At 66.8% G+C, this 43,427-nt stretch carries 37 protein-coding genes and 2 tRNA genes; 26 read left to right on the top strand and 13 right to left on the bottom strand.

Going from position 1 to position 43,427, the window contains the following annotated elements; genetic code table 11:
• Positions 1 to 51 precede the first annotated feature (51 nt).
• The 4 genes from JS533_RS02085 to JS533_RS02070 all read left to right on the top strand — a co-directional run bounded on the left by JS533_RS02085 (position 52) and on the right by JS533_RS02070 (position 2,481).
• Positions 52 to 125 (top strand) — tRNA-Arg (locus tag JS533_RS02085).
• Between the two features lie 34 nt (positions 126 to 159).
• Positions 160 to 233 (top strand) — tRNA-Arg (locus JS533_RS02080).
• Between the two features lie 168 nt (positions 234 to 401).
• On the top strand, positions 402 to 1,667 hold the full coding sequence (locus JS533_RS02075; RefSeq protein ID WP_241512899.1) for a Na+/H+ antiporter NhaA: 1,266 nt from the start codon (positions 402 to 404) through the stop codon (positions 1,665 to 1,667).
• A 127-nt stretch (positions 1,668 to 1,794) separates the two neighbouring features.
• Positions 1,795 to 2,481 (top strand): LOG family protein, encoded by a 687-nt coding sequence (locus JS533_RS02070; protein WP_241512904.1) that lies wholly within the window; start codon positions 1,795 to 1,797, stop codon positions 2,479 to 2,481.
• Positions 2,482 to 2,494: 13 nt separating this feature from the next.
• On the opposite strand, the gene JS533_RS02065 is transcribed toward JS533_RS02070, so the two are convergent.
• From JS533_RS02065 to JS533_RS02055, 3 genes are all read right to left on the bottom strand, one after another.
• Complete coding sequence (locus JS533_RS02065; RefSeq protein ID WP_241512898.1) at positions 2,495 to 3,166, bottom strand: O-methyltransferase; 672 nt, start codon at positions 3,164 to 3,166, stop codon at positions 2,495 to 2,497.
• Positions 3,167 to 3,210: 44 nt separating this feature from the next.
• A complete protein-coding gene (locus JS533_RS02060; RefSeq protein ID WP_420838608.1) occupies positions 3,211 to 4,152 on the bottom strand; it encodes a succinate dehydrogenase/fumarate reductase iron-sulfur subunit in 942 nt (313 codons plus the stop codon).
• A gap of 96 nt (positions 4,153 to 4,248) precedes the next feature.
• Positions 4,249 to 6,177 (bottom strand): FAD-binding protein, encoded by a 1,929-nt coding sequence (locus JS533_RS02055; protein WP_241512897.1) that lies wholly within the window; start codon positions 6,175 to 6,177, stop codon positions 4,249 to 4,251.
• An 85-nt stretch (positions 6,178 to 6,262) separates the two neighbouring features.
• On the opposite strand from JS533_RS02055, the gene JS533_RS02050 reads away from it, so the two are divergent.
• Complete coding sequence (locus JS533_RS02050) at positions 6,263 to 6,607, top strand: MGMT family protein (protein WP_241512896.1); 345 nt, start codon at positions 6,263 to 6,265, stop codon at positions 6,605 to 6,607.
• A gap of 91 nt (positions 6,608 to 6,698) precedes the next feature.
• On the opposite strand, the gene JS533_RS02045 is transcribed toward JS533_RS02050, so the two are convergent.
• The 5 genes from JS533_RS02045 to JS533_RS02025 form a co-directional block, all read right to left on the bottom strand.
• A complete protein-coding gene (locus JS533_RS02045; RefSeq protein ID WP_241512895.1) occupies positions 6,699 to 8,093 on the bottom strand; it encodes a DNA-processing protein DprA in 1,395 nt (464 codons plus the stop codon).
• A gap of 26 nt (positions 8,094 to 8,119) precedes the next feature.
• Entirely contained in the window at positions 8,120 to 9,652 is a 1,533-nt protein-coding gene (locus JS533_RS02040; protein WP_241512894.1) for a YifB family Mg chelatase-like AAA ATPase, read from the bottom strand.
• Positions 9,652 to 10,104, bottom strand: a complete 453-nt coding sequence (locus tag JS533_RS02035; RefSeq protein WP_274619133.1) for a YraN family protein — start codon at positions 10,102 to 10,104, stop codon at positions 9,652 to 9,654. The genes JS533_RS02040 and JS533_RS02035 overlap by 1 nt, the downstream gene beginning before the upstream one ends.
• Before the next feature lie 208 nt (positions 10,105 to 10,312).
• Complete coding sequence (locus JS533_RS02030; protein ID WP_241512893.1) at positions 10,313 to 11,866, bottom strand: type 1 periplasmic-binding domain-containing protein; 1,554 nt, start codon at positions 11,864 to 11,866, stop codon at positions 10,313 to 10,315.
• Positions 11,867 to 12,037: 171 nt separating this feature from the next.
• Positions 12,038 to 13,258 carry an NADP-dependent isocitrate dehydrogenase gene (locus JS533_RS02025; protein ID WP_241512892.1) on the bottom strand — a complete coding sequence of 407 codons (1,221 nt, stop codon included), beginning with the start codon at positions 13,256 to 13,258 and terminating at the stop codon, positions 12,038 to 12,040.
• A 114-nt stretch (positions 13,259 to 13,372) separates the two neighbouring features.
• On the opposite strand from JS533_RS02025, the gene JS533_RS02020 reads away from it, so the two are divergent.
• The 13 genes from JS533_RS02020 to JS533_RS01960 all read left to right on the top strand — a co-directional run bounded on the left by JS533_RS02020 (position 13,373) and on the right by JS533_RS01960 (position 27,099).
• A complete protein-coding gene (locus tag JS533_RS02020; protein ID WP_241512891.1) occupies positions 13,373 to 14,494 on the top strand; it encodes a GuaB3 family IMP dehydrogenase-related protein in 1,122 nt (373 codons plus the stop codon).
• Positions 14,495 to 14,667: 173 nt separating this feature from the next.
• Positions 14,668 to 15,153, top strand: coding sequence for a hypothetical protein (locus JS533_RS02015; protein WP_241512890.1), 486 nt, complete (start codon positions 14,668 to 14,670; stop codon positions 15,151 to 15,153).
• Positions 15,154 to 15,208: 55 nt separating this feature from the next.
• Positions 15,209 to 17,296, top strand: a complete 2,088-nt coding sequence (locus tag JS533_RS02010; RefSeq protein WP_241512889.1) for an AMP-dependent synthetase/ligase — start codon at positions 15,209 to 15,211, stop codon at positions 17,294 to 17,296.
• Between the two features lie 2 nt (positions 17,297 to 17,298).
• Positions 17,299 to 17,787: a peptide deformylase gene (gene def / locus JS533_RS02005; RefSeq protein ID WP_241512888.1), complete on the top strand. Its 489-nt coding sequence runs from the start codon at positions 17,299 to 17,301 to the stop codon at positions 17,785 to 17,787.
• A 288-nt stretch (positions 17,788 to 18,075) separates the two neighbouring features.
• Complete coding sequence (gene rpsB / locus JS533_RS02000) at positions 18,076 to 18,915, top strand: 30S ribosomal protein S2 (protein WP_241512887.1); 840 nt, start codon at positions 18,076 to 18,078, stop codon at positions 18,913 to 18,915.
• Between the two features lie 74 nt (positions 18,916 to 18,989).
• Complete coding sequence (tsf, locus tag JS533_RS01995; protein ID WP_241512886.1) at positions 18,990 to 19,847, top strand: translation elongation factor Ts; 858 nt, start codon at positions 18,990 to 18,992, stop codon at positions 19,845 to 19,847.
• Positions 19,848 to 20,124: 277 nt separating this feature from the next.
• Positions 20,125 to 20,826 carry an alpha/beta fold hydrolase gene (locus tag JS533_RS01990; protein ID WP_420838607.1) on the top strand — a complete coding sequence of 234 codons (702 nt, stop codon included), beginning with the start codon at positions 20,125 to 20,127 and terminating at the stop codon, positions 20,824 to 20,826.
• Between the two features lie 158 nt (positions 20,827 to 20,984).
• On the top strand, positions 20,985 to 21,725 hold the full coding sequence (gene pyrH / locus JS533_RS01985; protein ID WP_241512885.1) for a UMP kinase: 741 nt from the start codon (positions 20,985 to 20,987) through the stop codon (positions 21,723 to 21,725).
• A 93-nt stretch (positions 21,726 to 21,818) separates the two neighbouring features.
• Positions 21,819 to 22,373: a ribosome recycling factor gene (gene frr, locus JS533_RS01980; protein WP_241512884.1), complete on the top strand. Its 555-nt coding sequence runs from the start codon at positions 21,819 to 21,821 to the stop codon at positions 22,371 to 22,373.
• A 137-nt stretch (positions 22,374 to 22,510) separates the two neighbouring features.
• Positions 22,511 to 23,497, top strand: coding sequence for a phosphatidate cytidylyltransferase (locus JS533_RS01975; protein ID WP_241512883.1), 987 nt, complete (start codon positions 22,511 to 22,513; stop codon positions 23,495 to 23,497).
• A gap of 54 nt (positions 23,498 to 23,551) precedes the next feature.
• Positions 23,552 to 24,757 carry a dual-specificity RNA methyltransferase RlmN gene (gene rlmN, locus JS533_RS01970; RefSeq protein WP_241512882.1) on the top strand — a complete coding sequence of 402 codons (1,206 nt, stop codon included), beginning with the start codon at positions 23,552 to 23,554 and terminating at the stop codon, positions 24,755 to 24,757.
• Between the two features lie 110 nt (positions 24,758 to 24,867).
• Positions 24,868 to 25,626 (top strand): hypothetical protein, encoded by a 759-nt coding sequence (locus JS533_RS01965; RefSeq protein ID WP_241512881.1) that lies wholly within the window; start codon positions 24,868 to 24,870, stop codon positions 25,624 to 25,626.
• A gap of 108 nt (positions 25,627 to 25,734) precedes the next feature.
• Positions 25,735 to 27,099, top strand: coding sequence for an MATE family efflux transporter (locus tag JS533_RS01960; RefSeq protein ID WP_241512880.1), 1,365 nt, complete (start codon positions 25,735 to 25,737; stop codon positions 27,097 to 27,099).
• A gap of 10 nt (positions 27,100 to 27,109) precedes the next feature.
• Here the strand turns inward: JS533_RS01960 and brnQ are convergent, their stop codons facing one another.
• From brnQ to tkt, 3 genes are all read right to left on the bottom strand, one after another.
• A complete protein-coding gene (brnQ, locus tag JS533_RS01955; RefSeq protein WP_241512879.1) occupies positions 27,110 to 28,498 on the bottom strand; it encodes a branched-chain amino acid transport system II carrier protein in 1,389 nt (462 codons plus the stop codon).
• 203 nt (positions 28,499 to 28,701) lie between these two features.
• On the bottom strand, positions 28,702 to 29,805 hold the full coding sequence (tal, locus tag JS533_RS01950; RefSeq protein WP_241512878.1) for a transaldolase: 1,104 nt from the start codon (positions 29,803 to 29,805) through the stop codon (positions 28,702 to 28,704).
• Positions 29,806 to 29,904: 99 nt separating this feature from the next.
• Positions 29,905 to 32,007, bottom strand: a complete 2,103-nt coding sequence (gene tkt / locus JS533_RS01945) for a transketolase (protein WP_241512877.1) — start codon at positions 32,005 to 32,007, stop codon at positions 29,905 to 29,907.
• Positions 32,008 to 32,372: 365 nt separating this feature from the next.
• Here tkt and hrcA point away from each other — a divergent pair, with 365 nt between their 5' ends.
• Together hrcA and dnaJ are read left to right on the top strand one after the other, a co-directional pair.
• Positions 32,373 to 33,545, top strand: a complete 1,173-nt coding sequence (hrcA, locus tag JS533_RS01940) for a heat-inducible transcriptional repressor HrcA (protein WP_241512876.1) — start codon at positions 32,373 to 32,375, stop codon at positions 33,543 to 33,545.
• Between the two features lie 51 nt (positions 33,546 to 33,596).
• The gene (gene dnaJ / locus JS533_RS01935; RefSeq protein WP_241512875.1) at positions 33,597 to 34,751 is read left to right on the top strand and encodes a molecular chaperone DnaJ; all 1,155 of its coding nucleotides are present in this window, start codon (positions 33,597 to 33,599) and stop codon (positions 34,749 to 34,751) included.
• A 145-nt stretch (positions 34,752 to 34,896) separates the two neighbouring features.
• On the opposite strand, the gene JS533_RS01930 is transcribed toward dnaJ, so the two are convergent.
• Positions 34,897 to 35,820 (bottom strand): LysR family transcriptional regulator, encoded by a 924-nt coding sequence (locus tag JS533_RS01930; protein ID WP_241512874.1) that lies wholly within the window; start codon positions 35,818 to 35,820, stop codon positions 34,897 to 34,899.
• Between the two features lie 156 nt (positions 35,821 to 35,976).
• Between JS533_RS01930 and JS533_RS01925 the strand changes: the two genes are divergently transcribed.
• From JS533_RS01925 to JS533_RS01905, 5 genes are all read left to right on the top strand, one after another.
• Positions 35,977 to 37,221, top strand: coding sequence for an aspartate aminotransferase family protein (locus JS533_RS01925; protein ID WP_241512873.1), 1,245 nt, complete (start codon positions 35,977 to 35,979; stop codon positions 37,219 to 37,221).
• A gap of 236 nt (positions 37,222 to 37,457) precedes the next feature.
• Complete coding sequence (locus JS533_RS01920; RefSeq protein ID WP_241512872.1) at positions 37,458 to 38,948, top strand: amino acid permease; 1,491 nt, start codon at positions 37,458 to 37,460, stop codon at positions 38,946 to 38,948.
• 100 nt (positions 38,949 to 39,048) lie between these two features.
• Positions 39,049 to 39,687 carry a serine O-acetyltransferase EpsC gene (gene epsC, locus JS533_RS01915; protein ID WP_241512871.1) on the top strand — a complete coding sequence of 213 codons (639 nt, stop codon included), beginning with the start codon at positions 39,049 to 39,051 and terminating at the stop codon, positions 39,685 to 39,687.
• A gap of 247 nt (positions 39,688 to 39,934) precedes the next feature.
• On the top strand, positions 39,935 to 40,663 hold the full coding sequence (locus tag JS533_RS01910; RefSeq protein ID WP_241512870.1) for a hypothetical protein: 729 nt from the start codon (positions 39,935 to 39,937) through the stop codon (positions 40,661 to 40,663).
• Positions 40,664 to 40,807: 144 nt separating this feature from the next.
• Entirely contained in the window at positions 40,808 to 41,449 is a 642-nt protein-coding gene (locus tag JS533_RS01905; protein WP_241512869.1) for a moaA protein, read from the top strand.
• Between the two features lie 45 nt (positions 41,450 to 41,494).
• Here the strand turns inward: JS533_RS01905 and JS533_RS01900 are convergent, their stop codons facing one another.
• Complete coding sequence (locus tag JS533_RS01900) at positions 41,495 to 42,283, bottom strand: fructosamine kinase family protein (RefSeq protein WP_241512868.1); 789 nt, start codon at positions 42,281 to 42,283, stop codon at positions 41,495 to 41,497.
• A 153-nt stretch (positions 42,284 to 42,436) separates the two neighbouring features.
• Here JS533_RS01900 and uppP point away from each other — a divergent pair, with 153 nt between their 5' ends.
• On the top strand, positions 42,437 to 43,342 hold the full coding sequence (gene uppP, locus JS533_RS01895) for an undecaprenyl-diphosphatase UppP (RefSeq protein WP_241512867.1): 906 nt from the start codon (positions 42,437 to 42,439) through the stop codon (positions 43,340 to 43,342).
• Positions 43,343 to 43,427 lie beyond the last annotated feature (85 nt).

Below are 43,427 nucleotides of genomic sequence, written 5' to 3'. Positions count from 1 at the left end.
GAATCCTGTCTGGCGCACACCTCTTGCCACAAGAGGTAAAAGAGTGGCGTTGCGCCAGTAGCCCAGCGGATTAGAGCAGCTGACTACGGATCAGCAGGTCGCAGGTTCGAATCCTGTCTGGCGCACACCTCTTGCCACAAGAGGTAAAAGAGTGGCGTTGCGCCAGTAGCCCAGCGGATTAGAGCAGCTGACTACGGATCAGCAGGTCGCAGGTTCGAATCCTGTCTGGCGCACATGAGCCCTTGCGAGCGAATGCTCCCAAGGGCTTTTCCAATATCCGGGCACGTTGACGAGATGTTTGAGCCGTTGGCTGAACATGCGAACATATGTTCGGTAAGATGGGGCGAGATACATCACATACCGCGCGCCGTTGGCTCGACGGTACGGACAACGGAGGCAGTATGGCCAGCAGACACGGGGTATGGGCGACGATGCGCCGCATAGCCGCTTCGGATCGCATCTCCGGGCTCATCATGCTCGGATTCGCCCTGTTGGGACTGGTGCTCGCCAATCTGCCCGCCACCGCCCACCTGTTCGAAGCGGTGGCGGAAACGCATATCGCGGTGCCGCACACCAACATCGATCTGGCTCTCGGCCATTGGGCCCAGGACGGTTTGCTCACCGTCTTCTTCCTGACCGTCGGACTCGACCTCAAACAGGAACTCACCACGGGCTCGCTGGCCAACCCCAAGGCGGCGGCCGTGCCCATGCTGTGCGCGGTCGGCGGCATGCTCGCCCCGCCGGTGCTGTTCCTCGCCGTGATCTCGCTGTTCTCGTGGCTCGGTCCCGGGGAGGCAGGCAGCCTGATCCTCACCACCACCGGCAGTTCGATCCCGTTCGGCGAGATGGCGCATGGATGGGCCGTGCCCACCGCCACGGACATCGCGTTCTCGCTCGCCGTACTGGCCCTGTTCGCCAAAGGGCTTCCCGGCTCGATCCGCGCGTTTCTGATGACGCTCGCCACCGTCGACGACCTGCTGGCCATCATCCTCATCGCCGTGTTCTTCTCCTCGCTCAACGCGTGGTACTGGTTCATCGGCATCGCCGCCTGCTCAGCCGTGTGGTATGTGCTCGTGCGCATGCGGCGCGTGCCGTGGATCGTCGTCGGCGTCATCGGACTGCTCGCATGGGTGATGATGTTCGAGGCCGGCGTGCATCCCACGCTCGCCGGCGTGCTCGTCGGCCTGCTCACCCCCTCCCGTGAGATGTTCGGCGAGGAGACCCCTCGTGCCGAACGCTACGCCGGCAAGCTCCAGCCGTTCTCCGCGCTGCTGGCCCTGCCCGTCTTCGCGCTGTTCGCCACGGGAGTCCATTTCGAGTCGCTCAGCCCCATGCTGCTGCTCTCGCCGCTGGTGATCGCGCTCATGGTCGCGCTCGTCGTCGGCAAGCCGCTCGGCATCCTCGCCACGGCGTGGATCTCGACGCATCTGGCGGGATTGAAGATGGCGAAGGGGCTGCGCGTGCGCGACATGATCCCCGCCGCCTGCGCGTGCGGCATCGGCTTCACCGTCTCGTTCCTGATCGCCTCCCTTGCCTACGCCAATCCGGAGCTTTCCGCGGAGGCCCGATTCGGCGTGCTCGTCGGCTCGCTCATCGCCGCGGGCGTGTCGGGAATCCTGCTCAGCCATCAGTCGAAGCATTGGAAGGAAAGCCATGGCATCCACTGACCATATCCACGAGTCCGACGGCGTCATCGACCATTCCGATGACGCCCGCCACGCAGACGCCCTGCATTGTTTAGGATCCGCCGGAACGTCGCCCCTCGGCGCCACCTATCAGAGCGGCCCGGCCATCATGCGCGGCAATATGATCCCTTCCGACAGCAGCGCCGCGCGACTGCTCAGCGACGACCACGGTCGCGACTGGCTCGACATGGACCCGTGGCGCGTGCTGCGCATCCAATCGGAGTTCGTCGAAGGATTCGACACGCTCGCCGACCTCGGCCCTGCGGTAGGCGTCTTCGGTTCGGCACGCACCAAGCCGGACGATCCGGCATATCAGGCGGCCCGGCGCATGGGCAGGCTCATCGCCGAGCAGGGCATGGCCGTCATCACCGGCGGCGGGCCGGGCATCATGGAGGCCGCCAACAGGGGAGCGGCCGAAGCCGGCGGCAAATCGGTCGGACTCGGCATCGAACTGCCCCGGGAACAGGGACTGAACGGGTACGTCAACCTCGGTCTGAGCTTCCGCTACTTCTTCGTGCGCAAGACCATGTTCGTCAAGTACTCGTCCGGCGTGATTGTCTGCCCGGGCGGCTTCGGCACATTCGACGAGATGTTCGAACTGCTCACCCTGGTGCAGACCCACAAGGCCACGACGATGCCGGTGGTGCTGTACGACTCCGCATACTGGCAGGGCCTGCTCGACTGGCTTAACGGGCCGGTGATGGACCGCGGCATGATCTCCCCGTTGGATCCCAAACTGGTCCGCATCACCGATGATGCGGACGAAGCCGCAAGCATCGCGACCGGCCGCATCTGACCGGCCGGGCCGCTCAGCGTTTGACCGCGACGAGCAGACCCGTGCCGGTCGGTGTGAGCGCCGAATCGAACTGTTCGTCCGATTCGACCAACGACACGAACTCGCGCATGGCGACGGCCTTCTCGCCGCGATCCGCCGGGTTGAGCACGCCGCCGTTCGCCTCCGGCGTCTCCAATGCGAACACGTCGGTGAACGCGATCACGCCATGCCCGCGCAGCAGACGCGGGGCCTGCGCGAACGTGTCCGCGTAGTTCGCGGCATCTCCCGCAACGACGATCAGATCATAGTCGGCACCGTTCAGACGGGGCAGGAACACGCCGGCAGGGGCGTTCACCGCACGCAGACGCGTCGCCGTCCCATCCGACAGTCTGCCGAACAGCGAACGCAGCAACGTGATGCCCTGCGCGGACGAATCGACGGCGGTCAGCTGGCCCGCATTGCCCAGGCCATTGATCAGCTGCAGCGTCTCCACCACGGATCCGGTACCCACCGAAATCACCGAAGTCGCGCCGGTGATCCGAACCAGCGTCGCCAGCCATGCCGCCTGCGCCGCCGAACCCTGCGGAAAACCGGCCTCTTCGGCCTGCACGCGCGCCTGCGCCAACGCCTGCGGCTGCAGGGTGAACGCATGATCCTCCGCGAACTCCCATGCCTTGGCGAGATTCGTATACGATGTCCTGTCCATAACCACCTACTGTAACGAGAAACGGATCACGGCGAACGGTCGCGTCAGCGTTCCTTCACCCGGGCGACGATCTGCCACATCTCCTCGCCGACGTCGATGCCGCGCGGGCACTGCCTCGAACAGGCGCGCACCGACTGGCATGCGGCCACGCCGTCCGCCGTGTCGATAGCGTTCAGGCGCGCCATGGTCGCCGTGTCGCGAGAATCGTTGACGAACCGGGAGGCCGCGATCAGGGCCGCGGGGCCGATGAACGCATCGCCGCCGGCGAACACCGGGCAGCTGCCCTCGCACACGCCGCATGCGATGCAGTTCGTGAGCGTCTCGTATTTGGCGAGCTGCTGCGGGTTCTGCAGGTATTCGAACACGTCCACCTTGCCTTCTCTGGTGGTGGCGAGCACGCCGTCGGCCTGCAGATACGGCTTGAGCTTGCGGATCTGGTCGAGCATCGGGTCGATGTCGGCGATCAGATCACGCTGCACGGGGAACCCGGGCAGGGGAGCGAGCTCGATCACGCCAAGGCCGTCCTCCGCATTGGAGACGTCCGTATCGTCGGCGATGCCGTCTTCCGCGGAACCGGTGTGGCGGAACCCCTCCTCATCGGCCTGCGCGAGCGGGTTCGGATGCTCCGCCCAATCCGCGACGGTGGCCGTGCACAGCAGCGTCGGCGTGCCGTTGATCGCCACCGCGTCCGAACCGCACATGCCATGGCCGCACGAATAACGGAAGGCGAGCGTCGGATCCACGGTGCGCTTGATGGTCAGCAGACAGTCGAGCACCGTGTCCTCGGGACGGACCTGCAGCGTGTACTCCTGCACCCACTGCTTGCCGCGGGGGCGGCGGTTGCGCGACGCACCGCCTCCGAACGGGGAGCCGCCCTTCTTGGCGAACGGGGAGCCGCCGCGCGCGCCGCGGTCTCGCTCCGGGCGCGGCGTGAACCTGTTCACCTTCAGCGTCACCGTGGTCAGCGCATCGTCCATGCCGCTCATACTGCCTCCCTCAACACAAGAATCGACATCATATTGTGCCATAAGCCGTGGCCGGCGCGTTGCCGTCGGTTGCCGCGGCCCCGATCGGATGCGATGTCAGTACGCGCGTGCCTGCGGGGGATAGTCGGCGATATGCACCGGCTGCCACAGCACGCCCCGCTCGCCCTGTTCTTCCGTGTCGGCGGGAGCGTCCGCGGTGCCGCCGGCCAGCGACCGGATCATCGAATGGGCGAGGAAGCGTTCGTCGTCGCGTTCGGGGAAGTCGAGCCGCTTGAGCGAGCCTCGGGATTCGTGCCGTGCGTCGGACGCCCGCAGCACCGCGTCGGCCAGTGCGACAAGATGCCGGGCCTCCCAGATCGCGGTGATCTCCTGATTGAACGCCGCCGTGTCGCTGTGCGCGTGCAGCGACACGGCACGCGGCATGAGCTCGCCGCGCAGCGATCCGAGCGCCTCGCTGATCGTCGTCGCACTGCAGCGGACCGCCACGGCCCGTTCCATGACGCGGCCGAGATCGGCGAGCAGACGATACGGGTTGTCGTTGCCGTCGGAGTCGTCGGGGGAGAGCAGCGAGGCGAGTTCGTCGCCGCGCGACCGGGCGGCGACGTCGACCGCGGCCATGGCCTCCTCGTCCGTCGTGTCCGTGCCGTCGTCCATCGGATCATCCACGGGATGCTCCGCGACGCGCGCGGCCATCGTCTGTCCGGCCCTGGTGCCGAACAGGCATGCGTCGAGCAGCGAGTTGCCGCCGAGACGGTTCGCGCCATGCACGGACACGCACGAGCATTCGCCCGCGGCGAACAGGCCGTCGACGATCGTGCGGCGTCCGCCGGATGCGCCGGCGTCGTCGGAGACGGTCCAGCGGTAGACCTCGCCGTCCGTGGTGATCGGAATGCCGCCCATCGTGTAGTGGGCGGTCGGCTTGACCGGCACCCAATCGTGCGCCGGGTCGATGTTCGCGTACTTGCGCACCGTTTCGACGACCTGCGGCAGGACGGCCTCCATATGGTCGTGGTCGATGCCGGTCATGTCCAGCCACACGCAGTCCCTCGGACCGTCCGGATCCTTCGGATCGGCCACGCCTCGCCCCGCGTCGATCTCGGCCATGATCGAACGGCTCACCACGTCGCGCGCCGCCAGATCGCGGTGCTCCGGCGCATAGTCCTCCATGAACGCCCGGCCGTCCGCATTGCGCAGCACGCCGCCCTCGGCGCGTGCCGCCTCCGACAGGAGGATGCCGGTGTGCGCCAGTCCGGTCGGATGGAACTGCACGAACTCGACGTCCTCCAGCTGCAGACCGGCCGCCAGCGCGAGCGCCATGCCGTCGCCGGTCAGATCCCACGAGTTCGACGTCGTATGGAACAGGCGGCCCGCACCGCCCGTGGCGAGCAGCACGTTGCGCGCGTGAATCGCATGGATCCTGCCCTCATGCGTGTCGTAGGCGACGACGCCGGCGACACGCTCCCCGGTCCCATCCAGCACCAGATCGGTCACATACCATTCTTCGGCGAACTCGACGCCGGCCCCCACGCACTCCTGCCACAATGTGTGCAGGATCTGATGGCCCACTCGGTCGGCCGCATAGGCGGCGCGGCGCACCGGTTCGCCGCCGAAGTCCCGCGTATGCCCGCCGAAGCGGCGCTGCGCGATATGCCCGTCGTCGGTGCGTGAGAACGCGACGCCGCCGCGCTCCAGGTTGATCACCGTCTGGGGCGCGTATTCGGCCAGCAGCTTCGCCGCGTCCTGGTCGACCAGCCAGTCGCCGCCCTTGACGGTGTCGTAGTAGTGCCAACGCCAGTCGTCGGCCTCCGCGTTGCCCAGGCTCGCGGCGATGCCGCCCTCGGCCGAACCGGTGTGCGAGCGCAACGGCTGCAGCTTCGAGATCACCAGGATCTTCGGCTCGACGCCCGCCTCGCGCAGGCCCTGCGCCGCTTCGGACCGCAGCGCCCCCAGCGCGGCGGACAGGCCGGCCGCTCCCGCGCCGACGATCACCGCATCGTACATGTCTTCGATATGCTTCGGACTCATACCCCTGATTGTCGGGACACGTCGGGACGAACACGGGACGGACGCCGGGGCGCCGGAACGTGCGGGTCCGACGATAATGGAACGCATGACCGGAACATTCAACGAACGCGTGTACGACGTGGTGCGGCGGATCCCGCGCGGCATGGTGGCGACCTATGGGCAGGTCGCCGCCTTGGCCGGGCGTCCGCGGTCCGCGCGGTTCGTCGGTTTCGCGTTGCATGCCAATCCCGAGCCGGGCGTGATCCCATGTCATCGCGTCGTGTTCCGCGACGGTTCGCTCGCACCCGGCTTCGCGTTCGGCGGCCCGGACGAACAGCGACGGCTGCTCGAGGGGGAGGACGTCGCATTCGTGCCGCCACGCGACGGTTCGGACAATGCCGGTGCCGAGGGATGGCTGGTCGATCTGGATCGTTGCCAGTGGCGTGCGTAGCGACGCCGTCCGCCGGCATATGCGTCCGCCGGACGGGTGCGGGGGACGGGACGTATGCGTATGCGGCGTCTGACGAGGGGCCGACCGCGGTTCACCGTGCCGTGACGGACACGATGCCGCCCTGCACGCTGACCGTTCCGTCGAGCTCCAGTTCGCCGAGCAGCGCGATCACGTCGGACAGTCCCGGACTGCCGTCCATATGCGCGGCGACCGCCTCGACGCTCGGCACGCCCCGCGACCTGCGGCAACGGCGCACGGCCTGCCGCACGGCGTCGAGACCGGACTTCTCCGGTCCTGTCGTGCCGGCGTGATCCTCGTCCGCACCGCATACGCCGGACGCAGCCGATGCGTCCGCGGTCTCCTGTCGGCGCGGCGGGGACGGCATGTGAGGCGGATGACAGTATTCGTCGATGCCGCGCGCGGACATGAGCAGGATCGCCTGATTGTCGTGGATGAGCCGATTGCAGCCGGCGTTGTGCGGCGCGTCGATGCCACCGGGCGCCGCATACACGTCACGGCCGAGCTCCGTGGCCCAGTTCGCCGTGTTGAGCGCGCCCGAACGCAGACGCGCCTGCACGACGACCACCGTGGACGCCATCGCGGCGATGATCCGGTTGCGCAGCAGGAACCGGCGGGCTTCGGGAATCGTATCCGGGCTCATCTCGCTGATCAGCGCGCCACCGCACGCCGTGATCCGCTCAAACAACGGCAGGTTGCAATGCGGTCCCACATGGTTCAGCCCGCCGGCGAACACGGCCACGGTCCGACCCGTCGCATCCGGCCCATAGCCCTCGTCCAACGGGGCGAGCGCGCCCCAGTGCGCTGCGGCGTCCGCCCCCATCGCGCCGCCCGAAACCACCAGATGGCCGTCTGCGGCGGCCCTGCGCCCGACCTCGCGCGCGATGGCGCGGCCGTACTCGTTCGCGCCTCGCGAGCCCACCACGCCGACCGGTTTCGCACAGCTGACCAGCGCGCCCGGATCCCCCAGGCCCCACAGGCACAGAGGTGCGGCCCAATCCTTGCGGATCGACAGATCGGCAAGCTGCTCCGGCCAGCAGGGGTGGCCCGGAGCGATGATCCACTGCCGGCCGTCTTCGGTGAGCAATCCGGCCAGATATGAGTCGTCCAGCGTATCAAGCCTCGACAGGCGGCGGCGCCACCCGTCCAGGGAGCCGCGGAACGCGGACAGCGTGGACGGCGTCGGCTTGCGTCCCCAACGTACCAGGCCGCGCACGAACCGCTCCTCCAGGGCCGTCCGAGCCGACTCGGAGGAGACGGACGACCCCCGCGCGCCGCCGTCCGCGGGGCCGGCGCCCGTCTCGGCCAACAGCGACAGCACTTCGCGTGCGCCGTCCGAAGCCCCCTTGATCGTCGCGTACATGATCGCATCCGCGCCGTCCAGACAACAGGTGAGCACGGCCCGAGCCAGCGCGTCATCATCGGGCGCGCCGCCCGCCGCCGGCAACGCCGCAGTCGTCCCGTCCATGGCATCCCTCCCGTCCATGGCACCGCTCACGTCACCCTCGTACGCAGCATGATGCCCTGATTCATCTCCTCGCACCCCGGAGACGTGCGCCCCGACAGATCGGCCAACGTCCATGCCAGCCGCATCGCACGATCCGCGCCGCGCAGACTCAACCGCCTCGATTCGAGCGCACGGTTCACCAGTTCCAGCGCCTTCGTCGACGTATGCGCGTGCAGCCACTCGCCCGACGCCTGCGCGTTGCACGACCAGCCCTCGCGGGCGAAGCGCTCCCGCGCCGTCATCCGCGCGACCACCACCGACCGGCGCATGTCGCGGCTGGTCTCCACGGCCTCGCCGTCGCCGCTGCCGCCGATACGCTCCACCGGAGGCACCTCCACCTGAATGTCGATACGGTCGAGAATCGGCCCCGACAGCCGGGAAAAATACCGGACGCGGTCCTTCTGCCTGCACGTGCAGCGTTCACCGGTGCCGTACGAGAACCCGCACGGGCACGGATTCGCCGCCATGACCAATTGGAAGCGAGCCGGATAGTAGGTCGAGCCCTTCGAACGGGACAAGGCGACATACCCGGACTCCAGCGGTTCGCGCAACGTCTGCAACGTGCGCGAAGAGAACTCCGGCGCCTCGTCCATGAACAGCACGCCGCGATGCGCCCGCGTGATGGCGCCCGGCGTGGCGAGCCCGCTGCCGCCGCCCACCAGCGCGGCGGTCGACGACGTGTGATGCGGCGCCTCGAACGGCGGCACATCGGAGATGCCATAGCCGGGCAGCACCCCGCACAGCGAACGGATGGACGCCACCTCCAGCTGCTCGGCGGAATTGAGCGGGCACATGATGCCCGGCATACGCGAGGCAAGCATCGTCTTGCCCGAACCCGGCGGTCCGGTCATCAGCAGATGATGTCCGCCCGCGGCCGCGACCTTTAACGCCCACTTCGTCATACGCTGGCCCACCACCTCGCTCATGTCGCCCATCGCGGGAGGCGTGAACGGTGCGGCATGCGCCGATTCGGAGGCCACGGTCCCGTCCGGCGGCGCATACCGGGCCCGGCCGCCCATCAGTTCGATCAGCTCGCCGACATGCCTCACGCAGATCACCTCCGGTCCATCGACCAGCGCCGCCTCGCCTTCGTTGGCCTGCGGCACGATCAGACACCTCACGCCGCGCTCGCGGGCGTGCAGCAGGATCGGCAGCAGTCCGTGGATCGGCAGCACCGTGCCGTCGAGGTTCACCTCGCCGAGCACGATCGTCTCCGCCAGACAGTCGTGCGGTATCGCGCCGGACGCGCTGAGCACGCTCGCCGCAATGGCCAGGTCATGCGAGGAGCCGCGTTTGGGCATGGATGCGGGGGACAGGTTCACGGTGACGCGCGTCTCGGGCCAGCGGAACCCGCTCGCCTGGCATGCGGATTTCACGCGTTCTCGCGATTCGCTCAACGAGGTGTCCGGCAGCCCGATCACGCTGAAGTACGGCAGTCCGGGAGAGATGAACGCCTGGATCTGGATGATGAAGGCCTTGAGCCCGAGCAGGCCGACCGATAATGCGCTGCCGATGGCCATCAGAACGCCTCCCGGATGTGGTTGACCGAGACGGTGCCGTTCAACGGGGCGGTGATCGCGATCACGTCGAAACGGATGCCGCGGTGCGGGATGCGCCGTTCCATCAGCCATTGCACGCCGGCGCGGCGCAGGGCGAGCCGCTTGCGCGCCGTCACGGCCTCCTGCGGCGGTCCGTAGCGTGCGTTGCGCCGCGTCTTGACCTCGACGAACACGATGACGCTGTCCGGCGTCATCGCGATCACGTCGAGCTCCCCATAGCGTGAATGCCAGTTGCGGTCGAGGATCGTGTAGCCGGCTCGTTCCAGCCGGTCCGCGGCGTATCGTTCGCCCATGGCGCCGAGCTGCCTGGGCGACAGGTCCGGGCGGCCGAGCCGGGAGGCAAGGTCGCCGGCTCCGGCGGGATGGTCGATGGCCGGAGGACAGGGGGTTGCGGTGTATGTGGCGGTGTTCATGGGATCCAAGTGCATCAGAGGCGCGATCCGTCCGCAAGCCGGACCGGGGTCTGTGGACGCAGGCTCGACCCATCGGCGTGTTGTGGATAACTCCATGTGGACAATTCCGGCGTGTCGTCCACAATCGACGGGTCGACGGCATGCGAGAGCCCTGCAACGGGCGTCGCGGAACGGTCGTTGCAGGGCTCGCGGGAAGCGGGAGCGGGCCTTACAGCCCGGCGTCGGCCGGTGTGATGTATCCGGGGTCGATGAGCGCGGTCTTGAGATTGGAGGCGCTCACCGCGACCAGATCCTCGCTGACGGTGGGCACGTTGACGCCGTCGACCTTGCCGGGGGAGACGAACGAGAGCGTGTTCCTGCTGACCGTCTCGCCGGCGTTGAGCTTCACGCACACCGTGGCCGTGTCCTGCGCGAGCGCCGCACGGTCCTCGAGCGCGGTCATCCACTGCTGTCCGGAGACGATCAGCGGCATGGAGTCCACGTAGGCGCCGTATCCGGTGATGATCGGCCACCGCGAATTGGCCTCGTCGGCGGCCTTCTGCCCGTCGGCGTCCGTTGTGCCGGCCTGCTCCTCCGGGGCCTTGATCGGATCGGGGACCTTGTCCCGCTGCAGGTCCTTTTTGCCGGTGATGTTCTCCACGATGCCGGAGATGGTGATCGACGGGTTGATGTCGGCGGCGGACCCCGTGTAGCCCAGTTCCCCAAGCTCCTTGGCCACGAGCGCGGCCGTGTGGTCGTTCATCGCGATGACGCCGTCGATGCGCGTGTGCGTCTGCGGCTTGCCCTTGCCGTCCATGCTGAGCCGTTCGCGCAGCTGCGCGGCCACGTCGTCGTCCTCGGCCGAGGAGAACGCGACGCTGCGCCAGTCGTCCGAACCGGTGTCCTTGTCGAGCGTGCCGGACGGGCTGACCGCCTGACCGGACTTGAAGTACGGCTGCAGCACGGACCATGCGCCGCGGAACGTCTCCGCGGCGAATGCGGCGCCGTCCCCGTCCGCGCAGGCCTCGGCGTTCCCATCGTCCCCGGAGGCGGGCGTGCACGCGAGCAGCACCTCGATGTTCTTCGGGTTGTCGGTGCTGGCCTTCTCCAGGTCGAGCTTGTCGACCATCTTGGTCGCCTGCACGCGGCCGATCTCCTCCGCGGTGGACATGCGCACGTAGACGTCCGGCCTGAAGCCGTCCAGCGAGCCGGCGAGCATGACCACATGCATGCCGTTCTCGCGTGCGAGCGTCAGCGCGGAGCGCAGTCGCGACTCGGCGTCCTGCAGCGTCTGGTCGTCGGACGTGCCGGACGTGCCGTCGGACGACGAGCCCACCTGCTGGTCGACGTAGTCGCCGTACTGGCGCACCGTGTCGTCGGGTGAGGTCACCGGGGCGATGACGATCGTCGTGGCCGCCGCGTCGCCGGACGACGTCGCGGAGACACGGTCGACGACGAAGTCCTGCACGTCGCGGCTCTGCTTGTCGAGACTGTCCGACGAGGTCGTCTCGATGCGTTTCTTGGCGACGCCGGCCTTTTTCAGGGCGGCGGTCAGCTCCGGGACGAACTTCGTCCACTTGTTGAGCGGGGTGTCCCCCGAAAGGGTCACTCCGTCGGACGGGGTGAAGACGGCGACGCTGCCGGTCGAGGCGCTCTGCGAGCCGCCGGCGGCCGCATCGTCCGACGCGGGCCGTGCGGCGCAGGAGGCGAGGGACATCGCCATGCCGGCCGCGACCAGCGGTGCGATCAGCCGGCGTGCGATGCGTGTGTCCCGGAAAGCCATGTCCAAATCCTCCGTCGTGGGGTGTGTCTTCGCAGGACGATTCTAGTCGATGGCCTGTCACCTTGTCCCGGATGCGCAGGACGACGTATATGACGACGGCCCGTCGACCCCGGGGGCATAGGGGACGGACGGGCCGCTGCTCCGACGGATCCGGACGGGACGGTCGGAACCTCAGGCGACGAGCGCCTTGGCGAGGTTCTCGTCGAGTGCGTTCATGAAGCCCTCCGTGTCGAGCCACGGCTGGTCGGGGCCGATGAGCATCGCGAGGTCCTTGGTCATCTGGCCGCCCTCGACGGTGTCGACGATCACCTTCTCCAGCGTTTCGGCGAAGTGGCGCACCTCGGGCGTGCCGTCGAGGTCGGCGCGGTGCTTGAGGCCGCCGGTCCACGCGAAGATCGAGGCGATCGGGTTCGTGGAGGTCTTCTCTCCCTTCTGCCAGCGGCGGTAGTGGCGCGTCACCGTGCCGTGCGCGGCCTCGGCCTCCACGGTCTGGCCGTCCGGGGTCATGAGCACCGAGGTCATGAGTCCCAGCGAGCCGAAGCCCTGGGCCACCGAGTCGGACTGCACGTCGCCGTCGTAGTTCTTGCAGGCCCAGATGTAGCCGCCATGCCACTTGAGCGAGCTGGCCACCATGTCGTCGATGAGGCGGTGCTCGTAGGTGAGTCCGGCGGCCTCGAAACGCTCCTTGTACTCCGTCTCGTACACCTCGGCGAAGATGTCCTTGAACTGGCCGTCGTACGCCTTGAGGATCGTGTTCTTCGTGGACAGGTACACCGGGTAGTGGCGCATCAGGCCGTAGTTGAAGCAGGCGCGCGCAAAGCCGCGGATCGAATCGTTCACGTTGTACTGCACCTGCGCCACGCCGCCGTCCTCGCCGTAGTCGTAGACGACGTGCTCGATCGGCTCCGAGCCGTCGGCGGGCGTGAACGTGACGGTCAGCCGGCCGGCTCCCGGCACCTTGAAGTCGGTGGCCTTGTACTGGTCGCCGAACGCGTGGCGGGCCACGACGATCGGCTTGGTCCAGCCCGGCACCAGACGCGGCACGTTGCTCATGACGATCGGCTCGCGGAAGATCGTGCCGCCCAGGATGTTGCGGATCGTGCCGTTCGGCGACTTCCACATCTTCTTCAGGCCGAACTCCTTGACACGCGCCTCGTCCGGCGTGATCGTGGCGCACTTGACGCCGACGTGCTCGCGCTGGATCGCGTGCGCCGCGTCGACGGTCACCTGATCGTCGGTGGCGTCGCGGTTCTCGATGCCCAGATCGTAGTAATCGAGATCCACGTCCAGATAGGGCAGGATCAGACGATCCTTGATGTCCTTCCAGATGACGCGCGTCATCTCGTCGCCGTCGAGTTCGACGACCTTGCCTTCGACCTTGATTTTGGCCATGCTGTCTCCTTGGGTGGTTGGCGATATGGGTCAAGTCATAGCGCATGTTTGTAACGCGGGCCGGTGCCATATCCGAAACGCGGACTGTCACGAGCCGGCATTAGCCTTGGCATCATGTCTCAGGAAATTGAAATCGGTTTGGGCAAGAAGGGCCGTCTGGCCTACTCGCTGGACGACGTCGCCATCGTCCCCTCCCGTCGCACGCGCGACCCCGAGGACGTCTCCACCTCGTGGCAGGTGGACGCCTACGAGTTCGATGTGCCGGTCATCGGCGCGCCGATGGACTCGGTCACCAGCCCCGCCACCGCCATCGCGATGGGCAAGATGGGCGCGCTCGGCGTGCTCGACCTGGAAGGCCTGTGGACCCGCTACGAGAACCCCGAGCCCCTGTTCGACGAGATCGCCGATCTGCCCGCCGACGAGGCGACGACGCGCATCCAGCAGATCTACGCCGAGCCGGTCAAGCCCGAGCTGATCACCAAGCGCCTGCACGAGATCCGCGACGCGGGCGTCACCGTCGCCGGCGCGCTCTCCCCGCAGCGCACCCAGCAGTTCTATTCGACCGTGGTCGACGCGGGCGTCGACCTGTTCGTCATCCGCGGCACCGTCGTCTCCGCCGAGCACGTCAGCCGCGACCATGAGCCGCTCAACCTCAAGAAGTTCATCTACGACCTCGACGTGCCGGTCATCGTCGGCGGCGCGGCCAACTACACGGCCGCCCTGCACCTGATGCGCACCGGCGCGGCCGGCGTGCTCGTCGGCTTCGGCGGCGGCGCCGTCTCCGCCACGCGCAAGACGATCGGCGTGCACGCGCCGATGGCCACCGCCATCGCCGACGTGGCCGAGGCCCGCCGCGACTACATGGACGAGTCCGGCGGCCGCTACGTGCAGGTCATCGCCGACGGCGGCATGGGCGACTCCGGCAGCTTCGTCAAGGCGCTCGCCATGGGCGCCGACGCGGTGATGCTCGGCGCGCCGCTGGCACGCGCCACCGAGGCGCCCGGCCGCGGCATGCACTGGGGTTCCGAGGCGCGCCATCAGACGCTGCCGCGCGGTTTCCGCACGAACGTGGGCACGGTCGGCTCCCTCGAGCAGATCCTGTTCGGACCCAGCCACCAGGCCGACGGCCAGGTCAACTACATCGGCGCTCTGCGCCGTGCCATGGCCTCCACCGGCTACGTGGACGTCAAGAACTTCCAACGCTGCAACGTGGTCGTCACCCCGTACGGCCGCTGACCGAAGACCGCGGTCCGCGGTTATCCACATTTCTCAACATATCCACAATTTGGCCCCCGTCCGTTGACGGGGGCCTTTTCGTATGGTGGAGTGGGGGAAGGCGCCGGGGACGGCGCCTCGGCGCAGGCCGCGACAGGCGGCGCGCCGCCGATCTCAAGGGGAGAAGGTGGATCATGGAGGATGCTGCGTTTCGGGCGTGGAGGCGAGACCCCATTCCGGCCGAGGAGGGCTTCCTCCAGCTGGAGATGTCGAACAAGCCGGTGCCCTACCGGATAGCGCGGTGCTTCGTCGGGGAGGTGGATTCCGTGCAGTGCAGGGCCCTGGCGATGTCGACGTGCCGGATCTCATGCATGGCGACGGACGCGGTGCGCGACCGTTTCCCGCTGGAGCGGCTGCAGCGCAGCATCACCGGGCAGGCCCTGCGCAAGCTCGACAACATGGCCATCATCCTTCGCCGCGACGCGATGGAGCATCCGGAGCGCGGGCATCGCATGGGCTCGCTGCCGGTCGTCCCCCAATCGCTCAACGGCATGCTGGTCAGCCCCGACAAGCTCGAGATGCACGTCCATCTGACCATCGGGACGGAGCACCACTGGGTGAACATCGTCCTGCAGAGGATCGGATGCCGATGGATGTGCGTGATGGCCGACGTGGGCTAGCGGACCATGCGCGGCGCGCGCGTCCGGCGGCGCGCACGGCGCTATCATAGCTGGTATGTTGCGTGAATACTCCGTGAAAACGATCCGTCCGACGACGGAACAGGACACCATATATTCGCTGCTGGCCGCGCGTGCGTCGCGCGATCCCGACGACCTGATCGCCCAATGGCAGGACGACGGGACGCGCCAATGGCACGACGTGACCGCCGGGCAGATGCAGGAGCGCGTCCGTCAGGTGGCCAAGGGCCTCATGGGCCTCGGCGTCAAGCCCGGCAGCATGGTCGTCATCTATTCGGCGACCTGCTACGAGTGGGGCGTCGTCGATTTCGCGTGCGCCGCCATCGGCGCGGTCAGCGTGCCGATCTACGAGACCGACTCGCCCAAGCAGGCGGCGAACATCGTCGCCGACGTGGATCCGGTCATCGCCTTCGCCGGCGACTACGACCACGCGCTCACGCTTGACCAGATCCGCTCGGGTCGCGAGAAGCTCAAGTACGTGTTCAACTTCAAGGCCGCCGGCCTCGACGCCGTGGCGGACTTCGGCGAGGCCGTGCCCGACGAGGAGCTCGACCGGGCCATCGCGCGCGTGAAGGCCGACGACATGGCCACGATCGTGTACACCTCCGGCTCCACCGGCAAGCCCAAGGGCGCGATGCTCTCGCACCGCAACTTCACGCACACCGTGCTCAACGGCTACGAGGTGCTCAACGACATGCTCTACCAGCCGAGCCGCCTGCTGCTGTTCCTGCCGCTGGCGCACTGCTTCGCGCGCTACATCCAGTACGTGGCCATCGGCTCGCACGGCGTGGTCGGCTACATCCCCGGCGCCAAGCACCTGCTGGCCGACCTGCGCGGCTTCAAGCCCACCTATCTGCTCGGCGTGCCGCGCGTGTTCGAGAAGGTGTACAACGCCGCCTCGCAGAAGGCTGGCAATGGCATCCAGGGCCGCGTGTTCGCGCGCGCCGTCAAGCATTTCGTGCAGTGGTCGAAGGACGCCCAGGAGACGGGCCGCCACCCGCTGTCGGCGCGCATCGAGCACGCGTTCTTCATGAAGACGGTCGGCGCGTCCATCCGTTCGGCGCTCGGCCCCAACCTCAAGTACCTCGCCTGCGGCGGCGCGCCGCTCAACGTCGATCTGGCCCACTTCTTCAACGGGCTCGACGGCATCACGTTCATCCAGGGCTACGGCATGACCGAAACGGCCGCGCCGTGCATGGTCAACTTCCAGGACTCCAACCGCGTCGGCTCGGTCGGCCACCCCGGCTGCGCCGAAGTCAGGCTCGCGGACGACGACGAGCTGCTCATCCGCGGCGAAAGCGTGTTCCTCGGCTACTACAAGCAGCCCGAACTCACCAAGGAGGTCCTGGAGCCGGACGGCTGGCTGCACACCGGCGACCTCGCCACGATCGACGACGACGGGTTCATCTACATCACCGGCCGCAAGAAGGACATCATCATCACCGCCGGCGGCAAGAACATCAGCCCCGCGCCGATGGAGGACACGATCGGCACGTGCCCGATCGTCTCCCACGCGGTCGTCGTCGGCGATGGCAAGCCGTTCGTCTCCGCGCTGATCGAACTCGATCCGGAGATGACGCGTTCGTGGCTCGCCTCGCAGGGCCTCGATCCGGACATGCCGATGTCCGAGGTCGCCCAGTCCGACGCGGTGCGCGCATACGTGCAGCAGTACGTCGACCAGGCGAACGCCAACGTGTCGCGCGCCGAGTCCGTGCGCAAGTTCGCCATCCTCGACGAGGAGTTCAGCCAGGACAAGGGCACGCTGACGGCCAGCATGAAGGTCGTCCGTCCCAAGGTGCTGCAGCGCTACGCCGACGTGATCGAGAACGTGATCTACACTTCCAAGTCGCCGAGCCGCCCGCTGCCGAAGACCGTGCAGCTGCTCGACAGGACCACGGAAACGGTCAAGCAGGCGTCCGAAAGCGTCAAGCAGGCCTCGGAGAACGTCAAGCAGGTGTCCGAAATGACCCCGAAGAAGGTCCGCGAGGCGCTGGACACCATGCAGGACCGGATTCGTCGGCAGTCGGCCGAATCCGCCGACGGCGCGGACGCGAACGGGACGCCGGCCGACGGCGCGGCGGCCGAGGACAAGACGAACGACAGCAACGAGAACGAGGAGAAGTAACGTTGGCAATCCGTGAGATCAGGGTCGTGCCCGACCCCGTGCTGCGCACCCCGTGCGACGAGATCAAGTCCATCACCCCGGCCGTGCGCCGGCTCGTCGAGGACCTGCTCGAGACCGTGGACGACCCGGGCCGCGCCGGCCTGTCGGCCAATCAGATCGGCGTGAGCCTGCGCGCGTTCTCGTACAATATCGAAGGCAGGATCGGCTACATCCTCAACCCGGTGATGGAGGAGAAGAGCGGCGAGCAGTACGGCGACGAGGGCTGCCTGTCCGTGCCCGGCCTATGGTACAAGACGCGTCGCGCCGACTATGCGCGCGTGCGCGGCATCGACCTGGACGGCAACGAGGTGGTGCTCGAGGGCAGCGGCCTGATGGGACGCATGCTGCAGCACGAATGCGACCACCTTGACGGCCACGTGTATCTCGACCGTCTGGAGAAGGAGGAGCGCCGCGAAGCGCTCCGATACATGCGCGCCCACGCGTCCAAGTAGGCGGTGCGGACCGAGGATCCTCGGCCGCACGTGAACCGTCCGGCTCCCGTCAAAGGGGCCGGACGGTTTTTGTATGGGCCATGCAATATCATGGAAACTTGTGTGCCATCCCGGCGATGACCGTAGTCGCAGACGGCCGGAGCCACCGAATATTGTCAACCGGCACACACCATATCGCGCCATGTCCGCGACGGTCCGTGTCGGTCGGCCGACGCCCCGGGAAACGGGGCCGACGCTGCACGCGGGCGCGCATGGCCAGGCAATAACCGACAAGAAAGGTAGTGCACCATGGCACAGATCACGATGAGCGAAATGCTCAAGGCCGGCCTCCACTTCGGTCACCAGACCCGTCGTTGGAACCCGAAGATGAAGCAGTTCATCCTCACCCAGCGCAACGGCATCCACATCATCAACCTGTTCAAGTCGCTCGAAATGATCGACAAGGCCTACGACTTCATCAAGACCACGGTCGCCCACAACGGCACCGTGCTGTTCGTCGGCACCAAGAAGCAGGCCCAGGAAGCCGTGACCGCCCAGGCCACCCGCGTGAACATGCCGTATGTCTCCGAGCGCTGGCTCGGCGGCATGCTGACCAACTTCCAGACCGTCTCCAAGCGCGTCAACCGTCTCAAGGAACTCGAGGAGATGGACTTCTCCGACGTGCACGGCTCCGGCCTGACCAAGAAGGAGCTGCTGCTGCTCGAGCGCGAGAAGGACAAGCTCAACAAGCAGCTGGGCGGCATCCGCAACATGAACCGCACCCCGTCCGCGATGTTCGTCGTCGACATCAACAAGGAGGCCCTGGCCGTCGAGGAAGCCCACAAGCTGGGCATCCCGGTCGTGGCCCTCGTCGACACCAACGCCGATCCGGAAGCCGTCGAGTATCCGATCCCGGCCAACGACGACGCCATCCGCGGCATCGAGCTGCTGACCAGCCTCATGGCCGACGCCGTGGCCGAGGGCCTGCTGGAGCGTTCCGGCAAGGCCGCCAAGGCCGAAGGCGAGACCGAGCAGCCGATGGCCGCCTGGGAGAAGGAACTGCTGACCGAGGGCAACGCCGAGCAGGCCGCCCCGGCCGAGGAGGCCGCTCCCGCCGCCGCTGAAGCCGAGGGCGAAGCCCAGGCCTGAGCATCCGTTATGATGGGAGGCGGCATCGCCTCCCATTCATATATGGGAAACATCGATTTAGAGGAGACAAACCAATGGCAGCAATCACTGCAGCTCTGATCAAGCAGGTGCGCGAAGACACCGGCGCCGGTATGATGGACGTCAAGAAGGCCCTGACCGAGGCCGAAGGCGACGTCGCCCGCGCCAAGGAGATCATCCGCGCCAAGGGCATCCAGGCCGCTGGCAAGCGTGAGGGCCGCAAGGCCCAGGAAGGCACCATCGCCTCCAAGGTCGTCGAGACTGCGAACGGCGAGACCGGCTACGCCGTCGAGCTGAACTCTGAGACCGACTTCGTGGCCAAGACCCCGAAGTTCGTCGAGTTCGCCGACACCGTGCTCGGCTACGCCGTGGCCGCCGACGCGAACAGCGCCGACGAGCTGCTCGAGGCCAAGGCCGAGGACGGCACCGTCAAGGTCGCCATCGAAGAGGCCGCCGCCCTGTTCGGCGAGCACGTCAAGGTCGGCCAGTTCGCCAAGATCTCCGGCGAGCACGTCGAGATCTACGCGCACAAGAAGTCCGTCGAGATGCCGCCGAGCATCGTCGCCATGATCGCCACCGACAAGGCCGGTGCCGCCGTGGCCCACGAGGCCGCGCTGCAGATCTCCGCGATGGGCGCCAAGTGGCTGACCCGCGAGGACGTCCCGGCCGATGTGGTCGAGTCCGAGCGCCGCGTGGCCACCGAGAAGTCCCTGGCCGAGGGCAAGCCGGAGAAGATCGTCCCGAAGATCGTCGAGGGCCGTCTCAACGCCTTCTACAAGGAAGTCGTTCTGCTCGAGCAGCCGTTCGTCAAGGATCCGTCCAAGACCGTCGGCAAGCTGTTCGAGGAGGTCGGCGGCAAGGCCACCGCCTTCGCCCGCATCGAGGTCGGCAAGGGCGACGAGGACGCCGAGTGAATCGACTGGCGATTCGCCCGTGACCTCGGCGTGTCCTGCACACGCTGACCGACGTTGATCGATACCGATCACAGGGGGCCGCATCCGCAAGGGTGCGGCCCCCTGCCGCGTATTCGACGTCGTGCCGCCATGCTCCATCTCGTGCCGCCTCGCGCTATGCGGGCCGTCACGGCATCGCGCACTATAGTGGTGGTGGTTCGTGGACGGATCAATGGATCCGGATCTCACGACGGATTGCAAGCATTGCACGACGTATTGCACGACAGGGAGGATCGGCATGATCGAAACGACGATGGGGGAGGGCGGCATCGAGCCGACCTGCAGGATGAGCGCCTGGCGCAGGAACCACACGACGGCGCGGGAGGCGACGAAACGCGTGCTGCTCATGCCCGGCACCGGATACAACTGCGACCGGCCGCTGCTGTACTATGCGGCGACAGCACTCGTCGAGAACGGCTGGTATGCGGATCGGCTCGACGTGAACGCCGACCTGTCCGTCACGCCCGCGGGGCGGATCTTCGCGATGCTCGACGGCGCGGTGGACCGCTGGCTCGAGCAGGTGCGCGCCGATGCGGGGGACGGGCCGGCGCCGCGCGTGCTCGTGGTCGGCAAGTCGCTTTCGACCTTCATCCAGCCCCATGTGGCTTCGCTCGGCCTGCCCATGGCGCTGCTGACCCCCGTCTTCTCCCCGGCCGACTTCGATCCGGCGCGTTCCGTCATTCCGGTGCCCGGCGACGCCGATTGGCGCGGCGGCGACGCGCCGGAGCCGCTGATCTGCGCGGGAACGGCGGACCCGTTGTACGAACCGTCGCGCGCCCGCCGTCTCAGCGGCCTCATCCACGAGTATCCCGGCGCCAACCATTCGATCGAGGTCCCGGGCGACTGGCGCACGTCCATGGACTATCTGCGCGACGTGACCGCCGCCGTGGCAGGCTATGCGGCGTCGGCCGACGTCACGGCCGACGTCACGGCCGACTGATACGGGCGGCGGGGCGGCCGGTGCGCCGCACGGGAATCCCGGTACGTCCCCGCGCGTCCGCCACGACACTGTCGTCGTTTGCGGATAGGCTGATAGACGGTAAATTTTGCGGTTTCGCGGCAATGTCAGGCCGCACCGCTCGCAAGGAAAGGCTGTGTATGACTGGAGAAAACAAGCCTCGCAGAGTGCTGCTCAAACTGTCCGGCGAGGCGTTCGGCGGGGGGCACGTCGGCATCGACACGCACGTGGTGCGCCGCATCGCCGAGGAGATCGTCCCCGCCGTCAAGCAGGGCGTGCAGGTCGCCATCGTGACCGGCGGCGGCAACTTCTTCCGTGGCGCCGAGCTGCAGCAGGCCGGCATCGACCGTTCCCGCGGCGACTACATGGGCATGCTCGGCACCGTGATGAACTGCCTCGCGCTGCAGGACTTTCTCGAGCAGGAGGGCCAGGCCACCCGCGTGCAGACCGCCATCACCATGGGCCAGGTCGCCGAGCCGTACATTCCGCTCAAGGCCATCCGCCACCTCGAAAAGGGCCGTGTGGTCATCTTCGGCGCCGGCGCCGGCATGCCGTACTTCTCCACCGACACCGTCTCCATCCAGCGGTCGCTGGAGATCCACTGCGACGAGGTGCTCATGGGCAAGAACGGCGTCGACGGCGTGTACACCGCCGACCCGCGCAAGCACGCCGACGCCAAGCGTTTCGCGACGCTCGACTACAACCGCGCGCTCGTCGACAACCTCGCCGTCATGGACGCCTCCGCGCTGTCCATGGCCCGCGACAACAAGCAGTGCATCCGCGTGTTCGGCCTTGAAGGCGAAGGCAACGTGACCAGCGCCCTGCTCGGCGACAAGATCGGCACGCTCGTCTCCGACGCCGAATCCACGCTCGCCGACTGACGGGACGGCGCGGGCGGGCGGCCACGCCGTCCCGCGACATTCCACGAAGCATCGGCAACACATCCGCAAACCAAACCAACCAAAGGAGCAAACATGGCTAACCTCGTCGATCAGGCCAAGGACCAGATGAAGAAGACCGTCGAAAACACCAAGGAGAACTTCTCCGGCATCCGCACCGGCCGCGCCAACCCGGCCCTGCTCAACGGCATCACCGTCGAGTCCTACGGCATGACCATGCCGCTCAAGTCCGTCGCCACCATCGGCGTGCCCGAGCCGCGCACCCTGTCCGTCTCCCCGTTCGACCCGTCGCAGGCCAACGCCATCGAGAAGGCGCTGCGCGACTCCGATCTGGGTGCCTCCCCGCGCCGCGACGGCAACGTGATCCGCCTGACCATGCCGGAGCTCACCGAGGAGCGCCGCAAGGAGTACGTCAAGCTCGCCAAGACCAAGTCCGAGGAGGGCAAGGTCGCCGTGCGCAACATCCGCCGCAAGACCAAGGAAACCATCGACAAGTCTGTCAAGGACGGCGACATGGGCGAGGACGAGGGCGACCGTCTGCTCAAGGAGCTCGACAAGGTCACCAAGCAGGTCACCGACGAGCTCGACTCCCTGCTCGAGACCAAGCAGAAGGAGATCATGGAGGTCTGACCTCCCCTTCGTTCGGATCGTGCCGGAAGGGACGGGCATGCGGGCCGCACCGCGCTCCGGCCCGCCCCTCCGGCACGATCCGTCGGCCTGCGACGGACAGGACGGACGGAACACGGATCAAGCGATGGAGGACCGCGATGGAAAGCCGCGAACAGCGTGAGAAAGAGGCCGAGGAGGCCATCGACGCGATCAACAAGAAGACCGGACGCAACATGCCGCAGGCCATCGGCACCGCGGTGGTGCTCATCGCCGTCATCCTCGCCTGTCTGCTGATCAGCATCGACCTGTTCGTCGCGCTCATCATCGTGTTCATGATCCTCGCGCTGTGGGAGCTGCGCGTCGACTTCGCCACCGCCGGACTGCACATCCCGGTCATCGTGCTGTGGGTCTGCTCGACGGTCACGCTCGTGGCCACCTATCTCTCCCCGTATCACATCGTCGCCATGGCGATGTGCGTAACGGCCTCCGCCGTGCTGGTCGCCATCGCGGCCAGCGCCAAGATCAGCGTCGGCAACCGGCTGTCGACCGCCGTGGCCGCCAAGCTCGCGCACACCGACGCGGGCGCGCGGCTCGAATCGTCCTTCAACCACGAAGGCGGCGAACAGCATCACAGCAGGCTCAGCCATGTCGCCGTCTCCCTGTTCACCGTGCTGTACATTCCGTTGCTCGGCTCGTGCCTCATCATTCCGCTCACGTTCAACGGGCATCCGGTCGCGCACGCCATCATGCTGGTCTTCCTGCCGGCGCTCAGCGACACCGGCGGCCTGTTCGCCGGAGCCTGGCTCGGCAAGCACAAGCTGTCCCCGCGCATCTCACCGAAGAAATCCGTCGAGGGACTGGTCGGCTCCATGCTCTTCGCCATGGCCGGCGCGTTCGCCGTGTTCGCATGCACCTACGACGCCTCCCTGTGGGCGACCCGTTGGTGGGTGCCCGTCGTCGCCGGCGTCATGATCGGCATCGTCGGCACGTTCGGCGACCTGTGCGCCTCCATGCTCAAACGCGACATCGGCATCAAGGACATGGGCCACCTGCTCAAGGGCCACGGCGGCGTGATGGACCGCATCGACTCGATCCTCCTGTCCGCGCCGTTCACCTGCCTGCTGCTGTGGGCCACCGGCCTGTGACGGCCCGCCGTCGTTTCCGCAACAGCACACCATGACCGCAAGATTGGACGTGAGATGACCGAACAGAACGAAACCCCAGCAATCTCCGAAACCCCCGAAACCGGCATCACGCCGGGCGGCACCACCGGCGCATTCCGCGACGTGCTCTCGAAGGACCACGCCCGCCGCGGCAAGCCGCCGCTGCACTTCGCCGACATGACACCCGAGCAGCGCATCGCCAAGGCCGCCGAACTCGGTCTGCCGAAGTTCCGTGTCAAGCAGCTCGCCAACCACTATTATGGGCATTTCGACGTGAACGCCGCCGAATTCACCGATTTCCCGGCCGCCAAGCGAGCCGAGGCGGCGCAGGCGTTCTTCCCCGAGCTCATCCACGAGGTCACGCGCCAGGTGGCCGACAACGGCACCACCATCAAGATCCTGTGGCGCCTGTTCGACGGCTCGCATATCGAATCCGTGCTCATGCGCTATCCGACCCGCACCACGCTGTGCATCTCCAGCCAGGTCGGCTGCGGCATGGGCTGCCCGTTCTGCGCCACCGGAAAGCTGGGCCTCACCCGCAACATGTCGGCCGGAGAGATCCTCGAACAGGTGCGCGTCGCCGCCCGCATGATGCGCGACGGCGAGGTCGCCGGAGGCCCGGGCAGACTCAGCAACATCGTGTTCATGGGCATGGGAGAGCCGATGGGCAACTACAACTCCGTGCTGTCCGCCGTGCGTCAGATCAGCGCCATGCCGCCCGAGGGATTCGGTATCTCCGCGCGCAACATCACCGTGTCCACCGTGGGCGTGGTGCCCGGCATCAAGAAGCTCACCGCCGAAGGCATCCCGGTGCGTCTGGCCGTTTCGCTGCACGCGCCCAGCGACCAGCTGCGCGACGAGCTCGTGCCGATGAACAAGCGCTTCAACACCACGCAGGTGCTCGATGCGGCGCACGACTACTATCTGGCCACCAAACGGCGCGTGAGCATCGAATACGCGCTCATGCGCGGCATCAACGACCAGGCCGAGCATGCGAGGCTGCTCGCCAAGCGGCTCAACCACTACGGCGACGACTGGGTGCACGTCAACCCGATCCCGCTCAACCCGATCGAAGGATCCCGCTGGACCGCCTCCAAGCCGGAGGACGAGAAGCGCTTCCTCGACATCCTGCACGCCGCCGGCATCACCGCGACGCTGCGCGACACGCGCGGCCAGGACATCGACGGCGCCTGCGGACAGCTCGCCGCCAAGACCAAGGAGGCGTTCGGCCGGCAGGCATGATCATGCCATGATCATACGATCGTTCCCGTCGTGAACATGGCCCGCGCGTCCGCGCGCAGGGCGACTAAGCTGTCGTGCGATGGTTCCGTGGCTTTCGGAAAGGAATGACGATGGGGTTCATTGATCTGGTGGAGCATCTGTTCGCGCACGACACGCAGCACACGGCGAAGATCGGCAGGCCGCTCTCACTGCGCGACGCGAAGACCGTGCTGGCGATGATCGCCGTGCATCAGCCGCTCGCCGACATGCGCAAGGTCGCCGACGCGGTGAAGCAGCTGCAGGACGAGTTCCCGCAGTACGCGACGTACGGCATGACCCATTATTACAACGAGCCGAAGCGCGTGCGCTTCCAGTCGGAGGGCGGCCGGTTCGTCGACGCGGACGCGATCGCAGACGCGTTCGCCGCATCCACGATCCTGCAGGACGAGATCACGATCCAGCATCTCATGGGCGACATCGCCGACAACCGCGAACATCGCGACCCGGAGAAGACGCCCGCGATCCCGGCCGACGAACTCGCGCGGACCACCGCGGAGCGTCTCTCCGGGACGGACGAGACCGCACGCCGCGCATGGCTGTTCGCACTGTACGACCAGCTGGACGACATCGACGAGGCGACCAAAGGCGGGCTGGATCCGTTGCGCAAGGCGTTGGCGGGCGGTGCGGACGGCGACTCCGGCGACGCCGTGGCCGGGATCCGCCGGCGCATCGTCGACCTGCTGTTCCCCGCCGCGGATTCCGCCGCCGGCGATGCCGCATACCGCGTCCTGTCCGATCCGCAGGCCGCGACCGACGACTACATGGCCGCCGTGCAGGTCTTCCGTGACCACGGCGTGAACGTGCCCGAATCGGAGCCGCTCGAACGCTGACCGAGACCGACGCCGCGCGGTGCGGAAACGTCCGCCGACGGGATAGGATATGAACCCGTCGGATTCGCGGGAGCATGATCCGCGGGGACATACGGAAGGACGGATGCGATGGCCGCAACGAACGCGCTGGATTCAGGACTGGGCACCAAGCCGGTGCCGCGCCTCGCGCTCGCGCTGTCGGTGCCGACCATCGTCGCGCAGGGCGCGAACGCCTCGTACACGATCATCGACCGCCTGTTCATCGGCCACATTCCCGGACACGGCAACGACGCCATGACCGGCGTGGGCATCTGCTTTCCGATCCTGCTGGCCGTCTCCGCATTCGCCTCGCTCATCGGCGCGGGCGGCGCGCCACGGGCATCCATCGAACTCGGCCGCGGCAACTTCAAAAAGGCCGAACGCATCCTCGGCACAAGCACGGCGTTCCTGATCGCCACGGCCCTTGCGCTCACCGTCATCCTGCAGCTGGCGAAACGGCCGATCCTCGTCGCGTTCGGCGCCAGCGAGGCGACCCTCGGCTACGCGATCGACTTCATCGGCGTCTACCTGATCGGCACGCTGTTCGTGCAACTCACCTTGGGACTCAACAACTTCATCTCCGCGCAGGGCAAGACCACGATCGCCATGGTGTCCGTGCTGCTCGGCACCGGCGTCAGCCTCGCCCTTGACCCGGTTTTCATCTTCGTATTCGGATGGGGCGTCAGGGGAGCGGCCGCGGCGAACGTGATCGCACAGCTGGTCTCCACGCTCTGGATCGTCGCCTTCCTCGCATCCGGCCGCAGCGCGATACGGCTGCGCCCGCGCGACATCCGCTTCGACCGGCTGATCCTGCCCGCGTTGGCGCTCGGCCTCGCGCCGTTCATCATGCAGATCACCGAATGCCTGATCAACGTGGTGTTCAACGTCGGCCTGCAACGCTACGGCGGCGACGACTACGTCACGTCGATCACCATCATCACCTCGCTCATGCAGATCGTCAGCGTGCTCACCGCGGGATTCCAGCAGGGCATCCAGCCGATCATCGGCTACAACTTCGGCGCGCGCGACATGGACCGCGTCCGTCAGGCCATCCGCATGGCGTTTCTCACGCAGATCGTGTCCGCGACGGCGCTTGTGTCCATACTCGCCGCGTTCCCCGGCTTCTTCGCCGGCTGGTTCACCGACAAGCCCGACGTGATCGCGATCGTGACGCGCATGATGCCGATCTTCGTCAGCGGATGGGGCATCTTCGGCATCCAGATGGGCGTGCAGTGCTCGCTCGTCGGCATGGGACAGGCGAAACTGTCGATCTTCCTGGCGATCCTGCGCAAGGTCATCCTGCTCGTGCCGCTCGCGCTCGTCCTGCCGTACTGGATCGGCGTCAACGGCATCTTCATCGCCGAGCCGATCTCCGACGCGACGTCCGGCATCGTCGCCGGCATCCTGTTCTTCTTCACCTACCGTCGCATCCGCGCGCAACTTGCCGAACGGTAGCCTGCCGGCGTCAGCGTGACGATGCGGACGTGTCCGGAACCGTGCCGTCATCCGCGCATGAGCCCCGCACCAACGAGTCGATGACGCCCGCGGCGAAGCCGACTGCCGCCGGCACCACCCAGCCGAGCTGGTACCGCTGCAACGGCAGCAGGCCGAGCACGCCGTCAAGCCACGGCATCGAGACACCGAACGCATGGGCCAGGCCGGCGACGCACGTCGCGAACGAGCAGACCGCGACCAGCAGCACGGTCCAGCCGTACACGCGGCCGAACCGCGCGGCGAACGCGCGGGGGAGGAACGCCAGCAGCACCAGCACGATCGCGATCGGATACAACGCGGCGAGCACCGGCACGGACACCCGGATGATCGCGCTCAGCCCGGCGTTCGAGACGACGAAACTGAACACGGTGAACACGGCCTGCCATGCGCGGTAGCTCACCGTGCGCCCGGCGACGGTGCGGAACCGTTCGTGGAAGTACGTCGCGCAGGTGCAGATCAGCCCGGTGCACACGTTCAGGCAGGCGATGACGAACACGACGCCCAGAAACGCGGTGCCCGCATGGCCGAACAGCGCCGACGTGAGATTGGTGAGCACCGTAGCGCCGGTGTCGGATGCCGGGTCGATCCGCGCGATCGCGCCCGAAACGACGCCCACGTAGCCAAGGGCGCCGTAGACGACGATGAGCAGCACGCCGGTGCCGAGTCCGGCGATCGCGGTTTCGCGCCGAACCTGCGGTTCGTCGTCGACGCCGTGGACGCGCACGTTGGCGGAGATCACGATGCCGAAATACAACGCGGCGAGCAGGTCCATCGTCTGATAGCCGTCCAGGAAGCCGCGGACGGTCTGATGCGTCGCGTAATCGCCGTATGGGGCAGTCGGCGTGCCGATGCCATGCGCCAGACAGGCGACGAACAGTATGGCGATGAGCGTCAGCAGCAGCGGCCCCATGAAGCGGCCAAGCACCTTCGACAGCCGTTCGGGATGCTGCGCGAACAGGAACGCCAGCGCGAAGAAGACCAGCGAATAGGCCAGCTGCGTGGCCGCCCGACCGTCGGCGTCACGGACGAACGGCGCGACCATCATCTCGAACGACGTGGTCGCCGTGCGCGGGATCGCGAAGCACGGGCCGATGGTCAGGATGATCGCCAGACCCAGCGCCAGCGAGCAGCGGGGAGAGACCCGGCCTGCCAGGGCGTCGAAGCCGCCGGCGAACGTGACGGCCAGCACGCCGAGGATCGGCAGGCCCACCGCTGAGACGATGAACCCGGCCGTGGCGGCAAGCGCGGCCGAACCGGCCTGCACGCCCACGAACGGCGGGAAGATGAGGTTTCCGGCGCCGAAGAACATCGAAAAGAACGTGAACGTCATCAGCAGACGCTGTCGGGCGGTCAGGCGCATGTGGAGGTCTCCTCGTTTCCGATCATGTCCGCGCGCAGGGCGTGGACGGGCGTGTGACGCGAATCTCCACCATACCGGACAGACAGGAAGAGGATGCGCAACGACAAAACAACGACAAAAAAAGGCTTCCGCCCCACATGGGGACGGAAGCCTTTTCCGCTATCGGCCATTCAGCCGATACGGACGCTGTTGCGTCGGGCCAATCAGCCGTTGACGCGGTCGATGCCGGACTGCACGTCGGCGATGACCGAATCCCAGGACTTGATGAAGGCGGCGACGCCGTCGGCCTCGAGCTTGTCGGTGACGGCCTTGAAGTCGATGCCCAGCTCGGCGAGCTTGTCCATGACGGCGTGGCTCTCGGCGTAGGTGCCCGGGATGGTCGGGGCGCCGTTGCCGTGGTCGGCGAGGGCGTTCAGGGTCTTCTCCGGCATGGTGTTCACGACGAACGGAGCGACGAGCTCGTCGACGTAGACGCAATCGGAGTAGTTCGGGTTCTTGGTGCCGGTGGAGGCCCACAGCGGACGCTGCTTCTTGGCGCCCTTGGCCTCGAGAGCGGCCCAGCGCGGATCGTTGGCGAACTTGTTCTCGAACAGCTCGTAAGCGATGCGGGCGTTGGCGATGGCGGCCTTGCCTTCGATGGCCTTGGCCTCGTCGGTGCCGATCTCCTCGAGCTGCTTGTCGACCGCAGTGTCCACGCGGGAGACGAAGAAGGAGGCGACGGAGCCGATGTGCTTGAGGTCGTGGCCGTTGGCGTCGGCCTGGGCGATGCCCTCGATGAAGGCGTCGATGACCTGCTCGTAGCGCTCGAGCGAGAAGATCAGGGTGACGTTGACGGAGATGCCCTTGGCCAGGGTGGCGGTGATGGCCGGCAGGCCCTCGAGGGTCGCCGGGATCTTGATCATCGCGTTCGGGCGGTTGACCTTCTCCCACAGCTCAACGGCCTGCTTCTCGGTGTTCTCGGTGTCGTGGGCCAGACGCGGATCCACCTCGATGGAGACGCGGCCGTCGACGAAGTCGGTCTTCTCGGCGATCTCGCGGAAGATGTCGGTGGCGTTGCGCACGTCGGTGGTGGTCAGCTCGCGGATGGCGGTCTCGACGTCGACCTTGCCGAGCTCCTTCAGCTGCTCGTCGTACGGGCCGACCTGGCTCAGGGCCTTCTGGAAGATGGACGGGTTGGTGGTGACGCCGACCACGTTCTTGTTGGCGATGAGGTCCTGCAGGGAGCCGGACTCGATGCGGGAGCGGGACAGGTCGTCCAGCCAGATGGACACGCCGGAATCGGACGTACGCTGAGTTGCTTCAGTCATTGTTGTTTTCTCCTTGATACCTGTTGGATCAAATTTTTCCGATGGGGGAGGGACCCGCCGGATGTGCGGGGCCCTCCCGCTTGCCGAAGGGTCGGCGGATCAGGCGTTGGCCTCGGCGATGGACGCCTCGGCGGCCTCGACCACGTGCTCGGCGGTGATGCCGAGGTCGATCATGTTCTGAGCGCCGTCACCCTGCAGGCCGAACTGCTCGATGGACACCGGCTTGCCGTAGGAGCCGAGGTACTTGTACCACGGCATCGCCACGCCGGCCTCGACGGAGACACGGGCCTTGACGGAGGCCGGAAGCACGGCCTCCTTGTACTCGGCGTCCTGCTCCTCGAACCACTCCATGGACGGGAAGGAGACCACGCGGGCCTTGACGCCCTTGTCGGCCAGGGTCTTGGCGGCGTCGACGGCCCACTGGACCTCGGAGCCGGAGGCCATGATGATGACGTCCGGGGTGCCCTCGGTGTCGACGAGCACGTAGGCGCCCTTGCGCACGCCGTCCTTGGCCTTGGCGGCGGTCTCGGCGAGCGTCGGCACGCCCTGGCGGGTCAGCACCATGGCGCCCGGCAGCGTGTTCTTCTTCTCGAAGAAGTAGCGGTAGGCCTCGGCGGTCTCGTAGGCGTCGGCCGGACGGATGACCTCGAGCTGCGGGATCGCGCGGAAGGAGGCCAGGTGCTCGACCGGCTGGTGGGTCGGGCCGTCCTCGCCGACGGCGACGGAGTCGTGGGACCAGATGTACAGGTTCGGGATCTCCATGAGGGCGGCCAGACGGACGGCGGAGCGCTCGTAGTCGGAGAACATGAAGAAGGTGCCGCCGAACGGACGGGTGTAGGAGCCCAGCAGGATGCCGTTGGTGATGCAGCCCATGGTGAACTCGCGCACGCCGAAGTGCAGCTGACGGCCGAACTCGTTGCACACCGGCCACTGCTTGGTGGCGCACTCCGCCGGGGCGAAGGTGGCGGCACCCTTGAGGTCGGTCTTGTTGGAGCCGCCGAGGTCGGCGGAGCCGCCCCACAGTTCCGGCATGACGGCCGCGATGGCGTTGAGGACGGAGCCGGAGGCGCCACGGGTGGCGACCTTCTTGCCGACCTCGAAGGTGGCCTCGAGATCGTCGAGGGCCTTGTCGAAGCCTTCCGGCAGCTCGCCGGCCTTCAGACGGTCGTACAGGGCCGCCTTGTCCGGGTTGGCCTTGCGCCAGGCGTCGAACTTCTCGTCCCATTCCTTGTGGGCCTCGAGGCCGCGCTCGGCGACCTTGCGGGCGTGGGCGAGGGCCTCCTCGTCGACGTGGAAGGACTCCTCCGGATCGTAGCCGAGGAGCTTCTTGAGGCCGGCGACGGCCTCGGCGCCCAGCTTGGAGCCGTGGGAGGACGGGTCGTTGGTCTTGCCCGGGGTCGGCCATGCGATGAGGGTGTCGACCTTGATGAGCTTCGGCTGGTCCGGAGCGGCGGCCTCGGCCTTGGCGATCACGTCGGCCAGGCCCTCGACGTCCTCCTTGTAGGAGCCGTCGGGCTGGATGAAGCTGAACTCGTCGGTGTACCAGCCGTAGGCCTGGAAGCGCTTGAGCACATCCTCGGCCAGCACCAGGTTGGTGTCGCCTTCGATCTGGATGCGGTTGGCGTCGAAGATCACGGTGACGTTGCCGAGCTTCTGGTTGGCGGCCAGCGAGGCGGCCTCGCCGGAGATGCCTTCCTCAATGTCGCCTTCGCCGCAGATGACCCAGATCTTGTGGTAGAACGGGGAGTCCTCCTTCGGGGTCTCCGGGTCGAGCAGGCCGCGCTGGAAGCGTTCGCCGTAGGCGAAGCCGATGGCGGAGGCGAAGCCCTGGCCCAGCGGGCCGGTGGTCATTTCGATGCCCGGGGTCAGGCCGTACTCCGGGTGGCCCGGGGTGCGGGTGTCGGCGCCGCCGCGGAAGTGCTTGAGGTCGTCCAGGGTCAGGCCGTAGCCGGAGAAGTAGAGCTGGACGTACTGGGTGAGGGAGGCGTGGCCACCGGAAAGGATGAAGCGATCGCGGCCTTCCCACTTGGGGTCGTTCGGATCATGCTTGATGAAATGCTGGTAGAGCGTGTAGGCGATCGGCGCCAGCGAGACCGGGGAGCCGGGGTGGCCGCTTCCCGCGTTCTCGACCGCATCAGCCGAAAGGACCTTGGCCATCTTGATGGCGCGCTCGTCCAGTTCGGTTTCCTTGAATTCGGTCATGTCTGTAGTTTTCCTTCCAATACTTCGGACACCACGCGCACGGCTTATGCCGTGTCATGCATGCCCTCACATTGCCCTTACATAATAACCGTGCGAACCGACTAAGCGGTGTGGTTTTTGGCGTGTTTTGTGAGCTTGTGTGCTGTTAACGTTCACAATAAACATGAATGGTACGTTGTGTGAACGTCGGGACAACGGCGGGATAACGGGGGATGTCGTCGGCGGGGCCGTCGGAAAATACTCCCAGAACGAACGGGTTAGCACTCGACACGCGGGAGTGCTAATACAATATGAACGGAAAGGAACATGCGCGTGCCTCGCACGGACGCATATGCGCATGTCATGTATATAAAAGGAGGCGCGTCATGACGCAATCGCGTCGCATGCTGGTGCTGCGCGCCGTCGTGGAGGACTACATCCGCTCCCAGGAGCCCGTCGGCTCGACGTCGCTGACCAAGGCCCACGATCTAGGCGTCAGCTCAGCCACCGTGCGCAACGATATGGCTGCACTGGAGGACGAGGGCTATCTGATTCAGCCCCATACATCCGCGGGACGCATCCCCACCGAAAAGGGATACCGGTACTTCGTCGACCGTCTGGCGACGGTCATGCCGCTTTCCCCGGCCCAGCGCAACGGCATCGCCACGTTCCTGTCCGGCTCGGTCAGTCTGCAGGACACGCTGCAACGGGCGGCCCGTCTGCTCTCGCAGATCACCGGACAGGTCGCCGTCGTCGCATCGCCGGCGCTGTCCAAGGCCACGCTCCGGCACGTCGAGATCGTGCCGGTCGGCGCGAGCGTGCTGCTCGCCGTCGTGATCACCGACACCGGCCGCGTCGCCCAGCACACGCTCGCCGTGCATCCGATGCCGTCCGCCGACGATCTGTCGCGCTTCTGCGACGTCGTCAACCGGCAGTGCTCGGGACTGTCCTTCACCGCTGCATCGGAACGGCTGCGTTCGCTGTCGGCCGATCCGGCATGGCGTACGTCGTCGTCGGTCAGCGAATCGCTTGCTTCGGCGTTCGCGACGATGGCTGACGACGAACGCGCCGGAGAGATGTACGTCGCCGGCGCGTCCAAGCTGGCGCACCAGCGTACGGCGGCCGACCTGGCGCCGCTGTTCGACGCGCTCGAGGAACAGGTCGTGATCATGCGGCTGATGAGCACGCTGAGCGAGGAGCCCGGACCGGACGGCGTCGGAGTCGCCATCGGCTCGGAAACGCACACCCCCGGACTGATGCACGCCTCCGTGGTGACCAGCGGATACGGTCGGACCGCTGCGGCGGACGCCGAAACCGCCGGCCGGACGGATGCGGTCGATTCGTCCGGATCCGCCGGCGCGGACGTCGACGGCGCGGACGCCGCAGTCCCGTCCGGATTCGCGGACGACGGTCCGCAGACCGCCGGAGAACCGGTCGCCTTCGTCGGTTCGATCGGTCCGACGCACATGGACTACGCCGCGACCATCGCGGCGGTACGGGCCGTGGCCCGCTACCTGACCGCCTCGCTGGTGGCCGACGGCGGCCCGATCGGGGACTGACCCCGGCTTATGGCACAATGACACGCGACAGACAACGATAAAGGACGGACAGTGGCAGACTACTACGAGGTGCTCGGCATCGAGCGCACGGCGAGCGAGGAAGAGATCAAGAAGGCCTATCGCAAGATGAGCCGCAAATACCACCCCGACATCGCCGGACCCGAATTCGAGGACAAGTTCAAGGAAGTCAACAACGCCTACGAGGTGCTCAGCGACCCGGACAAGCGCCGCATGTACGATTCCGGCGTCGACCCGAACAACCCGAACGCCGGTGCGGGCGGCTTCCCCGGCGGCTTCTCCGGCATGGGAGACATGGGCGACATCTTCGGGCAGTTCTTCGGCGGCGCGTTCGGCGGCTCGCAAGGCCCCACGCCGCGCACTCAGCCCGGCCGCGACGCGCTCGCCTCGACCTCCATCGACCTGAAGACCGCCGTGTTCGGTGGCACCGCCCATGTCAAGATCAATACGTTCGGCCTGTGCCAGCAGTGCGGCGGATCCGGCGCGCAGAACGGCTCCCAGCCCGTCACCTGCCCCCAGTGCCATGGACAGGGCTTCGTGCAGAAGGTCGTGCGCACCATGCTCGGACAGATGATGACCTCTGCGCCGTGCGAACGGTGCGAGGGCCATGGCACGGTCATCGAGAACCCGTGCCCGTCCTGCCTCGGCCACGGCCGTGTGCGCACCACCCGTTCCGTGGGCGTGACCATTCCGGCCGGCATCTCCGACAACGCCCGACTGCGTCTGGCCGGCCAGGGCGAGGTCGGCGAGGGCGGCGGTACCGCCGGCGACCTGTACATCGACGTGCGCGTCAAGCCCGACAAGCAGTTCACCCGCGACGGCGACGACCTGCACTGCTGGATCCAGGTGCCGATGAGCTGGGCCGTGCTCGGCCATGACATCGACATCGACACGTTCGACGGCACGAAGACCGTGACCATCCCCGAAGGGTGCCAGCAGGAGGACACCGTCACGCTCAAGGGCCTCGGCGTCGCGCGCATGCGCCAGCAGGGGGAGCGCGGCGACCTCGTCGCCCATATCGCCGTGCGCGTGCCCACCAAGCTGAGCGAGCATGAGCGCAAGCTAATCGAGGAGTTCTCCGACAGCCACGACGGCGACGCCTCCCATGTGGCGCAAGGATCCAAGCCGGCCGCCGCCGGCGCGCGCAAGGGTGGATTCTTCTCGAAGCTCAAGGACGCGCTGAGCTGAACGGGCGCTGGGGAATGGCCGCTTTCCTGACTGCTGTTGCAGTACAAGGAAAGCGGCCATTGTGTTTTCGACGTATCGGACATACGCCGGATCCTGCATAAACGGCGCAGGCCATTCCCGTTGGGTGGAAGCGATCCTGTGACATCTACTGTGGGATCCGCAGTTCTTCCGCGAGCTCCCGGGCCGTCTCCGCGAACTGCCTGACCGCCAGACGCGACAGTTGTGACGATGTGGTCACCAGTGAGACCGTGCGGGACACCGCGGGTTCGACGGGCACCACTCCGATGCCTTCCACGTTCGCCACGGTCGCCAGCCAGGGCAGTACCGCCACGCCGAACTCGTTTGCCACGGATTGCAGTACGGCCGGGTAGGAGCTGATCACGCCGGCGGTGTCCGGTTCGAAGCCGGCGCGTTCGGTCAGCACGCGGATGTGGTTCGACAGATAGGTGCCTTCCGGTTCCTGCAGCCAGATGTCGTCGGCCAGGTCTTCGATGTGCACCGACCGTTCGTCGGCCAGCGGATGGGATTTCGGCAGTACCGCGCACAGGCGGTCGGACAGCAATGGCAGCGACATCCGGCCACGCGCCTCCGGCTCCCCGGTCTTGCCCGTGGCGGGCGCGAACGAGGCGGAGAAGACGACGTCCAGCTGGCCGGCGTCCAGGAGCGGCAGGCTGCGGTCTGGCTCCAGCTCGTTGAGCACGATCCTGAGCCGCGGGAACCGGGTCTTCATGGCCGCGCACGCGGGGGCCGCCAACGGGGCCAGGGCGCTGGTGAATGCTCCCACGCGGATCGCGCCGCGCACTTCCATGCTTTCGCTGCAGGCCATGTCCTCGATCTCGCGCAGGTCGTTGAGCACCGGCCGCGCCCGATCCACCAGCTCGTTGCCGAGCGGGGTGAGGCGTACCTGCCGGCCCACACGCTCGATGAGCGGACGGCCGATCTCCTTCTCCAGCGTGGCGATCTGCTGCGAGACCGTGGATACGCTCAGTCGCGATACGTCGGCCACGGCGCGCATGGTCTTGAGCGCCTGCAATTGCACCAGCAGGTTGAGCCGTTCCGGATTGAGCATGTCGATCGCCTCCCATTCCGCCGTGCGGGCGCCGTCAATCGTGTGACGCCGCTCATGATATCCGACGCGGATATCATCCAACGTATGGGAAAACGAAACATTGTGTTCAGGTCCATGAGATGGACGTAAACGATCCGTTGCGTTTAGCATGCAGGCATGTTCATTGACAACAACAGCTGGTATTCCGATCCCTTCGAACGCCGGGAGGGTTTCTGGAATGATGTGGACCAGCATATGCTTCGTTACGGCGCACCCTACTTCACCCCTGCCATCATCGACCACGCCTCCGGCAGCTACGTGTACACGGAGGACGGGCGGAAGATCCTCGACTTCACCTCAGGCCAGATGAGCGCGACCCTAGGCCACGCCCATCCGGCGATCGTGAAGACCGTGCAGGAGACCTATCCGAGGCTCGACCACCTGTTCAGCGCCATGCTGTCCCGCCCGGTCGTCAACCTCACGCGTCGACTGACCGACGTGGCCGCCGCGGCATCGAACCGGGACGTGGACGGCCCGGTCGAGCCGCTCGACCACGCCGTGCTGCTCACCACCGGATCCGAAGTCAACGACGCGGCCCTGCGTCTCGCCAAGGCGGTCACCGGCAAGTTCGAGGTCGTCTCGTTCAACCGCTCATGGCACGGACTGACCAGCGCCGCCGCCGGCGCCACCTACTCCTCGGCCCGCAAGGTCGGCGTACCCGGCGTACCCGGCCAGATCGCCATTCCGACCCCGTACGAGTACCGTCCCGACTTCACCGACGCCGACGGCAGGCTCGACTGGCGCAAACAGCTCGACTACGGCATGCTGCTCATCTTCGACGAGGCGCAAACCAGCATGGGACGCACCGGCAGTTGGTTCGGCTTCGAACATGACGGCGTCACCCCGGACATCCTCACCGTCTCCAAGACGCTTGGCGCCGGGCTCCCGCTCGCCGCGATGCTCACCACCGCGAGCATCGAGCGCAGGGCGCACGATGCCGGGTTCGTGTTCTACACCTCGCACGTGAGCGACCCGGTGGTGGCCGCCGTCGGGTACACGGTGATGGACGTTCTCGAGAAGGACGACCTGTTCGCCAACGTGGACCGCCGCGGCGCCCAGCTGCGCGAGGGGCTGAAACGGATCATGGACGGCCATGAGATCGTGGGCGACGCGCGCGGACGCGGCCTGCTGCAGGGCATCGAGATCGTGGAGGACAAGGCGTCCAAGACGCGCTCCGAGCACCTGGCCGACCTCATCACCGAGGAGTGCTTCAAGCGTGGCCTGCACATGAACATCGTCTGCCTGCCCGGCATGGGCGGAGTCTTCCGCATCGCCCCGCCTCTGACCGTCTCCCCGGACGAGATCGACCTGGGACTGTCCATTCTCGACGAGTCGATCGGCGTGGTGGAACGCGGCCGCTGACCCCGCGCAACCCACCGAGGGCCCCTCCGCCATGATGACGGCGGAGGGGCCCTCGTCGCGTTCGGGCACGTCGATGCGCGGATAGTGCACCGTTCGACGTTCCCGAACGATCGGCCCGTCCGTCAGCCGGGGCCACAGGGACGAAAACTTCGGGTAATCGTATGGCGAGCCCCTCGAAACCTCCGATTGGGACTGTGTGACCATGCAGCGAAACCATCCAAGGTAAGGAGCAGAAAATGACCGCATACACACGAACCGCGACGACGCCTGCCATGCGGCAGCGCGCCACCCGGCAGGAGGACGACAACGAGGGACTGGAACGCGGCCTGCACGCCCGTCACGTCATGATGCTCGCCGTGGGAGGATCCATCGGAGTCGGATTGTTCATGGGAACCGGCACCGGTATCGCCCTAGCCGGCCCGTCCCTGATCCTCGCCTACGCCTGCGTGGGCCTGATCATCTTCCTGGTCATGCGTTCGCTCGGCGAGCTGCTCATGTACCGTGTGGTGCCCGGCGGATTCGCCGACTACGCGCGCGAATTCCTGGGACCCGCGTTCGGGTTCGTGACCAGCTGGGGATACTGGATCACGTGGTCGCTGATCGGCATGTCCGAACTGACGGTCGTGGCGCAGATCACGCACGGCTGGCTGCCGAACGTGCCGCAGTGGGCGATCGTGGGCGTCTCGCTCGCCGCGCTGGTCCTGCTCAACCTCGCCAAGGTGGGCGTGTTCGGCGAGGCGGAGTTCTGGTTCGCCTCCATCAAGGTCGCCGCGATCATCGTCGTCGTGGCCCTGGGCGTCGTGGTGTGCGTCACGCACGCCGGGGCGGCCGGTGCCGATGCCGGGCTCGCCAACCTGTTCGCCGTGTCGGCGCCATCGGGCGCGTCCGGGTTCTTCCCTTACGGCCTGTGGGGTTTCCTGATGGGACTCAAGGTGGCCGTGTTCTCCTACCAGGGCAGCGAGCTGATCGGCATGTCCGCGGCGGAGGCGGAGGACGCCGAGCATGTGCTGCCCCGTGCCATCAACGCGGTGCCGGCGCGCATCCTGCTGTTCTACGTGTGCTCGCTGGCGGCGATGATGTCCGTCGTGCCGTGGACCGGCTTCTCCGCAGACCGGAGCCCGTTCATCCAGACGCTCGACGCGATCGGCGTGCCGGTCGCCTCCACCGTCATGGGCGCAGTGGTCATCACGTCCGCGCTCTCCTCGTGCAGTTCCGGCGCCCTGTATTCCAACGCCCGCCTACTCATGCGCATGGCCCACAACGGCATCGCCCCGCGCGCGTTCGCCTCGGTCAGTGGTTCTCACGTGCCGGCGAACGGCGTGTTCGCGTCGGCCGCGATGATGGTCCTCGGCGTGGTGCTCAACGCAATCGTGCCCGAGCGCGTGTTCTCCTACCTCATGTCGATCTGCACGATCGCCGCGCTGTGGACGTGGGGTGTGATCATCGTGTGCGGCATGGTCTACCGCCGTCGCGTGGCCTGCGGCGAGGCCAAGGAGTCGTCCTTCCCGATGCCGCACGCCACGGCCGCCTCGGTGCTGTGCCTGGCGTTCTTCGCCATGGTGGTCGTAATCATGGCGTTCGACCCCGACAGCCGTATGGCGCTGGCCGGCATCCCGCTGTGGGGCGTGGTGCTCATGGCCGGCTACCGGATCCACCTCGCCCGGGGTGCGAAGAGGGGAGCGGACATGATGGAGACGAGCGACAACGTCGCCGCCGAGATCGAGTGACCGTTCGACGATGCCGAACGGTCACTTTGATAATGCGTGATGGACGTAAATGACGCCGCTTTATACGATCGGTGGCATCGGAAGACCAAAGGAGGAAATCATGACGATCGCAAGGATCGAACCGCGCATCGGTGCGGACGCGAAGGCCACGTACGGCCGTGGCCTGACCCGCAAGACGTTCGCCGTGCCGGCCGGGCGCCGGGCCGGCCGTGCCGCCGTGAGTCCGCTGGCCGGATTGCGCGGCGACGTGGCGGCGGTCAGAGCGTACGATCCGTCGCTGTCGTCCGACTGGCAGGTGCTGCTCACGTCAACCGGCATGCACGCGGTGTGGCTGTACCGTCTCTCGCACCGCCTGTGGACAGGCGGCCACCGTCTGGCCGCGCAGGTCGTCCGGGCGTTCAGCCACACCATGACCGGCGTGGAGATCCATCCGGCCGCAACGATCGGCGAACGGCTGATCATCGACCACGGCACCGGCGTGGTGATCGGCGAGACCGCGATCATCGGCGACGACGTGATCCTGCACCACCAGGTCACGCTCGGCGGCCGCGTCAACACGCCCGGCAAGCGCCATCCCACCATCGGCGACCGCGTCTACATCGGCGCCGGCGCCATGGTGCTGGGCGACATCACCGTCGGCTCCGACAGCAAGATCGGCGCGATGGCATTGGTCCTGCACGACGTGCCGCCACGCTCCGTCGCCGTGGGCAGCCCGGCGACGGTCAGACCGATCAGGTGAGAGGCGTGAACCGGGCAGCCGGGAACTGCAGCCGGAAACGGTTATCGCCGATTCGTCGCCTTCCTGCAGGCAAGGGCGATACGAAACCGAGCCCGGTCGACGAACCGATCATCCCGGTTTTCGCAGGTGACGCATCGCATGCGCATCCGAAACATGTCGGAGAACACCCGTCCTGTAGTGAGAGAGGATTCCTCGCGATGCATTCGCGAGACGTTCTTCGTGACGGTGGTTCGCTACACTGCTCTACATGGGTAAAAGCAAGCTGTTGAAGGCGACCGAGCGCATGGTGGTCGCCGATTTCAAGACTGTGGCGCAGGCCAAGGCGTTCGACGCGTTGAACGGCACCCGTCGCAAGGACGGTGCCTTGTTCGCCGTGCCTGATCTGAAGAAGGCGTCCGGTTCGACGACGGGCGGCAAGGTGAAGGGCGGCGGCGGATCGACGTTGGGCAAGATCCTTACGGCGGTGCAGATCGCACAGACCGGCATCCAGGTCGCGCAGGCGGTCGCCGAATCGCCGCAGGCGCAGCGTCTGGCCGCGAAGGGCGTCGACAAGGCGAAGGATCTGTGGGCTCGTCATGCCGCTAAGCGGGCCGATGACGGCACGGATTCCGATGACGCCCTGCAGACCGAGGAGGGCGCGCCGTCGATTGGCGGCATGATGCGATCTGACGCCGCCGCGCAGGACGTCGATGTGCGGGCCGAGCAGGCCGAGGCAGAAGAGCCCATGACCGCGCGTCAGTTCGCCGATCTTCAGCGTGAACGCGATTGGGCCGACCGGGTTGCGTCCAAGGCGCGTGAGCATCTTGACCGGTTGAACCGTCGTCTCAACAACGCGTCGATCATTCCCGACGACGGCTCCGAGGATGCCGTGCCGACGGTCGAAGCGGTTGCGGTGCACGAGCTGCCCCGTGAACGGGAGAAGCCCGACGTCGATCTGAACGTGATCGTCGATTCGATCGAGGAGGACGTTCGCTGAAGGGCATGGGCGCGGTGACGGTCAGCGCTTGGCCGGTGGTCTCGAACTGCCCGTGCGGCATCAGGATGCCGCTGACCGACAGATACGAGGTCTTGGAGTACTGACTCCGCCTGCAGCGTATCGTGACGCGGTAGATTGGGAGCCATGAGCAAACGCAAGCATGTCCTCCCCGTCGTCATCGCCGTGCTGGCCGTCCTGCTGCTGGCAGCGGGAACGTACGGGATGCTGCTGTGGCGGTCGGCGCAGCATGTGATCGACGAATCCCGGCAGGCCGGCGAGTATGCGAGCCTGGCCCAGACGGCGATCAAGCGGGGCGATGTCAAGCAGGCGCTCGCCCAGCTGGACAAGGCGGGCGACCATATCGTCGCGGCGCGCGACGAAACGCGCAGCCCGTTGTGGTCCATCGCCGAACGCGCACCGTATTACGGTTCGGATGTCGCGGCGGTGCGCGGCATGCTGGACGCGGCCGCCGATGCGGCGACCAACGCGCTGCCCAGCATCGACGATGCGGCACAGGGCACGCTGGTCGACTTCAACCTGTCCGAACTGCTGTCCGGCGCCAGTCTCTCGGACGGCACGATGTCGATCCCCAAAATCACCTCGGTCAAACAGGATCTCGCCGACGCCGGCGCCGTACTGGACCGCGTCCAATCGTCGATCCACGCACTGCCGCAACCGCACACGACACAGGTCGCCGACATGGTCGAACAAGGCAAACGCATCATCGACCAGGTCAACGAATCATTCGACACGATCAGCTCCATCATCGAGAAGATCCCCGGATAGCGGCGGCTGAAGCTCCGATGCCGATCTGACCGGCCGGAACGGCGTCTACAGCAGCGAGCGGCACATGGAGCGGTATTCGCTCACATAGCCGCCGCCGAAGAACACGCAATGCCCGGCGATCGGGTAGAGCTGCCATAGCGTCGTGCGCTCCTGCCAGCCGGCCTTGAGCGGATGCACCGACTGATAGCCGTCCAGGATCTCGGTCAGATAGCTCATGCCGAACAGGTGCAGCATCGCCAGATCCTCCTCGCGATGGCCGCCGTGCGCCGCAGGGTCGATGAGGACCGCCTCGCACTGGCCCGAATCCGCGGTCCACATCACGTTGCCGCTCCACAGATCGCCATGCACGCGGGCCGGCTTGTCCGCCGCGGCCCGGCCCAGCAGATCGGGCAGGGCGTCGACCACGCGCTGCGTCAGCTCAAGATCGGCCTTCGTCAGCTCGCCGCGGGCGATGCCCAGCTCGACCATCGGCAGCAGGCGTCCCTCGGCGTAATAGGTCGCCGGATCGTCCCATTCACCGGTGGCCATCGGCACCGGATCCTGCAGCGGACCGAAATAGCAGGTGCCATCGTATCCGGCCGGGGCCGAACCGAAATGGGGCGCGCCCGCATCGTGCATGTGCGCAAGAGCCGCGCCGAACTCGTGCGCCGCCTTCGGGGTGGGGGAGCAGGCGTCCACCCGTTCGATGTCCAGATGGTCCTTGCCCCATCCATAGACGTCCACCACGCGCGGGCCTCCCTGCGCATGCGCCTCGCCGAGCCATTCGAGGCCGCGGCCCTCGCATTCGAAGAAGCCCTCCGGCGCCCACATGCGCGACTTGCGGTACGTTGCCATGTTCCCTCCATTCCCTCCTTGCGGAGCGCGGACGATATCACCCCCGATTGTGGGCATTTGACAAGACAATACGCCGCTTCAGCCCATTCTTAGAGACCGGTGAGTAACGTTGGTCGATGCAAGCGAAACCATGACCGAGAACAAGAGGGGATCATGAATTTCTTTCAGGCGATCATACTGGGCCTCGTGCAGGCGCTGACCGAATACCTGCCGGTGTCGTCCAGCGCGCACATCCGCATCATCGGCGACCTGATGATCGGCTCCGATCCGGGCGCCGCATTCACCGCCATCATCCAGATCGGCACCGAACTGGCCGTGCTGCTGTACTTCCGCCACGACATCATCCGCATCCTGTCCCACTGGTTCGGCTGCCTGTTCGGCCACAACGGCAAGGACTGGAGGCACCGCATGGGCCAGGGCGACAAGGACGCCCTGCTCGGCTGGTACATCATCGTCGGCACGCTGCCGATCGTCATCGCCGGTCTCGCCTTCAAGCATGCGATCGAATCGACGCTGCGCAACCTGTGGATCACCGTCGCCGTGCTGTTCATCTTCGGCGTGCTGCTGTGGATCGTCGACGACCGCGCCCGCCAGATCAAGCGCATCGAGGACATGACCGCCAAGGAGGCGCTCATCTTCGGCATCGGCCAGATGCTCGCCCTCATCCCGGGCGTGTCCCGCTCCGGCGGCACCATCACCTTCGGCCGCGCCATGGGCTACACCCGCGAAGCCGCCGTACGCGTCGCCTTCCTCATGGCCATTCCGGCGGTCTTCGGCGCGGGCCTGCTCGAAGCCGTCTCCGCCGTCAAGGACTACGCCGCGGGCGACCTCGCCGGCACTCCGTTCCCCGGCTGGGGGCCCACGATCGCGGCGACCATCGTCTCCTTCGTCGTCGGATACATCGTGATCATCGGCTTCCTCAAGTTCGTCTCCACGTTCTCCTACAAGGCGTTCGCGATCTACCGCATCGCGCTCGCCGTGATCGTGGCCATCCTGCTGCTGACCGGCGTGCTCCAGCCGCTGGAGGCGACCACCGCGGCGCTCGCCGTCGCGGCATGATGCGCGGCACGGTCATGGGCCACGCCGCAGGGGTGTCGTTCGTGTGACGCGGTCCTCGGCGCGGGCGTTCGTCCGGGTTCCCGGC

Origin of the sequence: Bifidobacterium amazonense (assembly GCF_018555435.2) — a bacterium.
Lineage (GTDB): Bacteria > Actinomycetota > Actinomycetes > Actinomycetales > Bifidobacteriaceae > Bifidobacterium > Bifidobacterium amazonense.
The sequence above is the reverse complement of the archived record's forward strand: the minus strand, read 5'-3'. Positions and strand labels throughout refer to the sequence as shown.

What these genes read in the sequence shown, in the direction of transcription:
- JS533_RS02045 (WP_241512895.1), bottom strand. Translation starts at nt 8,093, where the DNA reads ATGGACGGGACGACTGCGGCGTTGCCGGCGGCGGGCGGCGCGCCCGAT.
- JS533_RS02015 (WP_241512890.1), top strand. Translation starts at nt 14,668, where the DNA reads ATGGAGGATGCTGCGTTTCGGGCGTGGAGGCGAGACCCCATTCCGGCC.
- JS533_RS02010 (WP_241512889.1), top strand. Translation starts at nt 15,209, where the DNA reads ATGTTGCGTGAATACTCCGTGAAAACGATCCGTCCGACGACGGAACAG.
- JS533_RS01990 (WP_420838607.1), top strand. Translation starts at nt 20,125, where the DNA reads ATGATCGAAACGACGATGGGGGAGGGCGGCATCGAGCCGACCTGCAGG.
- JS533_RS02020 (WP_241512891.1), top strand. Translation starts at nt 13,373, where the DNA reads ATGTCTCAGGAAATTGAAATCGGTTTGGGCAAGAAGGGCCGTCTGGCC.
- rpsB (WP_241512887.1), top strand. Translation starts at nt 18,076, where the DNA reads ATGGCACAGATCACGATGAGCGAAATGCTCAAGGCCGGCCTCCACTTC.
- JS533_RS01930 (WP_241512874.1), bottom strand. Translation starts at nt 35,820, where the DNA reads ATGCTCAATCCGGAACGGCTCAACCTGCTGGTGCAATTGCAGGCGCTC.
- JS533_RS01960 (WP_241512880.1), top strand. Translation starts at nt 25,735, where the DNA reads ATGGCCGCAACGAACGCGCTGGATTCAGGACTGGGCACCAAGCCGGTG.
- JS533_RS02035 (WP_274619133.1), bottom strand. Translation starts at nt 10,104, where the DNA reads ATGAACACCGCCACATACACCGCAACCCCCTGTCCTCCGGCCATCGAC.
- JS533_RS01910 (WP_241512870.1), top strand. Translation starts at nt 39,935, where the DNA reads ATGGGTAAAAGCAAGCTGTTGAAGGCGACCGAGCGCATGGTGGTCGCC.
- JS533_RS02065 (WP_241512898.1), bottom strand. Translation starts at nt 3,166, where the DNA reads ATGGACAGGACATCGTATACGAATCTCGCCAAGGCATGGGAGTTCGCG.
- tal (WP_241512878.1), bottom strand. Translation starts at nt 29,805, where the DNA reads ATGACTGAAGCAACTCAGCGTACGTCCGATTCCGGCGTGTCCATCTGG.
- brnQ (WP_241512879.1), bottom strand. Translation starts at nt 28,498, where the DNA reads ATGCGCCTGACCGCCCGACAGCGTCTGCTGATGACGTTCACGTTCTTT.
- JS533_RS01905 (WP_241512869.1), top strand. Translation starts at nt 40,808, where the DNA reads ATGAGCAAACGCAAGCATGTCCTCCCCGTCGTCATCGCCGTGCTGGCC.
- hrcA (WP_241512876.1), top strand. Translation starts at nt 32,373, where the DNA reads ATGACGCAATCGCGTCGCATGCTGGTGCTGCGCGCCGTCGTGGAGGAC.
- JS533_RS02055 (WP_241512897.1), bottom strand. Translation starts at nt 6,177, where the DNA reads ATGAGTCCGAAGCATATCGAAGACATGTACGATGCGGTGATCGTCGGC.
- tkt (WP_241512877.1), bottom strand. Translation starts at nt 32,007, where the DNA reads ATGACCGAATTCAAGGAAACCGAACTGGACGAGCGCGCCATCAAGATG.
- JS533_RS02050 (WP_241512896.1), top strand. Translation starts at nt 6,263, where the DNA reads ATGACCGGAACATTCAACGAACGCGTGTACGACGTGGTGCGGCGGATC.
- tsf (WP_241512886.1), top strand. Translation starts at nt 18,990, where the DNA reads ATGGCAGCAATCACTGCAGCTCTGATCAAGCAGGTGCGCGAAGACACC.
- JS533_RS01920 (WP_241512872.1), top strand. Translation starts at nt 37,458, where the DNA reads ATGACCGCATACACACGAACCGCGACGACGCCTGCCATGCGGCAGCGC.
- epsC (WP_241512871.1), top strand. Translation starts at nt 39,049, where the DNA reads ATGACGATCGCAAGGATCGAACCGCGCATCGGTGCGGACGCGAAGGCC.
- JS533_RS02025 (WP_241512892.1), bottom strand. Translation starts at nt 13,258, where the DNA reads ATGGCCAAAATCAAGGTCGAAGGCAAGGTCGTCGAACTCGACGGCGAC.
- JS533_RS02060 (WP_420838608.1), bottom strand. Translation starts at nt 4,152, where the DNA reads ATGAGCGGCATGGACGATGCGCTGACCACGGTGACGCTGAAGGTGAAC.
- JS533_RS02040 (WP_241512894.1), bottom strand. Translation starts at nt 9,652, where the DNA reads ATGGCCATCGGCAGCGCATTATCGGTCGGCCTGCTCGGGCTCAAGGCC.
- rlmN (WP_241512882.1), top strand. Translation starts at nt 23,552, where the DNA reads ATGACCGAACAGAACGAAACCCCAGCAATCTCCGAAACCCCCGAAACC.
- JS533_RS01925 (WP_241512873.1), top strand. Translation starts at nt 35,977, where the DNA reads ATGTTCATTGACAACAACAGCTGGTATTCCGATCCCTTCGAACGCCGG.
- pyrH (WP_241512885.1), top strand. Translation starts at nt 20,985, where the DNA reads ATGACTGGAGAAAACAAGCCTCGCAGAGTGCTGCTCAAACTGTCCGGC.
- JS533_RS02030 (WP_241512893.1), bottom strand. Translation starts at nt 11,866, where the DNA reads ATGGCTTTCCGGGACACACGCATCGCACGCCGGCTGATCGCACCGCTG.
- frr (WP_241512884.1), top strand. Translation starts at nt 21,819, where the DNA reads ATGGCTAACCTCGTCGATCAGGCCAAGGACCAGATGAAGAAGACCGTC.
- JS533_RS02075 (WP_241512899.1), top strand. Translation starts at nt 402, where the DNA reads ATGGCCAGCAGACACGGGGTATGGGCGACGATGCGCCGCATAGCCGCT.
- JS533_RS01975 (WP_241512883.1), top strand. Translation starts at nt 22,511, where the DNA reads ATGGAAAGCCGCGAACAGCGTGAGAAAGAGGCCGAGGAGGCCATCGAC.
- uppP (WP_241512867.1), top strand. Translation starts at nt 42,437, where the DNA reads ATGAATTTCTTTCAGGCGATCATACTGGGCCTCGTGCAGGCGCTGACC.
- JS533_RS01900 (WP_241512868.1), bottom strand. Translation starts at nt 42,283, where the DNA reads ATGGCAACGTACCGCAAGTCGCGCATGTGGGCGCCGGAGGGCTTCTTC.
- JS533_RS02070 (WP_241512904.1), top strand. Translation starts at nt 1,795, where the DNA reads ATGCGCGGCAATATGATCCCTTCCGACAGCAGCGCCGCGCGACTGCTC.
- JS533_RS01965 (WP_241512881.1), top strand. Translation starts at nt 24,868, where the DNA reads ATGGGGTTCATTGATCTGGTGGAGCATCTGTTCGCGCACGACACGCAG.